The organism is Kitasatospora sp. NPDC088548 (genome assembly GCF_044753005.1).
Lineage (GTDB): Bacteria > Actinomycetota > Actinomycetes > Streptomycetales > Streptomycetaceae > Kitasatospora.
Genome location: NZ_JBIVMI010000042.1, coordinates 1 through 47,958 on the forward strand (window position 1 = coordinate 1; position 47,958 = coordinate 47,958).

Annotated in this window: 41 protein-coding genes and 5 pseudogenes; 25 read left to right on the forward strand and 21 right to left on the reverse strand. The window is 69.9% G+C overall.

The window, feature by feature from the left end:
* Nucleotides 1-155: 155 nt before the first annotated feature.
* Together ACIP82_RS35135 and ACIP82_RS35140 are read right to left on the reverse strand one after the other, a co-directional pair.
* Nucleotides 156-770: a TetR/AcrR family transcriptional regulator gene (locus ACIP82_RS35135; protein ID WP_400659417.1), complete on the reverse strand. Its 615-nt coding sequence runs from the start codon at nt 768-770 to the stop codon at nt 156-158.
* 153 nt (nt 771-923) lie between these two features.
* Nucleotides 924-1,285: pseudogene (locus ACIP82_RS35140) on the reverse strand (thiamine pyrophosphate-binding protein); the annotation flags it as partial.
* 388 nt (nt 1,286-1,673) lie between these two features.
* Here ACIP82_RS35140 and ACIP82_RS35145 point away from each other — a divergent pair.
* The 3 genes from ACIP82_RS35145 to ACIP82_RS35155 all read left to right on the forward strand — a co-directional run bounded on the left by ACIP82_RS35145 (nt 1,674) and on the right by ACIP82_RS35155 (nt 3,895).
* Nucleotides 1,674-2,045, forward strand: coding sequence for a hypothetical protein (locus ACIP82_RS35145; RefSeq protein WP_400659419.1), 372 nt, complete (start codon nt 1,674-1,676; stop codon nt 2,043-2,045).
* A 231-nt stretch (nt 2,046-2,276) separates the two neighbouring features.
* Nucleotides 2,277-3,188 carry a hypothetical protein gene (locus ACIP82_RS35150; protein WP_400659421.1) on the forward strand — a complete coding sequence of 304 codons (912 nt, stop codon included), beginning with the start codon at nt 2,277-2,279 and terminating at the stop codon, nt 3,186-3,188.
* Nucleotides 3,189-3,457: 269 nt separating this feature from the next.
* Nucleotides 3,458-3,895 carry an Imm1 family immunity protein gene (locus ACIP82_RS35155; protein ID WP_400659423.1) on the forward strand — a complete coding sequence of 146 codons (438 nt, stop codon included), beginning with the start codon at nt 3,458-3,460 and terminating at the stop codon, nt 3,893-3,895.
* 415 nt (nt 3,896-4,310) lie between these two features.
* Here the strand turns inward: ACIP82_RS35155 and ACIP82_RS35160 are convergent, their stop codons facing one another.
* Entirely contained in the window at nt 4,311-4,694 is a 384-nt protein-coding gene (locus tag ACIP82_RS35160) for a ribosomal protein L7/L12 (protein WP_400659425.1), read from the reverse strand.
* Between the two features lie 1,075 nt (nt 4,695-5,769).
* Here ACIP82_RS35160 and ACIP82_RS35165 point away from each other — a divergent pair.
* Nucleotides 5,770-7,206, forward strand: a complete 1,437-nt coding sequence (locus ACIP82_RS35165; RefSeq protein WP_400659427.1) for a HEAT repeat domain-containing protein — start codon at nt 5,770-5,772, stop codon at nt 7,204-7,206.
* A gap of 311 nt (nt 7,207-7,517) precedes the next feature.
* Nucleotides 7,518-8,154 (forward strand): annotated as a pseudogene (locus tag ACIP82_RS35170) (MFS transporter); the annotation flags it as partial.
* A 208-nt stretch (nt 8,155-8,362) separates the two neighbouring features.
* Here ACIP82_RS35170 and ACIP82_RS35175 read toward each other — a convergent pair.
* Together ACIP82_RS35175 and ACIP82_RS35180 are read right to left on the reverse strand one after the other, a co-directional pair.
* Nucleotides 8,363-9,889 (reverse strand): S8 family serine peptidase, encoded by a 1,527-nt coding sequence (locus ACIP82_RS35175; protein WP_400659429.1) that lies wholly within the window; start codon nt 9,887-9,889, stop codon nt 8,363-8,365.
* A 402-nt stretch (nt 9,890-10,291) separates the two neighbouring features.
* Complete coding sequence (locus ACIP82_RS35180; protein ID WP_400659431.1) at nt 10,292-10,840, reverse strand: hypothetical protein; 549 nt, start codon at nt 10,838-10,840, stop codon at nt 10,292-10,294.
* An 18-nt stretch (nt 10,841-10,858) separates the two neighbouring features.
* Here ACIP82_RS35180 and ACIP82_RS35185 point away from each other — a divergent pair, with 18 nt between their 5' ends.
* Nucleotides 10,859-11,257: a DUF2267 domain-containing protein gene (locus ACIP82_RS35185; RefSeq protein ID WP_400659433.1), complete on the forward strand. Its 399-nt coding sequence runs from the start codon at nt 10,859-10,861 to the stop codon at nt 11,255-11,257.
* A 156-nt stretch (nt 11,258-11,413) separates the two neighbouring features.
* Here ACIP82_RS35185 and ACIP82_RS35190 read toward each other — a convergent pair whose 3' ends face one another.
* A complete protein-coding gene (locus tag ACIP82_RS35190; RefSeq protein WP_400659435.1) occupies nt 11,414-11,608 on the reverse strand; it encodes a hypothetical protein in 195 nt (64 codons plus the stop codon).
* Nucleotides 11,609-12,326: 718 nt separating this feature from the next.
* On the opposite strand from ACIP82_RS35190, the gene ACIP82_RS35195 reads away from it, so the two are divergent.
* Nucleotides 12,327-12,608 carry a MerR family transcriptional regulator gene (locus ACIP82_RS35195; RefSeq protein ID WP_400659509.1) on the forward strand — a complete coding sequence of 94 codons (282 nt, stop codon included), beginning with the start codon at nt 12,327-12,329 and terminating at the stop codon, nt 12,606-12,608.
* Between the two features lie 317 nt (nt 12,609-12,925).
* Here the strand turns inward: ACIP82_RS35195 and ACIP82_RS35200 are convergent, their stop codons facing one another.
* On the reverse strand, nt 12,926-13,081 hold the full coding sequence (locus tag ACIP82_RS35200) for a hypothetical protein (protein ID WP_400659437.1): 156 nt from the start codon (nt 13,079-13,081) through the stop codon (nt 12,926-12,928).
* A gap of 478 nt (nt 13,082-13,559) precedes the next feature.
* Entirely contained in the window at nt 13,560-13,721 is a 162-nt protein-coding gene (locus ACIP82_RS35205) for a hypothetical protein (protein WP_400659439.1), read from the reverse strand.
* A 503-nt stretch (nt 13,722-14,224) separates the two neighbouring features.
* Between ACIP82_RS35205 and ACIP82_RS35210 the strand changes: the two genes are divergently transcribed.
* A protein-coding gene (locus ACIP82_RS35210; RefSeq protein WP_400659441.1) for an IS3 family transposase occupies nt 14,225-15,414 on the forward strand; the annotation gives its coding sequence in 2 pieces (ribosomal slippage) (nt 14,225-14,489 and nt 14,489-15,414; 1,191 coding nt in all).
* 36 nt (nt 15,415-15,450) lie between these two features.
* Here ACIP82_RS35210 and ACIP82_RS35215 read toward each other — a convergent pair.
* The 4 genes and pseudogenes from ACIP82_RS35215 to ACIP82_RS35230 form a co-directional block, all read right to left on the reverse strand.
* Nucleotides 15,451-15,864, reverse strand: a complete 414-nt coding sequence (locus ACIP82_RS35215) for a MerR family transcriptional regulator (protein WP_400659444.1) — start codon at nt 15,862-15,864, stop codon at nt 15,451-15,453.
* Nucleotides 15,865-15,890: 26 nt separating this feature from the next.
* Nucleotides 15,891-16,657 (reverse strand): annotated as a pseudogene (locus ACIP82_RS35220) (SDR family NAD(P)-dependent oxidoreductase).
* Between the two features lie 48 nt (nt 16,658-16,705).
* Nucleotides 16,706-17,134 carry a hypothetical protein gene (locus tag ACIP82_RS35225; protein ID WP_400659447.1) on the reverse strand — a complete coding sequence of 143 codons (429 nt, stop codon included), beginning with the start codon at nt 17,132-17,134 and terminating at the stop codon, nt 16,706-16,708.
* Complete coding sequence (locus ACIP82_RS35230) at nt 17,124-17,741, reverse strand: hypothetical protein (RefSeq protein WP_400659449.1); 618 nt, start codon at nt 17,739-17,741, stop codon at nt 17,124-17,126. Before ACIP82_RS35230 ends, ACIP82_RS35225 begins: the two co-directional genes overlap by 11 nt.
* 425 nt (nt 17,742-18,166) lie before the next feature.
* On the opposite strand from ACIP82_RS35230, the gene ACIP82_RS35235 reads away from it, so the two are divergent.
* On the forward strand, nt 18,167-18,901 hold the full coding sequence (locus tag ACIP82_RS35235; protein ID WP_400659451.1) for a dienelactone hydrolase family protein: 735 nt from the start codon (nt 18,167-18,169) through the stop codon (nt 18,899-18,901).
* Between the two features lie 849 nt (nt 18,902-19,750).
* Here the strand turns inward: ACIP82_RS35235 and ACIP82_RS35240 are convergent.
* A complete protein-coding gene (locus tag ACIP82_RS35240; protein WP_400659454.1) occupies nt 19,751-19,942 on the reverse strand; it encodes a hypothetical protein in 192 nt (63 codons plus the stop codon).
* Between the two features lie 321 nt (nt 19,943-20,263).
* Between ACIP82_RS35240 and ACIP82_RS35245 the strand changes: the two genes are divergently transcribed.
* The 8 genes and pseudogenes from ACIP82_RS35245 (at nt 20,264) to ACIP82_RS35280 (ending at nt 29,801) form a co-directional block, all read left to right on the forward strand.
* On the forward strand, nt 20,264-20,875 hold the full coding sequence (locus ACIP82_RS35245; RefSeq protein WP_400659457.1) for a hypothetical protein: 612 nt from the start codon (nt 20,264-20,266) through the stop codon (nt 20,873-20,875).
* Entirely contained in the window at nt 20,872-21,519 is a 648-nt protein-coding gene (locus ACIP82_RS35250; RefSeq protein WP_400659459.1) for a hypothetical protein, read from the forward strand. The genes ACIP82_RS35245 and ACIP82_RS35250 overlap by 4 nt, the downstream gene beginning before the upstream one ends.
* A gap of 23 nt (nt 21,520-21,542) precedes the next feature.
* A pseudogene (locus ACIP82_RS35255) lies at nt 21,543-22,262 on the forward strand (ATP-binding protein).
* Between the two features lie 5 nt (nt 22,263-22,267).
* A complete protein-coding gene (locus ACIP82_RS35260; RefSeq protein WP_400659461.1) occupies nt 22,268-23,530 on the forward strand; it encodes a tyrosine-type recombinase/integrase in 1,263 nt (420 codons plus the stop codon).
* Nucleotides 23,527-24,459, forward strand: a complete 933-nt coding sequence (locus ACIP82_RS35265) for a tyrosine-type recombinase/integrase (protein ID WP_400659464.1) — start codon at nt 23,527-23,529, stop codon at nt 24,457-24,459. The genes ACIP82_RS35260 and ACIP82_RS35265 overlap by 4 nt, the downstream gene beginning before the upstream one ends.
* Nucleotides 24,456-25,445 carry a tyrosine-type recombinase/integrase gene (locus ACIP82_RS35270; RefSeq protein ID WP_400659466.1) on the forward strand — a complete coding sequence of 330 codons (990 nt, stop codon included), beginning with the start codon at nt 24,456-24,458 and terminating at the stop codon, nt 25,443-25,445. Before ACIP82_RS35265 ends, ACIP82_RS35270 begins: the two co-directional genes overlap by 4 nt.
* Before the next feature lie 1,377 nt (nt 25,446-26,822).
* The gene (locus tag ACIP82_RS35275) at nt 26,823-28,205 is read left to right on the forward strand and encodes an SMI1/KNR4 family protein (protein WP_400659469.1); all 1,383 of its coding nucleotides are present in this window, start codon (nt 26,823-26,825) and stop codon (nt 28,203-28,205) included.
* A gap of 282 nt (nt 28,206-28,487) precedes the next feature.
* Nucleotides 28,488-29,801 (forward strand): HEAT repeat domain-containing protein, encoded by a 1,314-nt coding sequence (locus ACIP82_RS35280; RefSeq protein WP_400659471.1) that lies wholly within the window; start codon nt 28,488-28,490, stop codon nt 29,799-29,801.
* A gap of 28 nt (nt 29,802-29,829) precedes the next feature.
* On the opposite strand, the gene ACIP82_RS35285 is transcribed toward ACIP82_RS35280, so the two are convergent.
* The 6 genes from ACIP82_RS35285 to ACIP82_RS35310 all read right to left on the reverse strand — a co-directional run bounded on the left by ACIP82_RS35285 (nt 29,830) and on the right by ACIP82_RS35310 (nt 35,445).
* Complete coding sequence (locus ACIP82_RS35285) at nt 29,830-30,354, reverse strand: DUF6262 family protein (protein ID WP_400659474.1); 525 nt, start codon at nt 30,352-30,354, stop codon at nt 29,830-29,832.
* Nucleotides 30,351-30,860: a hypothetical protein gene (locus tag ACIP82_RS35290; protein ID WP_400659477.1), complete on the reverse strand. Its 510-nt coding sequence runs from the start codon at nt 30,858-30,860 to the stop codon at nt 30,351-30,353. Before ACIP82_RS35290 ends, ACIP82_RS35285 begins: the two co-directional genes overlap by 4 nt.
* A complete protein-coding gene (locus tag ACIP82_RS35295) occupies nt 30,857-31,441 on the reverse strand; it encodes a TnsA-like heteromeric transposase endonuclease subunit (RefSeq protein WP_400659479.1) in 585 nt (194 codons plus the stop codon). The genes ACIP82_RS35290 and ACIP82_RS35295 overlap by 4 nt, the downstream gene beginning before the upstream one ends.
* 548 nt (nt 31,442-31,989) lie before the next feature.
* Entirely contained in the window at nt 31,990-32,955 is a 966-nt protein-coding gene (locus ACIP82_RS35300; protein WP_400659482.1) for a hypothetical protein, read from the reverse strand.
* Entirely contained in the window at nt 32,931-34,559 is a 1,629-nt protein-coding gene (locus ACIP82_RS35305) for a UvrD-helicase domain-containing protein (protein WP_400659485.1), read from the reverse strand. Before ACIP82_RS35305 ends, ACIP82_RS35300 begins: the two co-directional genes overlap by 25 nt.
* Before the next feature lie 394 nt (nt 34,560-34,953).
* Nucleotides 34,954-35,445: a hypothetical protein gene (locus tag ACIP82_RS35310; protein WP_400659511.1), complete on the reverse strand. Its 492-nt coding sequence runs from the start codon at nt 35,443-35,445 to the stop codon at nt 34,954-34,956.
* Here ACIP82_RS35310 and ACIP82_RS35315 point away from each other — a divergent pair.
* The 7 genes from ACIP82_RS35315 (at nt 35,335) to ACIP82_RS35345 (ending at nt 46,667) form a co-directional block, all read left to right on the forward strand.
* Complete coding sequence (locus ACIP82_RS35315; RefSeq protein WP_400659488.1) at nt 35,335-36,699, forward strand: transposase; 1,365 nt, start codon at nt 35,335-35,337, stop codon at nt 36,697-36,699. The genes ACIP82_RS35310 and ACIP82_RS35315 overlap by 111 nt on opposite strands.
* A 1,197-nt stretch (nt 36,700-37,896) precedes the next feature.
* Nucleotides 37,897-43,053 (forward strand): DUF6531 domain-containing protein, encoded by a 5,157-nt coding sequence (locus ACIP82_RS35320; protein WP_400659490.1) that lies wholly within the window; start codon nt 37,897-37,899, stop codon nt 43,051-43,053.
* Nucleotides 43,032-43,379 (forward strand): hypothetical protein, encoded by a 348-nt coding sequence (locus ACIP82_RS35325; protein WP_400659493.1) that lies wholly within the window; start codon nt 43,032-43,034, stop codon nt 43,377-43,379. Before ACIP82_RS35320 ends, ACIP82_RS35325 begins: the two co-directional genes overlap by 22 nt.
* A gap of 735 nt (nt 43,380-44,114) precedes the next feature.
* A complete protein-coding gene (locus tag ACIP82_RS35330) occupies nt 44,115-44,753 on the forward strand; it encodes a hypothetical protein (protein ID WP_400659495.1) in 639 nt (212 codons plus the stop codon).
* Nucleotides 44,750-45,163, forward strand: coding sequence for a hypothetical protein (locus ACIP82_RS35335; RefSeq protein WP_400659498.1), 414 nt, complete (start codon nt 44,750-44,752; stop codon nt 45,161-45,163). The genes ACIP82_RS35330 and ACIP82_RS35335 overlap by 4 nt, the downstream gene beginning before the upstream one ends.
* Nucleotides 45,164-45,354: 191 nt before the next feature.
* Entirely contained in the window at nt 45,355-45,810 is a 456-nt protein-coding gene (locus ACIP82_RS35340; RefSeq protein ID WP_400659499.1) for a hypothetical protein, read from the forward strand.
* A gap of 134 nt (nt 45,811-45,944) precedes the next feature.
* Nucleotides 45,945-46,667, forward strand: coding sequence for a GNAT family N-acetyltransferase (locus ACIP82_RS35345; RefSeq protein WP_400659501.1), 723 nt, complete (start codon nt 45,945-45,947; stop codon nt 46,665-46,667).
* A 71-nt stretch (nt 46,668-46,738) separates the two neighbouring features.
* Here the strand turns inward: ACIP82_RS35345 and ACIP82_RS35350 are convergent, their stop codons facing one another.
* Together ACIP82_RS35350 and ACIP82_RS35355 are read right to left on the reverse strand one after the other, a co-directional pair.
* Nucleotides 46,739-47,209, reverse strand: a complete 471-nt coding sequence (locus tag ACIP82_RS35350; protein ID WP_400659504.1) for an NUDIX hydrolase — start codon at nt 47,207-47,209, stop codon at nt 46,739-46,741.
* Nucleotides 47,206-47,616: a hypothetical protein gene (locus ACIP82_RS35355; protein WP_400659507.1), complete on the reverse strand. Its 411-nt coding sequence runs from the start codon at nt 47,614-47,616 to the stop codon at nt 47,206-47,208. Before ACIP82_RS35355 ends, ACIP82_RS35350 begins: the two co-directional genes overlap by 4 nt.
* 90 nt (nt 47,617-47,706) lie before the next feature.
* Between ACIP82_RS35355 and ACIP82_RS35360 the strand changes: the two are divergent.
* A pseudogene (locus tag ACIP82_RS35360) lies at nt 47,707-47,898 on the forward strand (helix-turn-helix domain-containing protein); the annotation flags it as partial.
* Nucleotides 47,899-47,958 lie beyond the last annotated feature (60 nt).

The window sequence follows — 47,958 nt, forward strand, 5'->3', positions numbered from 1 at the left end:
GGAAAGCTACCTCGCCGGCCTTCACCTCCGCGGCGCAATGATCTGGATCAAGGACCTCACCCGAACCCATTGATCACGACCGAATACGCGGCCTAGCGGCTGGTGGTGCCGGTGGTGCCGGCGGCCCGGCGGGGCGGCCGGCACCCACCTCGGCGTCAGGGGGTGCGGGTGCGCAGCGCGGGGGCGGGACAGGGCAGCGGGCTGGCCCCGGCGGGGGTGAGGCCATCAAGGACCAGGGCCAGGTACCGGCGCCAGCCGTCCTCGCGGGGCTCCATCGTCCACAGCACCGAGACCAGCATGACGACGATGCGGTGCAGGTCGTCGGGTACCAGGTCGGCGCGGATCACGCCCGCGTGCTGACCGCGCGCCAGGAGAGCGTCGAGGGCGGCGAAGAACTCCTGTCCGGTCGCCGGGGTCAGGACGCCGGCGGCGCGGGCGGCGGCCAGCACGTTGTAGTCGCCGGCCACCGATTCCAGCGCCGCTTCCAGCACGCTGGCCAGTCCGGACGCGGGGTCGGGGGCGTGGGCGGCAGCCTGGATGACGGGACGGACGTGCCCGCCGAAGCGCTCGTCCAGTACGGCCCGCAGGAGCGCGGCCTTGTCGGGGAAGCGGCGAAAGAGCGTGGCGGCGCCGACGCCGGCCCGGCGTGCCACCTCGTCGAGGTGGGCGTCGGGGCCTTGTTCGGTGAAGACCTCCCGGGCAGCCCGGATGATCTTTTCCGCGTTGCGGGCGGCGTCGGCGCGCAGCAGCCGGGGGGAGTCGAGGGCCATCCGGGCAGCCTATCCAAGGGCCGGCGGAACGGCGCCGGACGGCCGGGGATACGGGCTTGCCCCCGGCGGCCTGGCCGCCGCACCCCCTCCGTGGCTCAGGCGTCCAGGTGGGTGGGCGCGAACATCCGCAGCACGGCGGGCAGGACAGCACGTTGGGGCCCGCAACAGCTCGGCCAGCCGGAGCAGTTCGCCGCTGGCTCCGGCGCGGACCATGCCGCCTCCGGCCAGGATCACCGGGCGCTCGGCCTCGGCCGGCAGCACCGCCGCCTCGGCGATCAGCTCCGGGCGGGGGCCGGCGGCCGGGGTTCGGCGCGCAGCCCGGTGACCGGCGGTACGGTCACCGGCGCGAGCCGGACGTCCTGCGGGATCTCCACCCACACCGGCCCGTACGGCGCGCTCAGTGCCGATTCCCAGGCGGCGGCCAGCGCGGAGGGGATCTGCGCGGGGGTGCGTGCGGTGTGTACGGACTTCGCCACGTCGCGGAAGCTGGCCTGCTGGTCGACGAGTTCGTGCAGTGTCGGCGGCGCCCGGGTGAGCGCCCGGGTGCCGGGGCCGGCCACCGTGCCGGCCCCGGCCGACCGTTGACGGAAGGCCAACTCGATGACCGCCACCGCGCTCGCCCAACCCGATCCCGACGACGGCGGCCAGGGCACCGGCCACGTTCCGGACCGGTCGGCGCAGGCCTCGCCCGGCCGGGACAATCAGCCCGCCACCATCCCCGCCGGCACCTCCGCCCCCACCTCCACGCCCCCAACCCCGCAGGGTCGCATTTCCGCTGGTCAGGTGCCCCGGACAAGGGTTTCGGGCCGTGGCGACAACCCTTCTGCCTCCTCCGCTGTCGAAGACAGCGGAGGAGGACGGTGGAAGCGGGGATCGACAGCACCGGTCCGGGGCGCCGTCCTCATGGCGCTCGCCCTGTTCCAGCGAGCCACCGCCCGCGAACTGTGGCCGCTGGTCCCGCCCCACCAGCGCAGCGACAAGTCCATCCGCGACGCCCCGGCCGACCTGAAGACGGTCGGCCGGGTCCGCGAGGAACTGCGCCTGTCCGACGGCCGCAAGCTCTGGTGCCTGACCACGGCCGGACGCCGCGAAGCCGCCACCCTCCTCCCGGCCGGTACCAAGCTCGCCGCGCTGCGCCCGGCGAAGGAGGGCCCGTCGACCGCGTACTCCGAGCACGCCCTGGACGTCGCGGCCGTCGCCGGCCTGCTCGCCAGGGCGGGCATCGGGCACCTGGCCGCGTTCACCGTCATGAAGGCGCACCTCGCGCAGGTGTGAGCCGCAGGGCGGCCGACATCGGTGGCCCCGAAGGCTTTTGCCGAGCGGCTTCACGCGACAGGAACTGTCCGGCGCCGCGTTGGCGCGCCGAGAGGGACCGCCGTCGGCTCACCGGACAAGGGGATGGCCCTGCCGGGGAACGTGGCACAACCCCGGCCCCGATACGCGGCCTGTCGCCCTCGAACGGAACCTGGAACGCTGTCGTGTACGGATCCCGGGGAGGGGGCGCACATGGCGGGTTGGTACCGACGCCGGGCGGAGTTGGCCCGAGTGGGCGGGGAGGTCAGGGCCCAGCTGTTGCTGTTCGATCTCGCCCGCGCGGCCCGGGCCGCCGGCCTGCCGGCCCGGGCCGCTGCGAACATACGGATCACCGCCCGGGTCATCGGCCGCACCAAAGCCTTCGAAGCCGTCGGCAGGGACCTCTACAACGCCCTGCTCGGCCTGTACTCCACGGCGGTCAGCGTCGTGACAATGAAAACCCGGCTCGTGGCGCCCCTTTGGCTCCAGGCGGTACTCTCCGGTCTCGCCGTGGCCGCCGTGCTCATGACAAAGGCCCGGTGGTCGGTCTTCGGTACCGGCCTGCGCCGGCTGGGCGGCACGTGGTCGGTTCCCGCACGTGCCGTCCTCGCCGCCGCCGCCCTCGGCCCCCGCGCAGCCAGCCCGAACCGCAGACGCCGCGCGGCGACCCGAAAGGTCAGCTCCCGCCTCCGCGACCTGGAACGAGCCCTCCTCGCCCGGGAAAGAGGCGTCGGCCGGCCGCGGCGCCACCAGATCCGTACCCACCGCCGACTCGTCGTCGCCGCCCTGCGCCAAGCCGAACTCCGCCTCGACACCCAGCACCGCAACGACCTGCTCGAAACACTGCTGACCATCAGCACCAACCACACCAGGGGCCACTACGCGGCCCTCCTGCCCGCCGAGCAGCTCGAAGGCCTGGAACCCGCCAAGGACCACACCCTGCTGTGGGCCTCGCTGCGCACCGGGGCCGGGGTGGCGGTCGTCACGGCCGCGGTCTGGGCGGGAGAGCGGTTCGGCCTGTCCAACCTGGTCCTGATGCTGGGCGCGCTCGCGGTGTTCAGCCTGGTGTTCCGCAGCCACGCCGAAAGGGTGCCCGACGCCGTCCTGACGAGGCTGTCCGGCTGAAAGGCCAAGCAAGGCCGGAACTCCGGGGGTGGCGCCTTTCTTCGGGCCGGCCGGGCCGACCGCCAGGAACTGCGCGGTGCAGTCTTCCGCGGGCAGGTCCGGGGGCCGCGAGGTCTTGGGGCTCGATGCGGAGAATCCCGTCGCCTCCCCTCCAGAGGCCGTAGCCGTGGTACGGGGGTGTCCTCCACCGCGGCCCCGACGGTCTTGCCGGTGGTGTCGCCGGGGCCGCAGATGCACGTCCGCTCGCCGGGCCACTGGCAGGGCTTGGGGTGGAAGGTCAGTGCCACGGTGCGCCCTTCCGTGGTCCTCGGCGGGGAGGGTTCTTCGTCCGCGGCTTCCCTGGCGGCGGTGGCGCGGCGCAGCACGTCGGGGCTCTCCGGGAGGCGGATCGGCCATTGGCCGCGCCAACGGGGTGGTGCGGCCTGGTCGGGCGGCTCGTTCCGGATCACGATTTCCAGGTCGGGGTGGACAAGGAGCTTCAGGTTGGGGTTCTGCTCTTCATCGACCGCAGCGGGAACTTCGTGACGGCGGGTCCGCTGGAGTCAAGGAATGCCCCCGAGTACTACCTTGCCGGACACTGGACCAAATTTCCCGACCAGACGGAGATTTCCATCGACCTCGCCCGGGCGGCAGTGAAGGAATTCCTGGCATCGGGAGGGCAGCGCCCGACCTGTGTTTCCTGGAAAAACCAGTATCCTGACGATTAGCCGGAAGCAGCCCAGCACCCGCCCCGCTGCCCCCGTTTCCGTCCGGGCGGCTTGCGGGGGGCGGTTTGGCCGTGGAACTTCTCCCGCCCGTCGGTCCAGCTCTGTGCCTGCCGCCCTCGGCCGGTGCCGCAGGCCCGGCCCGTGCACCTGCTACCGGTCGGGCCGTCAGGCCTCGGTCCCGGCCATCCACTGGTGCGGCCGCAGGCCGCCCGGTCCCTGACCCGCCACACCCTGTCTGCGTCCCACCCCGGGCCACCCTCGGCCGAGGCCGCGGGCCCGGCCCCGCATTTCACTGCGGGCCGGGCCGCCAGGTCCCCCATTTCCTCGCTACCCGCCGCTCCGCTGCGCTCGTTGGCCTGCCGTGGCTTGGTGCTCGAGGCGGCTGTCCCCCTGCGCCCGGGGTGGCGGTATGGGTTCAGGGGGTGGTGTGGCCCGGCAGGGGGCCGTAGGCGGTGCACCACTCGCAGTCGCAGGTGGTGAGGGAGTTGGCCTGGCAGTGGGCGGTGGGCCATGCCCGGGAGGTGCACGGGCCGGGGCCGACGGGGGTGCCGTCGTTGGGCAGGGTGCGCCGGCACCAGTCGCATCGGATGGCGGCCGGCACACCGGCCCGGCGCAGTCGTCCAGCCGCTTCGGCGGCGGTGGCGAAGGGGATGGCTTCCCGCGCGGTGACGGGTGCGCCGTTCAGGAGCTGTCTGCTGTGCCACAGGCTCAGACCCGTGACGGCGCGGACCGCCTTGAGGGCCGCAGGCCCGCCGGGCGAGGGGTCGGTCAGCAGGACTGTGAACTGCGGATCCTCCACAGGTCTCTCCTTCGGGTCGGTCGGTGTCGTGCCGCATGCCCAGTCAACAGTCGGCAGGGCAGTGGCTCCAAGGGGATATCGGGGCCTCCGTCCTGCCCCCGCCACCCGGGCCGGTGCCGCAGGCCCGCACCGCGCACCTGCCCGGCACCCCGGCCGCCCGCTGGGTGCGGCCACCGGGCCGGCACACCCACCCGCGGCCGCCAGGCCGCCCGCTTGAAGACCGGGTGGCGGTGCCTGCTGCGCCCCGACCCGGCCCCTGCCCCCTGCCCTTGGCCGGGTTGTGTCTGCTCCCCGCGCTGTGCCGTGGCCCGGGGGTGAAGTCCCTGACAGCTCTTGCATCTTCGTACGGCCGGACGCCCGGGTTCGCGACACCTCCCGCATCCCTGTACGGCCGGGCTGCTCGGGAGCCGCCGCTGCGCCCCGAGGAGGTGGTGCGAGGGTCGGTTCCGGAGTGCGGGTCCCGAGGGGTGGGATGTGGGGACGGTGGGGCTTGTGTACGGCCAGGGAGGGCCGGAGGGTGGCCGCACTGGGTTGTCCCGGAGTCCGTCGGTGGAGTGCCGGCGGGGCTGGGTGAGTTCCTCCGGGGCCGGGGCCCCGGAACGCCTCACCGGGCCGGTACTGCCCGGCAGCGGGGGTGCCGGTGGCGTCCGGGCGGGGTGGCCCGGTGAGCTCCTGGTGATGATTGGCGTGATGCTTTCAGTGGGTTCGGCGTTGCTGGTCACCCGGGGTCGGGTGGTGGTTCCTGCTGTTCAGGGACGTGTTGTGAGCGGGCAGTGGTGAAGGGCCGCGCTGATGTGGTGGTGAAGCACCACACCGAGGTGCGGTGAACCACGGACGCCGATCGTTATCGCGGCTGCCGGGGTCCGGCCGGCAGCGGTGAGGCCCGGGACAGGGATCTTGTGGGCGTCGTATACGGGAAGCGGCAGGTTGATCGGCTCCGGCAGGATGACGCGGTGAACTTCTTCTTCCGTCGTCAGCAGCCTGCCTCGCGGCCTTCCCGGGCGTGGATGTCCTGGAGCGTGTCCGGCTGGCGGTTGCCGGGGCGCGGTCTCGGGACGGAGATGCGTTCGAGGAGTTGATCGCCGCACTGCTGGCGGTCGGCTCGGCCGGGGATCTTGACGACTCGCTTGAGGCGCTGCGCGTGCTGACGGGACGTCCGGCGCTGCTGCTGCGCCTGGACGCCTTCATACGACGGGAGCCGTGGTACTCGACGCGCCCCGCTCCATCACTCACCGAGGCCGACCCGGTCGCCCTTGTCCTGGCGGCCTCGCACGCCGATGGCCGCATCCGTGAGCGCGTGGTGCGGCGGATGCTGCACCAGCCGCATCCCGAGATGATGCCGTTTCTCGTCCTGCGGACCAGCGACTGGGTCCGCCAGGTACGGGAGCCGGCGTGCGCGGCTCTGGCCGTGCTGCTCCACGAGAACCCCCTGCTGGCCACCCCGGCGACCGTGCGTACGGCCCTGCTGACCAACCGGCGCCAGCGCGGCGCCTTCGCCCACGGTCAACTACTCGTGCCGCTGCTGGCCGAGTCGGGCACGGCCCTGTCCGGAAGGCTTCTCACGGCCCCCGACCCGGTGGTGCGTCGCTTCGTCCTCGACACCACCGCGCACCGCCTCAGGTTTCGTGACCTCGTGGCCCTCGCCGAGAGCGACCCCGGCCGGCAGGTCAGGGCCCGGGCCGCCGAGGCCGCCGCCCGGCAGGCGGTGTGGACCGACCAGGTCGAGCCGCTGCGCCGCCTGGCCCGCAGCCGCCACGCCGAGGTACGGATCACCGCCCTCACAGGGCTGATGCGCACCGGATCCCCGCAGAACGTGGTGCCGTACCTCGACGACCCGTCCGCACTGATCCGGGCCCTGGCCCGGGAGGCGGCACGCCGCACCGGTACGGATCCACTGGTCCACTACCGCGCGGCGGTCCAGGCTGCCGAGCCGCGGGCCGGGGCGGTCGGAGGGCTCGCCGAGACCGGCAGTCGGGCCGACGGCCCACTGCTCACCGCCCTGCTGGACAACCCGGCTCCTCAGGTCCGCGTCCACGCGCTGCGCGCGCTGCGGAGCCTCGACGTGGTGCCCGTGCCCCGGGTCACGGTGCTGCTGCGGGACGGCTCCACCGCAGTGGTCAAGGAGGCCTCCGCCACGCTCGCCCCCAATGCCACCCAGCTGCCCGCGGACCTGCTGTGGGACATGCTCACGGACCCGCGGCGGCCGGCTGTCCGACGAGCCGGCTACCGGTTGCTGACCCGGCACGACCACCTCACCGCGCTGCGCGCCGCCCTCGTCGTGAGCGGCGACACCCACCCCCGACTCGCTGCCCGGGGCAAGACCGACGCCACCACCCAGATCCGCAACCTGGTCCCGCACCCCTGGCGTACCCGCCCGGTCCCGTCCCTCGGCGCCAGCCCCGCACAGGCCGCCGAACTGCTCGCTCTGGCGGAGCAGCGGTGTACCGAGCTCACCGAGGGCGTGATCCAACTGCTGCGTGACGCGCTTCGTCCGGTGTCCGGCAGCCGGTAGCCAAGTCACAGGCAGGCGCACCTCAGCCGCCCGGACCCTACGAAGTACCAGGGTCGGTGTGCGGCTCGCCCGTGTTCGGCGTGTGGCTTCACCGGGTTCGGCGCAGGCGTTCTGACTGTTGACCACGCCGTCCCCGATGCCGCGCAGCTCACGGTCCGCGTGGAGCGCTGGCAGAACGGGCACCGCACCGGGGTCGTTCACCAGCGGTGACACGACGGTCCCGCCGTTCGTTCGGGACAGAAGCCGTGGCGTTGGCCAGCCCGGCCGCGTCGGCTCACCCGGTCATCAGCATCCGCTCCATTATTGGGTGCGGGCTGAGCAGCCGGCCTCCTCGGGGCACGGGGAGGACGTCGGTCGCGCAAACCTGGCGCACCAACGTACGGCTGTGGTCCTCAGTGTCGCGCCGGTACGTCTACCTGGCGCTGTGGGTGCCGAACGGCCTGATCGTCGGGGTGGAGTCGCTCTACGTCCCCTACTCGCCCGGCGACGCGAGCCTGCTGTTCGCCTTCGGGGCGGCCGGAATGCTGGTCGGGGACGCCGTCGTGGGCCGCTTCCTGCCCACCCGGTGGCGCAACCGGTCGGCCGTCCCGCTGTGCGTCCTGCTCGCCGCACCGTACCCGCTCTTCGTGTTCGACCCGGGACTGCCCATCGCCTTGGTCCTGGGTCACGGCAGCCACCTTCGGGTACGGGGCGGGGCTGCTGCTGCAGGACCGGCTGATGGCGCTGACACCGAACGAGCTGAGCGGGCAGGCGCTGGGCCTGCACAGCTCCGGGATGCTCACCATGCAGGGTGTCGGCGCGGTGATGGCCGGCTCGGTGGCCGAGCTGACCTCGCCGGCCACAGACATGGTGGCGACCCTGCTGCTGGCGCCCGGGCTGCGCGGAGGTCCGGCGGCGGACGGGGCCGCGGCCGCGGAGGAGGAAGAGGCCCTCCCCACATCGAAGTAGGCCCCGTGGTGAAGCCCCACGGCAGGCCCGGGCCCGGTGGTGACCGGCGCCTGCTGTGCCCGGTGGACCGCTACCTGTACGCCCGTTGACCCAACGGGCCCGAAGAACGCGGACGCCCCCGGCCGGAACGGCCGGGGGCGTCCGCGTTCAGGCGCGGAACAGGGTAGTCGCGGGGACGACTACGGCAGCGGGACCTGTGCGGTGCCGACTACTTGACCGCGCGCAGCGCGTCGACGATGCCGAAGCCGTAGAAGCCGTTGATGCGCTTGCCGCCCGCACAGGCGGCGTCCACGATGCCGTCGCCGTTCCCGCCGTGCGGGTCGGCCGGGCACCCCGGGTTGTCCGCCTGGGCCTTGAGCAGTGCCTGCAACTGGGCCGGGGTCGCGTCCGGGTGGGCGGACTTCAGGAGCGCGGCCACACCGGAGGCGTGGGGAGTGGCCATGGACGTGCCCTGGAGGTAGCCGTACTGGTTGTTCGGCAGCGTCGACAGGATGCCGCCTTCCCCGGACGGTGTGTCCGAGGCCTGGTACTGGTCGCCGCCCGGCGCCGCGACGTCGATCACGCCGAGGCCGTAGCTGGAGTAGTACGACTTCGCGCTCCTGGCGCCGGTCGCGCTGACCGTGACGACGCCCGGCAGTTGTGCGGGCAGCTCCCAGCACCTGTGCGGGTCGACCGTCCGGTTCGCCGGGGTGGAGTCGTTGGGGCTGACACCGTCGGTGAAGGCCTTGGAAGCCAGGTCGTGGTCGGAGTTGCCGGCCCCGGCGACATTGAGGATGCCCTTGCGCTGCGCGTAGAGCTGGGCGCGGTTGACCGCCTCGACGATGGCCTCCTGGTCGGGGTCGTCCAGGCAGTTGTACTGCCACGGGTCCACGTAGTAGCTGTTGTTGGTGATCTGCACACCGTGGTCGGCGGCGAACACGAAGGCGCAGACGACGCTTTCGGCGTAGATCAGCTGGCGCGGGGTGGGCTGGGAGACCGTGATGCCGGAGACCCTCACACCGGGTGCCACGCCCGCGACGCCGATGCCGTTGCGGGCCGCGGCTATCGTGCCCGCCACGTGCGTGCCGTGGAAGTGGATCGCGTCCACCGGCCGCCAGGAGCCGTACGTGGTATCGGCCTTGCCGCTGACGCAGTTCGCGGACTGCGACGGGGAGAAGTTCGCAGCGAGGTCCGGGTGGGTGTCGTCGACGCCGGTGTCTATCACGGCGACCGTGACGTCCCTGCTGCCCGGGTTGATCCTCGCGGCCTTGTCCGCGCCGATCGCCCGCAGGTCCCACTGCTCGGCTTCGAGGGGTTCGGCGCCGTCGCCGGACGCTTTCCCGATCCTCGCGGCCTCGGCCTCGGAGAGGTACCGCACCGCACCCTCGTCGGTCGTCCCCGCCGCGCTGAGCGGCGCGGTCCGCGTGGTACCTGCCGACTCCACGCCGCGCACCGCGCGCAGCCGCCTGCCGAAGTCGGGGTTCGCCGAGTGGACGACGATGACGCCGATCCCGTCGTACGTGACGACGATGGTGCCGCCGGCGGCGGTGATGGCCCGCTGCACCTCTGCGATCGTGCGACGGTCGGTCTTGGTGTTGACGACGTACGCCAGGGTGTGCGCGTCCTCGGCCCGCGCGGCGGACGGTATTCGGGGCGTCGCCGAGGCCGACGCGGGGAGGAATCCGAGCGAGGCGGTCAGCGACAGCACGATCGGTACGACCAGGCCGAGCCGGAGTAAGGAACGTCGTCGAGCCATGTGGTCTCCACATCATCCGGGTGCAGGACCCGCCCGACAGCAGAGTGCCGGCCAGGCAGGTGCATGACGGGTGGTACAGGGGTGAAGCTATCCCGCCACCTCGTCAACCAGCAATGACTCGCAATGACTTGACCAGACCTGCGGCGAAGGTGAGGGTGGCACTGCGGCCGAAGCCTGGACCTGTCGGAGCAGTGCGGACCCTTTGCCGCTGAGGAACCGCCAGGCAAGGCTCGGCTGGTGACTGGGCCATGGTCAGGACCACGGGTCGTCGCAGTACGTGGACCGCACCCGCGCCGCGGCCCTCGCGCCGCGCGGCCCGCCAGGCCCGGCCCGCCAGGCCCGTGGTGCGTCGCGGCCGGTTGTGACCGGAGCCCCTGCCACCGGCCGGGCGGCCAGGTCTGTTCAGGGCTGTTGCCGGGTGAGGCGTTGTTCGATGGCGGTGTACCGGTTGTGCCGCTGGTTCGGGGGTGGGGGGCTGTGCCAGTCGATTTCGTACAGGACGTCGCCGGGGCGGCCGCCGCGCAGCGGCACGGTGGCGGCGATGCGCCCGTGGTGGGAGGGGAGGACCGCGTACTCGACCGCGGCTCCGACGGTCTTGCCGGTGGCGTCGCCGGGGGCACAGATGCACGTCCGCTCCCCGGGCGACCCGCAGCGCTCGGGGTGGCCGGTCAGTGCCGTGGTGCGTCCTTCCGTGGCGGGCGGCGGGGAGGGTTCTTCGGCTACGGCCTTTCTGGCGGCCGTGGTGCGGCGCAGTGCGTCGAGGTCCTCCGGGAGCGGGAGCGTCCATAGACCGTTCCAGCGGGGTACGGCCTGGTCGGGCGGCTCGACGACCTCACCGAGCGCGTCCTGCCCCAGCTGCCGCCCGGCTACGACCTGCTGTTCGGACGCCCGGCCACAGGCGAACGACCCTGACCACCCTCGCGCCGCCGCCAGCCCGCGGCCGGCCAGCACCCGGAAGGCTCCACGGTCATGACCCGGTACCGCCTCCTCCTCCAGCACGTCCGCACCCTCGGCCGCTACACGTCCGACGAGGAAGCCGAACGCGTCCTGTATGCCGTCCTGACAGCCCTCGGCAGCCAGCTCACGGGCGAGGAACGCTGCGACCTCGCCGCAACCCTGCCCGAGCGCGCCCGCGCCGCCTTCGCCAACCAGATCCCGCTGCCCCAGCCCGTTGCCGCCCCGGCCTTCGTCGAAGCCGGCGCCCGCGCCCTGAACACCAGCCTCACCGGCGCCCGCTGGGACGTCTCCTTCGTCCTGGCCGCCCTCGCCGGCCTGGCCGGCGACCACCTGACCGACCGGCTCCTCGCCGACCTGCCTCGCGGTTACGCGCTCCTGTTCGGCCGCGCCGACCTCGCCATCGCGGCTTGACCCGGGACCGGGTACGGGCCTTCAGCGGCACCGTGCGCGAGCTCACCCACCGGGCGGGCACCTGCTCCCCTCGCCCCGGCCGGACGGGGCGAGCGCGCATCCGCAGCGGTCACGACGTCCGGCGTGGGATCGACCTGCACGCCCGGTCGGCAAGGGTCAGTGCTGCCTGCGGTTGTCGGATGGGCGGGCGGTGTCGAGGGCGTCGCGCAGGGCGTACAGGTCGGCGATGGTGGCCACCTCGGCGAAGCGGGCCAGCAGCCGGCGGACGGTGCGGTCGTCACCGTCGTGCACGGCCTCGGTGATCGCCTCGATCAAGGCCGCCTGCCCGTCCCGGACCGTCTCCGGTGCCACGGGCGCCGGGTGTCCCACTGCCGCCTCCCTGCGCGGTGTCGCTCGCTGTTTCGGGGCGCGCGGCGGCGGCTCGGGGGGTTGCCGCCGCCGCGCAGCGGAAGACTACCTCCCTTCTCGCATCCGCAAAATCTGTGTGCGCCGGAGTAGACATTGATCGTGGGCTGGTCTAGCGTTTCTCTCGTAGACAGCAGTCGGCGATACCGGCCAGACACGAACTGGCCGGGGTTGTTGGACAGAGTTCGCGGTTCGGTCCAGCAGTGGAGTTCCGAAGCCAGGCAGGTGCAGGACGGCGACGGGACTGGCTGCCGGAACAGGTGGGCCACCACGGCCACCGACAGGAAGTCGCAGTTCAGCAGGTGCAGTACCAGCAGTACGAAAGTGACAGTGCAGTCCAGAGGATGAATGGAGGGCGCAAGCGCCATCAGGATCGCCCGGCCCGTGAACACTCGCCCGGGCGGACACCGCAGACCCCAACGCAAGGACGGTGGTTTCCGGTCACGCATACGCGATCCCCACACACCCCCTCCCCCGGGGCAGTGCGGAACCCAAGGACCGGCCCAGGCCGGTAGATGGTGTTGTTCCCCTTCGGGGCCCCGGAGCCGACACGGCGCCGGGGCCCCTCAACGCGTTCTCCCAGAACCAGAGAGGTGCAGTGACTACAACGACCAGCCCCGACACACCCGACAAACTCGACGACGACGACTACCCCGCCTACACCATGGGCCGTGCCGCCGAGATGACCGCCACCACCCCCGGCTTCCTACGAGCCCTCGGCGAACACCGCCTCATCACCCCACTGCGCTCCGACGGCGGCCACCGCCGCTACTCCCGCTACCAACTACGGATCGCGATGCGCGCCCGCGACCTCGTCGACCAGGGCACCCCCATCGAGGCCGCCTGCCGCATCGTCATCCTCGAAGACCAACTCGAAGAAGCCCTGCGCCTCAACGAGCAACTCCGCCGCTCCCAGCACGGCCAGGAACCCACCGCGGACACCTGACCGGACCGGCAACCTGGCCTACAGCCGCGGGCGGAGCCCATGGACAGATTCTGCAGGCTCCGTCGCGCGTCCGGTGCCGCGGCGACCGGCACACGCGTTTCCCCGTGAGTTCCTGCCGCTGCGCCGAGGCTTGAATGGCCTCTGATCGGCGCATCTCGTGAGTCCGGCGGGAATCGTCCGGTTCGTCCGCTGAGGCGTCGAGCCGGTGTTCCCGGTCGGGGCTTCGTCTATGAGGGAGGCCCGACCGGCGTTGACCTGCCGACTTCGTCGGTGTACGGGATTCGCGGGGGTGTCCCGGGAATCCCGTACACCGCCCGCTACGCCCACTCCACGCCGTGTTCGGCGAGCTGCGCGAGCTGTCCCGGGGACAGCTTCGCCCGCCTCGCCTTGGCGTTGTTCAAGAATGAACCCAGCGCCACCTGGTGCACCACGACCTCTTCCTCGCCGCCGGGGCTGGCCTCCACGGTCTCCAACGGCTAGAGGGGCCGCGCATGCCGTTCCCGCGCCACGAACTGGGCGAGCACCGCCAGGCACTGGGTGAACCGGTCTGTGCGGGAGACCTTCGGCTTTGCCTCGGCAGCCGCCTTCGCGGCCACCAGCTCGGGGTCCTCCTCGACCCTGATCGCCGCCAGCAGGTTTCGCTGATCGGCCTCCAGGCGGTTCGGCCGTGTGACCGTGCGGGAAGCCGGCTGCTGACCCGACCGCGGTGGTGGAGGTGTTGTCGGCGCGGTCGGCAGGGCGTCCCGTGCCCCGCCGGCCTTCAGGTCCTGTTCGGCCCCACCCCCGGTCGGCTTTCTCGGCCTCCGGGTTGAGGAGGCGGTTCAGGCCCACCGGCTGAGGCCCCGGCATTCGTCTGCGTGTGGCCGACCGGGCCGGTTCACCGAAGGCTTTTTTGCAGATTGCAGATGGGCCGTCACCGGTGCTGCGGTGACGGCCCATCGCGGGTGATGCTCATACGGTCGGGCCGACCAGACCTGTCAGGGCCCGGTGTGCGCGTCGGGTGGTGCGCTCGGCGCGGCTCTTGAGCCGGAGCGCGCGCGCGAGGCGGTGCTTCTCGGCCTCCCGCAGACGCTCGTCGATCGTCGCCCGCGCCACCTCGAGGTGGTAGGTCATGGTGCTCCCCCTGTCCGCGGGTGATCCGTCGGCATCACCGCGATGCCGACCCTTCGGACCACCCTCTGCGCTTCAGAGTCTACACCCAAATACGAGACAAGGCCTTGCATTTAACGTTCTGTTCAAGAAATTGCCTGCTTATCGAAGGCTTTGATGTCGATTGGCTCCCAGGTTCCGCGTGACGGCGATTCGGCGCCCGGATCCCTGCCCAGGCCGCCGCTCCGCTCGCCGGTCCTGGCGGTCCGGTGCCGCTCGGCGACCGTCGTCCTCCTGGCCGTCCCGGTCGGGCGGCCCGGGACGGATCGGGTCGGGGCTTCGTGGGGTGGTTGCCCCCGGGCAATGGTGTGGGGGCGGGCAGCCCGGTCAGCCTACGAGAGGCGCTTCGCCGGGTGCTTTCGTCACCGGCCGTTGGTGACGGAACCTCGCTTTGAGCTGCTCTGGCCTTCTTGGAGTCCCTGATGTCTGGGTTTGTTGCGATCCAGGCGTAAGGAGAACCACGAGCAGTGCCCGCACCACGCAAGTACCCCGATGAACTCCGCGAGCGCGCCGTGCGCGAGGTCCGCTCGACCGGCCGCCCCGTCGCCCATGTGGCCCGCGACCTCGGCATCCACCAGGAGGCCCTCAGGTCCTGGGTCTGTCAGGCCGAGGTCGACGCCGGAGAGCGGGACGACCGCCTCACCACCGTCGAGCGCGACGAGCTGAAGGAACTCCGCAGGGAAGTCGCCGAGTTGAGGCGGGCCAATGAGATCCTGAAGGCCGCCAGCGTGTTTTTTGCCCAGGAGATCGGCCGTCCCCGGACGAGGCCGAGCAGGTGATCGACCACCTGCGCGACGGCTTCGGGGTCGATCCCGTCTGCCGGGTGCTGGAGCTGTCGCCGTCGACGTACTTCGCGCGCAAGCAGCGACCGAAGTCGGCCCGCCGGCTCCGCGGCGAAGAACTGATTCCGCTGGTCACGGCGGTGTGGGAGGAATCCGGCCGTACCTACGGGGCCCGCCGGATCACCCGCGCCCCGTTCCGCGCCGGCCACCAGGTCGCGCGGTGCACCGTCGAGCGGCTGATGCGCGAGCTCGGTATCGAGGGCGTGATCCGCGGACAGCGCCGCCGCACCACCGTCCCGGAGCCGGCCGCGCCGCGTCCGCCGGACCTGGTCAACCGCCGGTTCACCGCCCAGCGCCCGAACCAGCTGTGGCTGGCCGACCTGACCTATGTGCGGACCTGGCAGGGCTGGGTCTACGTGGCGTTCGTCCTGGACGCGTACTCCCGCCGGATCGTGGGCTGGCAGGCCGCCACCCACATGCGGACCGACCTGCCGCTGAACGCACTGGAGATGGCGCTGTGGCGTCAGAAGATCAAGAAGGACGCCGACCTCATTCACCACAGCGACCGCGGGTCGCAATACGTATCCATTCGCTACACGGAGCGATTGGCCGAGGTCGGCGCCTCGGCGCCGGTCGGGTCCGTCGCGGACTCGTACGACAACGCGATGGCCGAGGCCCTGAACGGCACGTTCAAGGCCGAACTGATCGAGCATCAGGAGCCGTGGCGGGACTTCGACCAGGTCGAGCGGGCCGTCTTCCCGTGGGTCGCGTGGTACAACAGCGAGCGCCTCCACTCCGCCCTCGGCTACGTCCCGCCCGACGAGTACGAGCAGGCGTACTGGACGGGACTGGAGCAACATCCGCAAGTCGCTTGATCACACGATCGCGGACTCCACGAAACTCGGGGCAGCTCACCGGGGTGCTTCGGGGTGGTCCGGGCCGCCGGACGCGGTTCGGGCGGTCGGGAGAATTCGATCGCCGGTCTTCTCCCGGAGTGCTGCTTCCAGCCGGTCGCAGGCCTCGGTCTGGGCGGTAATCCGTTCGTTGAGGACCGCCAGCCGTTCCAGCGCGACCCGCAGGCCCTTGTCCGAGGGCGGTGCGGCAGCCACATCGCCGTCCAGGCATGGCAGGAACACGCGCACGTCGTCCAGGGTGAGCCCGGCGGCCAGCAGGTAGCGGATGTTACGAACCCGCACCACGGCCCGCTCGTCGTAGATGCGGTAGCCGTTGGGGGCCCGCTCCGAGGAGATCAGTCCGGCCTGCTCGTAGTGCCGCAGCGCACGGGCGGATGTCCCGGTCGCCTTGGCCAGTTCACCGATCCGCACCCATCCCACCTCCCGGGCCACTCCTATCACGCCACGACTGCCCCGCCGTCGACTGGGAGTACCACTCCGGTGACGAACGATGCGGCCGGTGCGGCAAGCTGGGTGACCGCCCAGGCCACCTCCTCGGGTCGGCCGATCCGGCCCAGTGGGGTGTGTGCCAGCTGCCACTCCCGCACTGCGACCATCCGCTCCGGCGTCAGGCCCTGGTGCTCACCGATGGGAGTGTCGATCGCGCCGGGGGCAACCGCCGCCACCCGGATCCCGCGGGGTGCCAACTCGACCGCCCAGCTGCGGGTCAGCAGCTCCAGGGCGGTCTTGGTCGCCGCGTAGACCGAGCTGCCGGGCCAGGCCCGCTGCCCCACCGACGTACTGACATTGACGATCACCCCGCTCGACGTCTCCAGGGGTGGCAGCGCGGCCTGGGTCAGCAGGATAGGGGCCACGAGGTTGGTGGCAAGCTGAACCGCGATCATCTCTGGCGTCAGCGTGCCGAGAGCGCCGCTGCGCACTATGCCGGCGTTGTTGACCAGCACGTCCAGCCGGCGTGTGTCTTGAGCACGGCCTGGATGATCCGGTCGGGCTCGCCCTCGGCGGTGATGTCGGCGGCCAGCGGCATGATCCGGTCGTGCCCAGCAGCGGTCTCCTTGAGCGGCTTGGCCCGCCGCCCGATCGCGACCACGTGGGCACCCTCGGAGGCGAAGGCACGGGCGGTGGCCCGGCCGATCCCTGTGCCTGCTCCGGTGACGGCGACGACCCTGCTGCTCTGCGATGCGGTGCTGTTCATGCCGGTCATCGTGCAACCCTGCCGCCAGCGGCAAGGTCAAGCAGCTGTGGTCAGCGTTTACCGGGGTGGGAGCGTCCGGACCTTGGCGTGTGAGGCGGACTCCAACTGCTGCCGAAGCATGGAGATCTCGTTGCGCTGGGCCGTGAGGCGGGACAGAGCCGTGGTCTGGAACTGCTTCAAGGCGTTGAGCTCGGCGTTCTTCCTGCTGAGGCGTTCGCGCAGTGTCGCGACCTCGGTATTGAGCCGTTCGATCTGGGCAAGCCGAGGGGCCGGTTGTCGCCCGGCCTGCTGGGCGGCGGTCCGCTGGCTGTCGAACTCGGCCTTCAGGTTCGGGTAGGTGCGGTAAAGCGTCGCCCGCGGCACTCTGGCGAGGGCGCACAGGCTCTTGACGTCGCACTTCAGGCCCTCAGGGACGGGCCCGACGAGGAGTTGCTGCATCGCCGCCCGGATCCGGTCCTCGGCTTCGGTCTGGTGTTCATGCGCCATGGACGGGCTCCCCGTCGGCGTGTCCGGCGCTGTCCATCTCGGCGACGACGCGGGTGGCGCGGTCGAACGCGGCCTGGGCTCGGGCCCGTTCGGGCTTGGAGAGTCTGGGGTTGCCGAGAAAGACGGCCTGGGTGTTGTCCGCGTGGTCGGCCCAGATCTGCCGGTGCTGGGGGTGATGGGTGGCCTGCGGGCAGCGGGCCGAGTCACACATCCCCATGAGGGGCTCGTCGGCGTCCGGGGTGCCGGCGAGTTTCAGGCACAATGCCTTGCCCGGATCGGAGAACCAGCAGTAGTTGCCGACACCGAGGTGCAGGGTCTTCGCCTTCGCTTTGAGGACATGCTCGACGCGCCGGTCGTCGATGACGGTGACCGGCCCGGCGTCGTGCCGCTTCAGGGCCTGGTCGACGTCCTTGAAGGCGTCGATGAGGTCGCGGGCGCCTTGGCCGCTGGGCAGGATGCCACGCTGGTAGTCCTCGTAGGCGGCGACGGTCAGCCGCAGGTGTTCGGCTTCTTCCTCGGCGGCGACTTCGGCGGCGAAGGTGGCCTGGTGTCCGCCGGGGCGGGCTAACGGTGGAGTCGGGTATTGGAACTGCTGGAATGCCTTCACGGTGGAAGCCTACGAACATGGCCAAACCGGACCGGAAGAGTGGCTCCGATTCGGCCGCGTCCGGAGCGTTCGGCAAGGGAGTGTCTCGAAGTACGGTGACGACCTGCAGCCGCAAGATGGCTATCCCTGTCACAGGCAGCGCGTCGACCGGGTTCAGGATCCCGAGGTGTTGACCGAGACCATTCTCGCGAACAGCACTGTGGCCTGGGGGGCTGGCATCGGCTTTGTCCGGTGGGCTACGTTGTGCAGCCATGACTACCGGGACGGCATTGCGCCACACACGGATTGGTGACCCGGTGCTCTTCTGAGCGCCGTACGGGCCGGTGCTGGCCCGCTGTTGGATCGAGGATCTTGCGCTGCTGCGCGGGCTCCGCCTCCGTCGTGTTGATCACAGGCTCGACACGTCAACCACGACAGGAGAATTCATGCCCACCAAGATGCTGCAGATTCCCACCGCGGATGGCCAGGCCGACGCGTTCGCCGCCTTCCCCGACGGAGGCGGGCGACACCCGGGGGTGCTGATGTACGCGGACGGCTTCGGCATCCGGCCTGTGCTGCGGGAGATGGCCCGCGAACTGGCCGGGCACGGGTACTACGTGCTCGTCCCCAACCTCTTCTACCGGCACGGCCCGGCACCGGTGATCGAACTTCCCGAGCACATCGGAGAAGAGGCCCGGCCCGCGATCTTCGCCCAGCTGATGCCCTTGATCGAGGCGCACACCCCCGAACGTGTCCTGAGCGACGCCGACGCCTACCTCAGGTTCCTCACCACCCAGCCCGAGGTCTGCGCCGGACCGGTCGCGGTAACCGGTTACTGCATAGGCGGCCTCCTAGCGATGCGCACCGCCGCGGCCCACCCCGGCCAAGTGGCCGCCGTCGCCGGATTCCACGGCCCCGTGGGCGCCGACGGGCCCGACCTCCTCTCCAAGCTCACCGCCCAGGTCCACCTCGGCCACGCCGAAACCGACATGACACCCGAGGCCCTCGGCGAGCTCAACCAGGCCCTGGATGCCTCAGGTGTCAGCTACACCTCCGAGATCTACCCCGGCACCATTCACGGCTTCACCATGTCCGACACTGATGCCTTCAACCCCGCCGCACTGCAGCGCCACTGGGACCGCCTGCTGCCCCTTCTCGGCCGCACCCTGACCAACGGCTGAGGCTCCGACCCGGAAATCAAGCCCGAAGTACACATCTCCGGAGGGGTCTGTACGGTCATCGGTCTCGCGGGGAACGGTAGAACCGGGAGGCGGTTCGTTCGTTCTCAAGCTCTGGACTTGCCCTGGCCGCTGCTCGTGCCCGGCCCGCTCGTCCTGCTGTCCCGGCCTGCGGGTCAGGGGCCGGGTTCTCTGCCGGGCCCGGGCCGGGGGGTTGCGTCATCGGCTGCTGGTGACGCAACCCTGCCCCGGCTGCCAGGGGCCCAGCCGGGCTGCCGCCGTGGGCGTTCCCGGGGGCGTCTGGGGGCGCTCTCGGGAGCGTTCCGGGGTGTGACCTCGTTCAGCGGTCGGAGTGGGAATCGGCGTGTTTTCGGGGTTTCCGGCCCCCGCACCCTGATTGGTCCAACCACTCACCAGCGGCTGACGGGCCGGGCCGGGGACGCTTCGGTGTTCCGGATCTGGTCACTGAGAGTGTTCGCGTCACTGTCGGCGGAAAATCGTCGGAGGGCCCCGGATATGGCTCCCGGCGGCCGGAGAGCCGTCCCGGGCCCCGACCGAATTGACGGGCCGTCGGAACGCCTTCCGGATCGCGCCGGAATTTCGCGACGGATTCGCCGGGAATAACCCATGGAAAGTGACGGTTCGGATGCGCGGAGAATGCCATCGCCACCGGCCGGGAGCGCCGCCGGCTTTGCCGGTGCGAGGGGCGGACGGGAGCCCGGGCCGCTCCCGTCCCGGACCCCTGCCGGTTCTGCTGCCCGCCGCTGCTCCTGCCTTGCTCTGGCCGCCGCCGTCGCTGCGGCCGTCCCGGCCCGCCGCCCCGCCCACTACCCTCGTGACTTGACGAGCGCACTACGAGTCGAGGGCGAGCGGGCAGTGGCGTACGGTGCCAGGGTTTCCGCCGTTCACGGTGCAGGCGTTCCTTCCTCCTCCGCCGTCGATGGTGCCCGCGTTGCCGACCGTCCGGGTAGTGCTGTTCCCGCTGCCGCGGGCGGCGGTGACGGTGTCGTCGCCCGGACCGCCGTTGAAGGTCCCGGCGGACACGTTCCCGGTACCCCCGGGGCCCTGGGGACCGTCTCCGGCGTCGCCGGTCCCGCCTGGTCCTCCGGGACCGCCGGTGATGCTCGTCTCAGCGCCGAGGGCGCTCTGTGTGGAGAGGCGGCCGGAGTTGCCCGGCCCGCCCCGGCCGCCAGGCCCGCCGGGTCGTGAACATCCCAACTCTCTGGGATGGAAATGTCATTCGTGCGCGAGGAAGAATCCTGCGACGAGCCAGGCACGCACAGTCATGGGCCTGGCCGTCGGACCATCAGGAGGATCCCTGTGGAAGCTGTCCCGCGGCGTCACCTTCGTCGGAGTCTGGGCGTATTGGCCACCCTGACCGTCACGCTCGCCGGGCTCAGCGGCTTCGCCGCGGGTGCGGCACACGCCGACCCACTGCCCCGGCCGCCGTCCGACACCTGCAACCCGAACCTGGAGACGATCTGGCAGGACGTCGCCACCGCCCGGGTCACCCCCACGATCACGCACTGGACCGGCATCTCCATCGCGCCCGGCACCACCGGCAGTTCCACGGAGACGCTCTCCGAGGTCGACAGCGTCAGCACCACCTACAACACCTCGGTGGAGATCACCGCGCAGGCGAGCGTCCTGTTCGCCAAGGTCTCGGCCAAGGTCGGTTTTTCGGTGCAGAAGACCAAGGCCAGCACCAGCAGTTGGTCGCGGACGGTCACCATGAACTTCAACCGCCCCGGTGAATACGGGCTGTTCAAGGGCACCCACAAGGTCGAGGGCGAGTTCGTCCGCTACCAGTGCGCCCGGACCGGCGCGAACACCGGTGTCTGGGTGAACACCATGACCGGTGGCACGGGGGCCTACGTGACGTTCGACGTCGAGATCCAGGGCACCATCGCCTGCGACAGCCCCGTCGTCCCCGGCAGCGTCCAGGAGCTGGCCCGGCGCGGGCTGACGTGCGCGTGAGTGCGGCCGGCCGCCCCACCCGCGTCCTCGCCGCACTGGTGCTCGCCTTCGCCGGCGTTCCGTTGCTGTTCGCCGCCCCGCAGGCCTCGGCGGCCAGTTCCCTGCCGGGCCCGTACGGCACGGTGTGCGACCCGACCCCGGTCCGGTTCCAGAGCCCCTACACCGACTGGGGCAAGCCAGCGGACCCCCGGGGCAGCTTCCCGCGGCCCATAAGGAACTACGGTCCGACCTATCTCTCCACCCACCCCTATAAGACCTTCGACCCGGACCGGCCGTTCCGTCGATACCAGGCCGAACTGCTGACCGACGACTGGGGAGGACGCACCTACTGGAACATCTGCCGGGGTGAGGGGCCGTCCGTCTACCTCACCACCTGGCCCGACTCCGAGTGCCTGACCGTCTCCGATCCGGTGAGGTACCCCAACCTGGACGTCACCGTCAACGGGTGTGTCGAGAACCAGAGTCAGGGACTCAAGTTCCGTATCCACACCAACGACGCGGGCTGGTCGGTGATTCAGGACGAGCGCTGGGGCTACTACCTGGACGCCGTTCGGACCACCTACCAGGACAAGGTCTACGGGACAGTGTGGATCTACACCCTCAAGCTGTCCGCCGACAACGCCCTGGCGGTCCGGATCGTCTGAGCCGCCCTGCGGGCGGCCCGGGCGTGCCGGACGGCCAGGGCGAGTTGCTCGCCGTCCAGCGCCTCCAGCCCGGCGGTAGCCAGTTCCGGGTTGATGCCCTCCAGCAGCTCCCTGGCCTCCTCGCGCAGCTGCGGGGCCTGCCCGCACAGCGCGGCGCCGGCCCCGCGGCGACGATCGACGCGGCCTGCCGAAGCCTGGGCCTGTCCACGATCCGCACCCGCTGGGAGGAGTTCGCGGCCCAGTCCCTGCGCGAACAGACGTCCTACGCGGACTTCCTGGCCGAACTGCTGGAGAGCGAGTGCGAGGACCGCGACGAACGGCGCAAGCAGCGCCGGGTCAAGGAAGCCGGCTTCCCGCGCAACAAGCGCATCGAGGACTTCGACTTCGCGAAGAACACGAACGTCCCGCAGGAAGTCATCAACACGCTCGCCCAGCCCGGCTGGGTCCAGGCCGGGAACCCGCTCTGCCTGATCGGCGACTCCGGCACGGGCAAGTCCCACCTGCTGATCGGTTTGGGCACCGCGATCGCCTAGGCCGGTGGCCGCGTCCGCTACACCACCGCCGCGAACCTGGTGAACGAGCTCGCCGAGGCCGCCAGCGACAAGCAGCTCGGCCGAACCATCAAGAAATACTGGCGAGTTGACCTGCTCTGTCTGGACCTATGCCGAGACCGCGACAATGCCGAAGCTGTGTGCGCTGTTCCGCTCTTTCGTGGGGTTTCTACTGTTCATGGCTCTGCATAGTTTCCGTGCCGGGCAGCCTCGTGAGCGAGGGGGCAGGGTGCTCCCGCGAGGGGGCGGCGATGCCGTTCGGGAGTACGCGTCGGAAGGCGGGTGTCCTGACCGCGCAGGTCGAGGGCTACCAGGCTTGGCTGGCGGAGCGCGGGTACACGACCTTGACCGCCAGGAACATGCTCAAGGATCTGGGGCAGGTCGGTCTGTGGCTTTCGGGGCAGGGCCTCGATGTTGCCGATCTGGACGAGGGGCGACTGAACCAGCACCTTGCCGACCTGCGGAAGTCGGGTCGTCGCCGGGTGGCCGGGCCGCGCGGCATGGTCCCGATGCTGACGTTCCTGCGTGAGGCCGGGGTGGTGCCCGCGCCACAGGTGCCACCGTCGCCGGCGGAGGTTCTGCTGGAGCGCTACCGGTGCTGGATGGAAACCGAGCGTGGCCTGTCGGCGTCGACGATGCTGCGCTACGGGAACACTGCCCGGCGCTTCCTGGCCGAACAGGCGGTGACCGACGGCCAGTTCACGCCGGACAGCCTGACCGGGGCGGACCTGAACGCGTTCCTGCTGCGGGAGTGCGCCAGGGTCTCGGCGGGCTCGGCGAAGGGACGGGTGGCCGAACTGCGCTCGCTGATGCGGTTCCTTCACCTGCAAGGCGTCACCCCGATGAAGCTCGGCGGCGCGGTGCCTCCAGTGGGCGGCTGGCGCTTCGCCTCCGTGCCACCGACAATGGCAGCCGGCGACGTTCAGCGACTGCTGGACCATACTCCCCGCCAAGGGACGGTCGGCCTCCGCGACTACGCGATCCTGATGCTGGTGGCCAGGCTCGGACTGCGCTCGATCGAGGTGGCCCGGCTGCTGCTGGACGACATCGACTGGCGCTGCGGCGAGATCGTCGTCCGCGGCAAGGGACGCCGTGAGGACCGGCTCCCGCTCCCGGCCGACGTCGGCGAGGCCCTGGTCGCATACTTGACCGGCCCAGGACCTCGCCTGGATGCCCGCCATGTCTTCCTGACCTGCAAGGCTCCGCACGGTCCGATCCGGGCGGACCTGGTGGGCGACGTCGTGGAACGAGCGTGCCGGCGGGCCGGCACTCTCAAGGTCGGGCCGCACCGACTGCGTCATGCCCTGGCCGCCGACATGCTCCGCCACGGCGCCGGGCTCACGGCGATCGGACAGGTGCTCCGGCATCAGGACCTGGCCACGACCGCGCTCTACGCGAAGGTCGACTTCATCGCACTACGCGCGGTCGCACAGCCCTGGCCCGGGACGGAGGCGGCATGACCGATCTTCGCCAAGCGGTCGACGACTACCTGCGGCTTCGCCGTTCGCTGGGGCACCAGATGGCCGAAGCGGCCTATCTGCTGCCGGACTTCGTGAGTTTCATGGACGACCGCGGCGAACAGACCGTGACCGTCGCCGCCGCGCTGGACTGGATGCGGACCCGCGAGCCCGAGGTGATCACGACGGTCAGCCCTCGACGGATTACCACCGTCCGCGGGTTCGCCCGCTACCTGAGCGGGATTGACCCGGCGACCGAGGTGCCGCCACTGGGACTGGTGTCCTACAACCGGCGCCGGGGGCAGATCTTCCTCTACTCCGACGCCGACATCGCAGCGATCATGACGGCGGCCAAAGAGACGATCCCGCAGCCACTGCGGGCGGCCACCTATCACACGCTGATCGGGCTGCTGGCCGCGTCCGGCCTGCGCATTGGCGAGGCAATCAAGCTGGACCGCAACGACATCGACTGGACCGAGGGTGTGCTGCACATCCGCGAGTCCAAGTTCGGCAAGTCCAGACTGGTCCCGCTGCAGGACAGCACCACGGACGCACTGCGCGAGTACGACAGGCTGCGCGAAGACCTGATGCCCAGGGTCAAGGACCCCGCGTTCTTCATCTCCCTCACCGCGAAGCGGCTGATCTACGCCTGCGTGCATCCGGTGTTCCGGGACCTGGTCGACACCGCCGGCGTCGGCCTCGACGCCCCGCACAGACCTCGGCTGCACGAGCTGCGACACACCTTCGCCGTTCGAACTCTCCTGCACTGGTATCGCACCGAGAGCAATATCCAGGCGAAGATCCCGTCACTGTCGACCTATCTGGGACACCGCGAACCAGCCTGCACCTACTGGTACCTGTCGGCCGCCCCGGAACTGCTCGCCCTGGCCGCCGCCCGCCGCGACGGAGTCCGGAAGGCGGCCCGCCCATGACCCTGATCGCACCCACCTTGCAGGCATTCTTCACCGAACGCCTCGCCCGCCAGCGCCAGGCCAGCCCCCGCACCATCGCCGCCTACCGCGACGCGCTCCGCCTCCTGATCGGCTTCGTCCGCCAGCGGACCGGGACCGCTCCAGCGAAGTTGGACTGGAACGACCTGAACGCGGACGTGATCTCCGCGTTCCTCAACCATCTGGAGGACGAGCGCGGCAACAGTACCCGAACCCGCAACGTCCGCCTGACCGCGATCCGCTCCCTGTTCTCCTACGCCGCCCTGCAGCATCCCGAACACGCCCTGCTCATCCAGCGGGTCCTGGACATCCCACCGAAGCGGTTCGACAAGAGGACCGTCACGTTCCTGACCGCCAGCGAGGTCGACGCGCTGCTGGCGGCACCGGATCCGAAACGGTGGGAAGGACGACGGGACAAGGCCATGCTGGCCCTGGCCGTCCAGACCGGCCTGCGCGTCTCCGAACTCACCAGCCTGAACTGCGACGACATCACCCTGGGCGAGGGCGCCGCCGTCCGCTGCGAGGGCAAGGGACGCAAACAACGCACGGTTCCCCTCGACCGTCCCGTCCAGAATCTGCTGGGTGCCTGGCTGAACGAGCGCGCCGGACGCCGCAGCGACCCCCTGTTCTGCACCCGCGCCGGACGGCGCCTCAGCCGCGACGCCGTCGCCCAACGCCTGAGCATCCACACCAAGACCGCGGCACGAGCCTGCCCGTCCCTGCTGGACAAGAGCATCCACCCGCACGTCCTGCGGCACAGTTGCGCAATGTCGCTGCTGCAGGCCGGCGTCGACACCACGGTCATCGCGCTCTGGCTCGGCCACGCCGGCGTTCGCTCCACTGACGCCTACGTCCACGCCGACATGACCATCAAGGAACAGGCGCTGGCCCTCACCGCACCGGTCACCGCCCGGCCGGGCCGCTACCGGCCCACCGACAAGGTCCTCGCGTTCCTCGACCGCCTGTGACACCGATCAGCTGCACCCCAGGATGAAAGCCCGACGCCCGCTGTCAGTCCTCCCACGGCCACCGGCTGAAGTGCCACCATCGACCGCGCGGTGAAACGGTGTGTCTCAAGGCCGGATGATCGAGAATTCTGCTGTCCAAACGTCCGACGATACGGGCGAGCTCGCGCGCGGACTTCGAAGGCAAGGCATGCATGACGATCCCCCTCTCTGTCAGCCTTGGGTGAGACATCCCGCTTTGTCGGATTGGCCAGGTCGCGCCAACCCGTCTAGACAACATGATCCCCGTCGCGCCTGACCGTCATGTGCAGGGCACCACAGCACTCCTCCACGCCGCACCCGGACCAAGCGAGACGAACCTCATGGGGCGTCGCCGTGGCATGCAACGGCCCGTCCGGGCCCAACAGATACCGGGGGCCTACTCCCAGGTTCCGGGAGCCTCCCACGCCACCGGGGACTACCTCGGCCAGAAGATCCCTGCCATTGACGATCGGGAGGACCTCCGCGCCGCCCTCGTCGGGCGGTGGGCACACGATGTTCAGACTGAGAAGGGCCGGTCTCATGGTCATCGGCCAATGATTGCGGAGCCGGTTCGCAACTGTCATGTGAATTCGCGTGGCCTCCGCTCCGGACGTCATGTGGATCAATGCTCATGCGCGCAGTGTGCTGCTGATCAGTGACAAGCAGGGAACCCGAGGACTACTGCCTGAGTGGCGGACAACGGACAGAGCTGGTGGACCTACATAAGTTCACCGCCCGTCCGAGGTGTTGGCTCCCGGAGATCGCCGACTGGGTCACCTTTCTCTGGGCCAGGCGCGTGTTGTGTGGTGAGCAAAGGGACGTCGATGCAGCTCAGCAGCAGGAGTGACGATGCTAGTGCGTGCAACAGGTGTTGCGTCATCACCCGCCGGAGTGAGCCATGCGTGAGCCTGGGCCTGTCCTGTGGTTCTCGGCGGCGGTGAACGCGACGGTGGCCCTCGATCGCATGAAGGCCTGTCTCTGCCCATAGTCGCCGCAGCGGAACATCTATGGCCGTTTTCGTACCCAGGAACAGTCTGTGAATGGCTGGTGGCGGGGCCAGCACGGCGTACTCATCCAAGTCAGCACACGATGTCAGGTGTCGCTGCCAGAATCCGCGCCGGCCGACGACCGTTGCCGGACCCGTTCAACCGCCAGGGCAGCAGCGGCCGGTGACAGGAGGCAGCGGTGCAATCCGGGCGCGGCGAGGGCGGGCCACCGCCCGCGGTAGGGACGGCGGCCGAACCGGCAGGATGCGGCTGTCTGGGGCGCCTCTGTCCCGTGCTCGCCTGTCGGTGGGGTTGTCGCAGGTGGCGGGCATAATCGCCGACATTGCGATCACCGCACCAATCGGAGGCCTACTTGTCCTCGCTGTACGACTTCGAGACCTGGGAGCCGCTGCTGCGGCTCCTGCGGACCGCGCACGCGCAGGCGCTTGCCGTGCCGGGCGGCCAGGTGTCGGGAAACATCGGCCGCGGCTCGTACAGCGTGCCCGTGAAGTGGCGGTACCCGCCGCCCGGTCGGGCCATGCTGCTGTCGGACAACCAAGAGGAGCACGACGCGATCGAACGGGTGCGGGACACGCTCGCCGGGGCCGGAGTGACCGACATCGCCTTCACCGTGGAGATCCCTCCGAACGGAGCGGCGGTTCTCCGGCTGTTCGATCGCAGTCCGGCAGTCGATCCCGGCATAGGCAGCAGTGTGGGCGCGCTGACCCTGGTCGAGGGCGCCGTCCCCGAGCCGTGGCGCCGCCTGCCCGAGCCCGCAGCCGGGGCCCGGCCGGCCCCGTCCGTGGACGCGGCACTGCTGGAACGGACACTCCGCGAGCGGATACCCGACGCGATCGGCGCCACCGAGGAGGAGATCGCCGCCGCCGAGGAGAGGCTTGGCCTTTCGCTTCCCGAGGAGGTCAAGGCGCTCTACCGGGTGACGCGCGCACGGTGGGAGGACTGGCAGGACGACTATGAGGCAGGGGAGCGTGTCCTGGGTGCGGTCGGCTTCGAGCTGTGCTCTCTGGAAGGCCTCGCCGTCGCCGACCTGTCCTATCGTTCGTACTTCCGCTGGGAGCATGCGGCAACGGGGGCCGTCCTCACGGGACCCGACGACGCCGTACAGGACCTGGTCGGCTCTCCAGGGTGGATCGTTCTCGGCGGCACCGGCGGAGGGGACATGGTCGCCGTCGACCTGACGCCTGGCCCCCGCGGCCACCTCGGCCAGGTGATCGTGCTCGACCACGAGCAGAGCATCGGCGCGTCGCTGTGGGCCGAATCGCTCACCGACCTGGTCCTCGGCCCAGAACGGAACTGGTACACCGGACACCGGTGGGACAAGCGGCCGGTCACTGCCATTGTCCACGACCAGAGCATCGGGAGCATCGAGGCCGCCGCCCATCCCGCGCTGGAAGTCCTGAGAATCGGGGCGTGGAGTGGCGCACCCCTGAGCCTCGCCCCCGTCGTTCGGCTGCCCCGCCTGCGCACGCTCTGCGCCTACCCCGGCACGCTTGCCGACCCGCTGGAGATCGCCGCGCTGACCGGACTGGAGTTCCTCGAACTCGCGCCCGGGGATTGGCGAGTCCTGCTCGACGCCGGGGCAGTCCCACGCAGCCTTTCGGCTGCCTCCATCCAGACGTTCGGGAGAGAGGACCCGCGGCCCATTGTGGCCCTGGCCGACGAGATCCTCGCCCTTTGGGACCGTCCTCTGATCACAGAGACCGTTGTCAACGGTGACCTCGGCCCCTCGTCATAGCCCCACCTGACCAGCGAAACGCCATTGGCCCCTCACGGTCGTGTGAGGGACCGATGGCATTCCTGCGCAGCAAACAGCCGGTCAGTTGGCTGGCCGCATTGGGTCGGTTGACCACGTGCTACGAGGGGCTGATGTCGGGCGACCGTGCCAGGCTCTTTCCCCTGTCGTCGGCACCCACGCGACCAAGGCGATAGCGAAGCGCATGCAAACCCAGCAGCAACCTGTGGCGCCGGTCATTCGGTACACGGCCAGGTTGTCCATGCCGCCCGTTAGCGTTTGCCCATGACCATCCACCAGCTCGTTCTGCACCTCGCAGCTCCTGACGAGGCTGACCGGCATGCCGCCGAAGACGCTCTGGCCTTGCTCGGCCCGGCAGCCTTGACAGCCCTGATGGAGCACCTCGGCGACGCTGCTTCACCGGTGAGCGAGGCCGCTCTGCTGAGTGTCCTTCGCCGTACAGGCCTTTCGGCGTTTCAGCCGGTGCTGGACGTTCTGCGGAGCGTGGCTCCGGGGCAGGCGTACTGGCGGGCGCTTCGGGTGTTCACCGGCCTCGGGGCAGTGGCACTGGACGGCTACACAGGCGCGTTGACGCATGAGGACCCGGTAGTGCGTCGCGCGGCGGTCATGGCCATCAGCAAGTGCGGGGACGACGGAGTGCTGCTTGCGGAGCGTGTGGTGCCGTTGCTGGGTGACCCGGACGCGGAGGTACGGCGGACGGCCGTGCGGTCGTTCTCGTCGTGGGGTGCGGTTGTGGTGCCGCTGCTTCAGGCCGTGCGTCGCGGTGGCCCCGGCGGCGCGCGTGCGGGCGCTCTGGAGGCCCTGACGGAGATCGGCGGTGAGGCGGTGATGAGTGCTCGCGACATGGCGGCGTTGGAGAGGCTGGTGCGGATCAAGCTGCCCGACGACGTGCCTACATCCATAGTTTGCTGCTTCCTTTCGTGGATCGCGGTGAGTACGGGTGACCAGTGCGGGGTGATGGAGTTGCTCGGTCTGTCGGCGCCGCGTCCGGTGCCGTTCGCCGCCGGTGTGTACGCCGCCGACTGCGACAGTCATGCCGGCCTGGATGAGAACCCGCTCGATCAGTACCGCCGCGTGTTCGTCACGCCTGAGCTCGCGGGTTGGACTCTGGTGGTCGGCTCGTGGTGCGACCCGAGCTCCGCCGAGCGCGAGGCCGAGGTCCTGGAGGCGTGTGCACGCCTGAGTGCCCGGTACGGGCGAGCCCAGGCCTACTGGCACAGCGACCATCACGACGGATCGGCGGTTCTGGTTGCCGAGCAGGGCACGATCGTGCGGCGCTTCGCCTACATACCCGGCGAGGACATGCAGCACTTGGAACTGGGGGCGCCACTTGCCTACGAGCAACAGCGGCGAACCGCTCTAGGTCTACCAGTACTGGCAGGAGGCCATGTGGACACCGAGGAGGAAGACGACGAATGGACTTGGGAACTACTCGACCTGGCGCCCGGCCTTGCCGGTGAACTGAGTCTGGACCCCCGGTCGGTCGATGCGGACACACCAGTTCGGGGCACCGGCGTACTCGCTCTTACTGAGTACGGCCGCAGCCTGAGCGCTCCGGGCGGGGCGCTCAGGCTGTGAGCGGAAGGCCAGTCGGACTGTGCGGTCTCTACTGCCTCGCGGGCTCTTGGCCGGGTCCACTGCGCTCCTGAACGGCCCGAGCTGCGTCCAGATCGGCCCCAGCCTCCTCCAGAGCGGCGGTGAGCTGGATGTTCTCCTGCTCCAGCCTGGTGATCCGGCGCTGGAGTTCGTCGATGTCGGCGGGAACGCCCAGACCGGAGTTTTTCCAGGCCTGCTCGCCCAAGGCCTGCGAGAGCCGTTTCTCCAACTGCTGGACGCGCGTGGTCAGGCGGGTGTTGCAGGCCTGGGCGTTGGCGAGGTCGGCCTGAAGAGATGCGCGGCTGACCAGCGAGCCGACCGGGTCTTGGCCTGCGGGCTGGAGTTCTGCGGCGTGGACCAGGGCGAGCAGGTCGCGGTGTCGGTATAGGAAGGTACGGTCCACGCCAGCCTGCCGGGCGACGCCGGAGACGCTGATCGGGGTGCCGTTCTTCGAGGCGTTCGTGATCGCATCGGCAACGCGCTGGCGACGGCGGTCGGTGCCGGCCTGGCGCCCGTCGTGCATGGCGGGGATCATCCGGTCCTCCAGGGGCGGACGTCGGGTAGTGGTTGTCGAACCTTGGGCAGGCCGAGCATGACGGTGCGCCCGCGGCGGACCACGGTGACCGCGTCCTCGATCTGCGCGCGGTCCTCGGGAGTGAGGTCGTCCAGGTCGGCTTTGACCCGGGTGATCAGGCGCCGGACCCTGCGGATCTCCTCTTCGGACGGCATGGCTTCCGAGCGGGCCCAGTCGTCGGCCTCGAACGCGGACATCAGCCGCTCGCGGCTGCGGAGCAGGTCGGCGAGGTAGCGTTCCAGGTCAGGCAGGTAGGAGATGTCGGTGCGGAAGTGGTCGCAGCCCACGCAGCGGAACCGCAGCGGGCAGGCGTGACCGCCGGCCGCCACGTTGGAGGGCTCCAGGCATACGCCGTAGGCGGTGGCGACCTCTCCGATCGCCCGGCGCGGCGCGCACCGCACCTGCGGCCGCGCCCGCGGCAGCACCATGTCCGCCCGCATGCCCTGCACCGCCGCGTCGTCCGTCACTGCACCTCCACCACCACGGGCACCTGCACCGCGTCCGGCCCTCCCGCGCCCAGCGGTCCCACCACCGTTCCCGCTTCCATCGGCGCGCCCCAGTCCATGCCCAGCCGGCGGTGCCACAGCATGTGGTACAGCCTCGGCAGCGCCAACTGCCGCGTCACCCCGCACTCCTGGACACCTTCCATCAGCGGCCGGGGCTGCGCGAACGCCTCCGCCAGAGCAGCCTCCACCTTTCGGTCCCCGTACCGCGGATGCCGCCTGCGCGAGACCCACCGCAGATTCGCCAGCGCCGCCCCCGACGGCAGACTCGGCGCTGCCAACTGCCACCCCGCCGCCGCGCACGCCTCCCGCAGCACCTCCAACTGCCGCTCGAACCGCTCACCGGGCCCGCTCTGCGGAGGACACATCACCACCAGCGTCTCCCCGCCCGTGGTCCGCACGAAGAAGTCCGGCACCAACCGCTGCTCCCGGCCACGCTCCCGCCACACCAACTGCGCCGACCAAGCACCGAAGTCGACCACACCCGGATGGAAGTCCAGCACCATCGCCGTCGACAGCCGGTCCAGCGACCCGGCACCCCACATGCCGCCCGCTCGTCACCGACCACCACCACGTCGCGATGCTGCGCTGCGCCGGATGACGCGAGGGCCGCCACACCTCACCGCGCTCCGTCAACGGCGCCCCCGCCACCTGCTTCACGGGCAGCGTCCGCCGCACCCCGTTCGCGTCCAGGTGGAGGACTCCCAACTGCCATGCCATGAAAGCTTCCTGAGACATCACTGGTGTCATTGGGCCCGCGCGCGGAAGCGAGCCGGAAAACCTGATAGCACATCGGCGGATCTTCGTGCCGCGGCCGCCACGGGCGTTGGCCGTTTTCAAGACAACCCGCTCTCACCGGCCCCGGAGCAGCGGGCTGCCTGCCGTTGATGCATCGTCAGATAGTAGATCCGGCCGACGGGTTCACCGTGCCGGATCGGTCGCACCGCAGCAGCCCGTTGGGCAGGGCGATGCAAGGGCCCAGGGCGCCTGTGGCCCGGGCGCGTGCGACGGCGGCCTCGAACGCCAGAGGGTGCAGGCCGACGGTGCGTGCGGCGGCGTCGGGTTCGACGAAGAAACCCGCGCTCCTCCCACGTCATCTCTCGCTGCTTCCAACACCGCACCGGCTCCCGGGGAAACGCCCGCGCCCCCGTCCCGAGCAGCCCATGCCTGGCCGAAGAGACGTGCCTTCCCCCGGGGGTGAGCCCGGCCCCGGGGCTGGCTCGGCGGCGAGGAACTGCCGGGGCGTTTCAAGGCAGGCAGGTGCCGCCGGGGCCGCCGCGGCCGCCTCGGCTTTTAGGAAGTCGCGTAGTTTGTGGCGAAGGGCGGGCAGGGGGGTGGTGGCGCCGAGGCGGCGCAGGAAGTCGGGGACGGTCCAGGTGATGAGGTGGCCTTGGCGGGAGAGGTACAGCCCGACCTGGTTGATGCCGAACTCGTCGTCGTAGTCCAGGAGCAGGTAGCCGGCGAGCTGGTAGATCTCGGCGGTGCCGAGCTGGCGGGGGCGGGTGGTGGCTTTGCAGTCGATGAGGAGTCCGCCGAGGATGAAGTCGGCGTCCGCGCCGCCGATGTCGGCGCTGCCGGCAAAGACGGGCCCGCACACCCGCTGCGCCTCGGGCAGGGCCCGCAGCGGGGCGAACGGCTCGTGGGCCGGGTGCATCTGCACGGCGAGGTCGTCGGGTACGTAGCCGTCGACTGCGTCGGCGAGGCGGCGCAGGGTGATGTGCTCGTCGGCTCGGGTGAGGAAGTTGAAGCGGTGCACGCGGCCGATGCGGAAGATGTCCTCGTAGTAGGCGGCGACGAAGCACAGCCGTGAGAGCGTGCCCTCGTCCAGGTAGGTGCCGCCGCTGTCGAGGTGGCGCCGGATGAGGTCAAGGAGTTCGAGGCCAGCGGTGTGCAGGGCGGTGCGGACCTTCGGGGCGGGCGATCCGGGCAGCTGCCAGCGCGGGTGCAGGGCGTCGACGCCGGCCGTCACGGCGCCTCCCATGTCCCGGCCCAGGGACAGCCGCAGCCGGTAGTCGACTGCGTGTCCGAGGGCGTCTAACTTCGGGTGGGCGACGTCCATGGGCTGGACGGGGCGGGGAGTTGGGGCAGCCGCTTCAGGTAGTCGCCGGCGACGTGGCGGGCGTCGGGCAGGTGCTGTTCCATGAACCGGGACATGGGGGAGGCGAGGTGCTTGAGCTGCCCGGTGAGGCTGAGGTCGAGCGGAGGCCGTCCGCCCGCGCCGGGCCCGAAGCTGAGGGTCTTCTCGTAGGTATCGAGCCAGGCCATGGATTCCATGTCCAGGTGCCGGCAGGCGCGGGTGACGGCGACATAGGCCAGCCGTGCCTCGGGCAGGGACAGCGGCAGCTGCTGTCCGTCCTCGTCGACGGGCGGTGCCTCGAATCCGCCGGCGATCCGCACGGTGTCCCACTCGAGGCCCTTGGCCTTGTGTGCGGTCGACACCGTCACCTTCGCCTGTTCCTCGGGGGTGAGACTCTGGGCGGCGGCGAGGATTGCCTCGGGGCCGTGCGTGTCGACGAGTTGGACGATCGCCTTGAGGTCGGAGCCGGCGCTGTCCTGCTCGACGTACTCCTGCGCCTCGCCCCAGGAGGAGAACAGGAACAGCTCCGGGTGACTGGTGCGCTTGTCGGCCTTGAGCTCCAGCGCGGCCTGCGCGATCCGCTCCATCGCCGCGCCGCCGTCGGCGAGCGCGACCGGTACGCCGTCGTCGAGGAAGCCGATCACCTCCCGCAGGGCGTCGGCGTTGGTGCGGCACAGCACCGCGTCGGCTCCCACTACGGGGCCGATCCTTGACGCGGGCCCGCAGCCGGCCAGGCGCATCGGGGACTCGGCGTGACCGAGCCACCGGTTCGCCACGGCCGCGATCCCGGGACCGAAGCGGAACGACTGTGTGAGCTCCAGGTGTTCGGCGGGGAACGCGGTCATCACGTCCTTCGCCGCCCGCCAGGCGTAGATCTGCTGTGCGGGATCACCCACGCACACCCGCTGCGCCTTCTGATTGAGGAAGACCTCCTCCAGCACCAGGTTGGTGTCCTGAGCCTCGTCGAGCAGCACGAAGTCCGCGCCCAGCACGGGTGAGGTCAGAGCCCACATCTTCATGTAGTGGTCGTGCTCGAACCGCAGTTCCCCTCCCGGGTCCTGGAGGTCCTCCCAAGCCCGCGCGGCGTACGGTAGGAGCTCGCGGGCGACGAAGTCCTGCCCGCCGGTGTCCAGGCCGTTGACCCATTCCAGGTGACGGGCCATCAGCTGGCGGTCGGTGGTGTAGCAGAACCGGCGCACCATCCCCATCACCAGGCGGGCCTGGTGCTTGACGGTGATTCTGGTGGAGTTCACCGGCAGGTCCCGGCCGATTCCGAGCCGGCGCGCGGTCTGCCAGGCCGGTACGCGCGCTGAACGGCTGATCCGTTCACGGTAGTTGCGCCCCACGCTCTGAAACGCCAGCGAGTGCGCCGTGCGGCACTCGACGTTCGCTCCGAAGCGGTTCTTCGCGTCGTCGGCGATCGACTTGTTGAACGCCACGTACAGGCCCCGCCGCGGCGTCGACTGTCCCATCAGGACCAGGGTGGACGTCTTTCCCGTCCCGGCGCCGGCCACCAGGGCCAGATCGCCTCCGGAGGCGAACACCTCGCGGGCCGCCTGCTGCTCAGCGGTGGGCTTCAAAGCCATGTGTCCTCATCGTTGGAAGACACGTTGCCAGCTCAAAGGCAGCGCAGGTCTCGTAGCGGATCAGAGCGGTGTCAGCTCCCGGGCAGGCAGCACCTGATGCCCCTGGCCTCGCCAGTGGCATCAGCTCTGTCGCGCGGCGCCGGACACCGGGTGTATTCGCACGGTCCGCAGGATCGGGCCAGGCCGGAGCACGATGGCATCCTTCGTGTACGTGGGCACGACGGTACGGCACGCCACTGACAACCGGCCTTGGAGTTCGCATGAGGTCAGCGAGCATGGGGTGGAGCTGCTCCAGTGAGGGGAGCGCCCGCTGTGCCGGCCCCGATGGCCAAGGAGCCGGAGGTCGTGGTGAGGCTTCTGCCTGCCGCCCCTCGGCTGCGGTCCAGGAAGGGCGTTACAGCACGAGCGGGTTCTCCCGGCTGAGTTCGATGACGTGCAGGCGGTCCCGGAACCCGGCGGGCAGGTCGTTGTCGACGATGATGACCTGGGAGGGTCGCACCACGGTGGCGCCCTGGCGCACGGCGGTGATGTGTTCGAGGAAGTGGGCGTAGAAGCGGCTGATGAGCTGCTGGTCGTCGGTGCCGTAGCCGACGTTCTTGCGAGGAGAGTCGATGACGAGCAGGGTCGGCAGGTCTGTGGCGCCGGTGACTAGTAGTGCTTTGTTATGTGCCTTGCAAGGTACTGGAGTTGGTAGTTCTCTGTTGGCATGAGGGCTGGGGAGCTTGCGTTGTGGCGGGGTCGGTTGGAGGAGTTCGCGGCCGAGGTGTTCGCGCCCTTGGCCCGGTGTGGTCAGCGGGTCAAGGGCGGACTGTATCTGCGGGGGCTGCTGCTGGAGGGCCGGCGCAAGTCGATGCAGCTGATGGCCGAACGCCTGGGGATCGACCATCAGCGGTTGCAGCAGTTCATGACGTCCTCGACCTGGCCGGTCGAGGACGTGCGGGCCCGGCTGGCGCGGCGGGCCGTACGGGCGGTGGGGCCCGAGGTGTGGGCCGTGGACGACACCGGCTTCCCCAAGGACGGCAAGGCCTCGCCCGGGGTCGCCCGACAGTACTCGGGCACCCTGGGCAAGGTCGGCAACTGCCAGATCGGCGTCAGCGTCCACGCGCTCTCCGACACCGCCTCCTGCCCGCTGTCGTGGCGCCTGTTCCTGCCCGAATCCTGGGACGGACCCCAGGCGGCCGCACGCAGGGCGGCCTGCCGGATCCCCGAGGACGCCTACCGCGAACGCACCGACACCGCCCTCGGCATCTCCTCGGGCGGCTACATGCCGGCCCTGCGCGAAGCCGAGCGTGCCGGAGCCACCGCAATCTGGGTTCACACCCACCCCGCGCCCGGCTCGGCCCCGCTTCCGAGTCGCCGTGACGCCGTCGTCGACGCGCAGCTCGCCGCCACCTTCCGCACCCGCAGCGGCAGTGGGCTCTACGGAAGCCTGATCGTCGCCCCGCACGAAGGCGGCATGACCTTCACCGGCCACATCGAGGGCGAGCACCAGGCGGCCATCGACCGGATCTTCATCGCTGGGCAGACCTTCCGCCTCCTGCGATCCTTCGACTCCGGTACCCCGGACCTTCCCGGTCTCCACGACTGCCAGATCCGTGCCTTCGGCACCGAGATCCAGCGCGTCCTGGGAGAACTCCATGTCGCCGTCGTCGGCGCGGGAGGAACCGGTTCGGCCGTCGCCGAACAACTCGTCCGCCTCGGAATCCGCCGACTCACGCTGATCGACCCCGACACCCTCTCGGTCAGCAACCTCACCCGCGTCTACGGCTCGACCCCAGCCGATGTCGGCCGCCCCAAGGTCCACGTCCTGGCCGACCACCTCACCCGCATCGCCGACGGCGTCACGGTCGAAGCGGTGGTCGGAAGCGTGAGTCGGCGCAAGATCGCCCAGCACGTCGTCGGCGCGGACGTCGTCTTCGGATGCACCGACGACGAAGCCGGCCGCATGCGGCTCTCCCGCTTCTCCCACGCCTACCTCACCCCACTTATCGACTGCGGTGTCAAGATCACCGCAACCCCCCCAGGGCCAGATCCGGGACATCATCGGCCGCATCACCGTCCTCCACCCCGGCGCCGCCTGCCTGCTGTGTCGTGGGCGGGTCATTCCCGCGCTGGCAGCCGCCCAGGAACGCCCGGCTGATCATGCAGGCCGTCGGCAACTTCGTCGTCTCCGACACCGCAACAAGGCGCCGCGGGCCCAGAGCCTCACCACCTTCACCGCCCTCGTTGTTAAGGACACTGGGCCGCACTCCGAGCGGGACTGGTTCGCAGGATCGAGCCGACACCATCACCCGAGCCAGCCGGTGAGTCAACCGGCGTGCCTGACCCGGGCGGCCTATGTCTGACTGCTGCGCGCCGCCCCCGGCCGTATGGACGATCGCCTCCATCCATCTGATCCGGCCGAACTGGCGCCCCGTGGCACAGCGCACCAGTCCGAACTTCCCGGCGATTCTCGCGGGGGCGCCCCAATTCGGTCAAATCCCCGAAGCAGCTATTAAATGCGCATACGCTCATGCACCGAAACGGCTGATTCAGGATGGCAGCTATATCGGATCTGCCCGCATACATGCCCATCCCCAAGTCATTCATCCACTAAATCCGGCCGAAGATCGCCCGTTGCTCCTCGCCCTGAGCTGCGCACCAGCACAATCATCCCGGCGCTGGTTTGTAGCGCCACAATCTGCGTGCGGAAAGGGTCGTGTTGAGGATGAGGCAAAATCTCCGCAGGTCAGTACTGGGGTTTCTGTTATTGGCCTTGGTATCCCTGGCTTTAACGCCGCCGGCATGGGCTGAGCCGGGAAAGAACCCGGCCAGCGGCGCGGTAGCCCGTGGCGGTGCTGCCCCCAAGGCTGCTGCTCCGCCGGTCCCGTGGTCGATCGACCAGAAGCAGCGGCAAGCACGGGAGCTGAAAGCCGACGCGGTGACCGGGCCGTCTCCGAAACCGGTGGCGCAGCGGATCGCCGGTCCCGGCACGGCTGGCTTCATGAGCCTGACGGTCGAGGAGTTGCGGACGCTGTCGGCGGGCAAGGCTCAGGCGGCGCCTGCGAGGAGTGCGCGTGACTCGCAGGACGTTGCGGCGGGCTGGCCTGCCGGTCATCCGTACATCGCCAATGTCCGGACATTCGTTGACAATATCCAGAGCGGGAACACCGGACTCTCCTGGTGCGCGACTTGGGAATTCAACCCGGATACCCCGGCTGCACTGCGGGCGAACAGCCGCGGGAATGTCCTGGTCTCGTTCTATCGGGCGTCCGACAGCGCCCTGTTGGACGCCAATCAGTGGATGGTGTACGAGTCCACTGGCTGGTGCTCTTTCCAGGCTCAGATCCAGCGTGGTGTGAACTACTACGTGACGGTCCGGTACGGGTATGCGGACGGGAGCTCGGACGAGCTGACGTCGATCGCGGCCCCGCCCGTGCCGATCGTCGGTGTGCCGGACAACGTGTCTCTGGCGTGCCCGAATTCGCCGTCCAGCACGGGGATCGTGCTGAGTCTGGTGAAGTACTGCGGTGACCCGGTCAACACCTCGACGGGCGCCTTCGGCGAAGCGGTCACGGACGCCGAACTTCCCGGGCCCGGGCACCCGTTCCAGCTGACCCGGAGCTACTCCTCCTCGTCGGCGGCCTCGGGAGTGCTCGGCAAGGGCTGGGTGTTCCCGTACTCGGCCTCGCTGAACGTGGGCCAGGCTGTGGTCACCTTCCGGGCCGAGGACGGCTCGCAGGTCGACTACGCGGTCCAGAGTGATGGCTCGCTCAAGGCCACCCGCCCCTATGTCCACTCCACCCTGCAGAACCTCGGCTTCGGCTATCTGCTGACCACACCGGACCAGCATCAACTGATGTTCGACGCGGGAGGTCGGCTGACCGCGACGCTTGATGCTGCCGGCGTCGGCCTCACGATGTCGTACACGGGCAGCCAGCTCACCGGCATCACCGACGCAGCCGGGCGCTCCGCAAGCCTCGGTTACACCGGGGCTCTGCTGACCACGGTGACCCTGCCCGGCCAGCGAACGGTCACCTACCAGTACACGGGCAACCTGCTCACCGGTGTCCGTGACCTGCGTGGCAAGACCACCGCCTACGGCTACGACGCGAACGGGCGGCTCAGCACCGTTACCGATCCGCTCGGCCATGTCGTGACCGCCAACACCTATGACGGATCCGGACGGGTGGCGAGCCAGATCGACGCGCTCGGCGGGAAGACCACGTTCGGCTACGACACCGCCAGCTCCACGACGTACGTGACCCACCCGGACGGCGGGATCTGGACCCACGTCTACTCCGGGGGTGTCATCAGCTGGCAGTCCGACCCCTACGGCAAGACCACCCGCTACACCTACGACAGTTCGTTCAACCGCACCGCGGTCACCGATCCGAACGGCAGTACCTCCACGTTCACGTTCGACGCCAACGGCAACATGCTGACCAGCACGGCCCCGACACCGGTGTCCGCCACCCAGACCTGGACCTACGACCGCAACAACAACGTCACCTCGCTCAAGGACGCCCTCGGCCGCACCACCAAATACGTCTACAACCCGCTGAACCAGCTGGCCAACACCACGGATCCGGCCGGCGGAAAGACCAGCTACACCTACACCCCGCTCGGAGCCCTGGCCACCGTCACCACGCCACGCGGGGCCACCACCGCCTACGGGTACGACAGCACGGGAAACCGCACCTCGGCCACCACCCCGATCGGCGAGAAGACAACGTTCACCTACGACGCGGCCGCCCGCGTCACCAGCAAGACCGACCCCCGTGGAAACGCGGCAGGCGCCAACGCCGCCGCCTACACCACGACGTACACCTACGACGCGGGCAACCTGCTGACCTCGGCCACCGACCCGCTGGGCGGGGTCACCGTCTACGGCTACGACAACGCCGGCAACCTCACCACAGCCAAGGACCCGCTGGGCAACAGCACCGCATACGGCTACGACACCGCAGGCCACCGCACCACGGTCAAGGACCCCGCAGGCAACACCACCACCGGTGTCTACGACCCGGCCGGGAACCTGACCGCCGCCACCGACGCGGCCGGGAACAAGACCACCTACGGCTACGACAAGAACAACCGGCTCGCCAGTACGGTCAGCCCGCGCGGAAACGCCCCCGGCGCCACCGCCTCCACCTACACGTGGACGTACGGCTACGACGCCAACGGCAACCGGACCACCGTCACCGACCCGACCGGGGCCACCACCGCAACCGCCTACGACGCCGTGAACCGGCCCGTCACAGTCACGGACCCGCTCGGCAACAGCACCTCGGCCGCCTACGACGGGGCCAGCCAGATCACGGCCACTACTGACCCCACAGGCGCGAAGACCACCTTCGGTTACGACCCGAACGGTCGGCCGACGAGCCTGACCAACGCGCTGGGCAAGACCACCAGCCACGGCTACGACGCCGACGGGAACCGGACCAGCCTCACGACGCCCGAGGGCAACAGGACCACCTGGAGCTACGACCTCGACCGGCGGCTGACCGCCACCGTCGACCCCCGCGGCAACGCCACCGGCGCCACCGCAGCCGCCTACACCACGAGCTACACCTACGACCAGGCCGGGAACCTGCTGACGGTCAAGGATCCGCTCGGCAGTGCCACCAACACAATCTACGACCCGCTCAACCGCCCGGTCCTGGTCATTGACCCGCTCCAACGCCGGACCGCGACCGGCTACGACGCCGCCGGGCGGGTGACCACCGTCACCGACCCGACCGGCGCGACAACCACCAACACCTGGAACACAGTCGGCGAGCGGACCAAGCGGACCGACGCCAACGGTCACATCACCGCCTACACCTACGACCGGCTCCACCGGCTCACCACCGTCACGGACCCCCTCGGCCGCACGTCCAGCGCCGGGTACGACGCGGAGGGCCACCGCACGACGGCCACCAACGCCCGTGGTGTCACCAGCGAAACCAGGTACGACCCGCGGGGACTGCCCACCAGCACCACCTACTCCGACGGCACCCCGGCGGTCTTCCGGGACTACAACCCGGCCGGCCAGCCGTACTCCGTCTCCGACGCCACAGGAACCCGCGCCCTCGGCCACGACCCCGCCGGACGCCTCACCTGGGTGTCCAAGCCCAACGAGAACACCGGATTCGCCTACGGCTACGACCAGGCCGGCAACCTCACCAGCCGCCAGTACCCCGACGGCCGCAAAACCACCTACACCTACAACGGCGACAACCGCAGGACCCAGCAGACGACCGACGGCGCCACCACGGCCTACACCTACGACCCCATAGGACACCTGACCGCCACCGCGCTACCCGGCACCAACGGCTACACCGAAGCCCGGACCTACGATGCCGCCGGCCGCCTCAGCACCATCGCCAGCGCCAAAGGCGCCGGCACACTCGCCTCCTGGCAGCTCACCCGTGACGCCGCAGGACAGCCCACCGCCCTCAACACCACACGGGCCGGCCTTGGCAGCGGCACCCAGACCTACACCTACGACCAGGCCGGCAGGCTCCTCTCCGGCTGCCCCCTGTCCACCACCACGATCGGCTGCACCGGCGGCGCGCTGACCTACACCTACGACCCGGTCGGCAACCGCCTCACCCAGACCGACCCCTCCGGTACCACCACCTACACCTACGACGCCGCCGACCAGCTCACCCGTACCACCGCCCCCACAGCCACCACGACCTACGACTACGACGCGGACGGCAACAACACCAGCGTCAGCACCACCGCCAACAACCAGCTCCTCGCCCCCGGCACCGTCATCAACTCCGGTGCCAGCGTCGCCTCCAACACGGTACGCCTGGTCATGCAGGGCGACGGCAACCTCGTCCTCTACTCCACCGTCACCAGCCAGCCCCTGTGGTCCTCCGGCACCGCAGGCAACCCCGGCGCCTCGGCCACCATGCAGACCGACGGCAACCTCACCGTCCACGACACCGACCACAAGACCCTCTGGGCCACCAACACCCCGGCCAACACCGGGGCCTACGCCAGGATCCAGGACGACGGCAACTTCGTCGTCTACAACAGCGCGGCCAAGCCGCTCTGGAGCTCCAACACCTCCAACGCCACCTACGACGTCGGCAACGTCACCTACACCTACGACGCGGTCGGCCACCTCACCACCGCCGTCGCCGACAACATCACCGACGGAGCCGGCCGCCTCACCAGGGCCACCGTCAAGGACAGCCTCACCTTCACCTACGACGCCGACGGCAACCGCGTCTCGACCAAGGCCGGCAACACCCCCACCCGCACCATCACCTGGGACATCAACAACCCCCTGCCACAGATCGCCACCCAGACCGACGGCACCGGCACACTGATCGGCGACTACACCTACGACCCCCTCGGCCTGCCCCAGAGCCAGCACACCAACGCCGGAACCTTCTACAACCACCACGACTGGCTCGGCTCCATCACCGACCTCACCAACACCAACGGCACACCACAGAGCCGCACCACCTACGACCCCTACGGACGCGCCGCCACCACCACCCTCGCCACCGGAGCACCCACAACCCCGTTCGGCTTCACCGGCCAGTACAACGAACCCGGTCTCCCCGGCAAGCAATACCTGCGCGCCCGCGAATACGACCCCACCCTCGGACGCTTCACCGCCCGCGACCCCCTCTCCACCCCCGCAGCCTCGCCCTACGCTTCGTCCTACGCGTACGCCGCCGGCGCACCCACCATCTACACCGACCCCACCGGCCTGTCCCCCCAGGACGACAACCCCGACGACGTAACCCTCGGAAACGTCGGCAGCTGGCTCGCTCAAGGCGCGAAAGCACCCTTCGAGTTCGTCGGCGACATCTTCAACGCCGTCACCGGCCGCAACGGCGGCGCCGGCGCCTTCGTCGACAAGTACTTCCCCGTCCGCCCCGCCTACGCGATGTACGTCGCCGCAGCCAAACTCCGCGAATTCGGCTGCAACAACGTCGCCGATCTCGTGGAAAAGAACGCCGACGAACTCGCCCAACAAGTCGCCGTCGCAGGCCTGGGAGTTATCAACTCCTGGGCCGCCAGGAACCGGCTTTTCGCCCCGCGCGCCACTGCGCACGCAATGGACTGGCACATCACCCCGACCACCAATGGTGGGAGCTGGGATCCCGCGGTGTCGCCCTACCTGTACCGTGGCATCAGCTACGCGGACGAGCTCTCCCCGCCCAACTGGCTGAGGGCTTACCAGGACGCCCTCCAGGGCCGCGCCGTACCGAACGGGAAGAACATGGATGTACAGCGCCACGTTGGCGGCAACACCGGCGATAGCGGATACACCTCCTGGACAACCGATCTCACCGATGTCGCACTCGACTACAGCAGGGAGGGCAATGGCCCGGGGGTCGTCCTGAGGATCCCCAACGCCAACGGACCCGACTACTACCGTGTCCCTGACGTTGTCTACGTCGAGGACTATGCGACTGAAATGGAAGTCACCATCGGCGGCGCGGTGACCGGCGCCGAGATCAGCGTGAACGGAGGACCATGGACCCGGATCAACCCCTGAGGCTCATCCGTACCGCGATCACCGACGGCGTCTGTCCTGAAGCGGTCGAGGCCCTGCTGGAAGGCAATACCACCGTGGAAAGCTCAGCCGTGAGCAGCGAGTCCCTGCGCCGCACCTATGCTCGGCGGCTTCTCCGGAGTCCCGCCGGGGCGAGGCACCTTGCCGCGACTCGCGCTCTTGTCGACTTCCTTTCCTCCGTCGACGCCCCGGAGCTCTCTATGATGACGGTGGATGCCGGAGAGCGCGGATACGAGATGTTTCTGGCCGACGCGGAGGAAACCCGCATCCAGTTCTGGATGAGCATGTTCAGCAGGCCTGCAACGTAGAAGTCCAGGCTGCTTCCTTTCCCCAGTCGCCGGCCAACAGGGCGGCCCGCCGATTCCTTCGGCGGGCCGCCCTCCTCAGTCGATCACGCCTCCACGCGTGCCAGGGGCATGGAAGCCCGACCCGCATTTCGGCCGCGAACATGTCATAGGCCGCGCACAGCGCGCCTGCCGTGGCTGCCGCGCCGCTGCGCCGAATGGCTTCGGTCGCAGCCTGGCACATGGCACCGGCCGCCGCCGGGCACGAGGCCGGGATGATGCACTCGCCGCGGCCGCCGGCTGCTCCCGAACGGCCAGAGGCCTGGGAGCAGTCGTGGGTGGTGGCCTCTGTGAGCGGGCAGGACATCCCGGGCACCGCTCCACATGTGACGGAAGCCTGCCGGACGCCCCCGGTCCGGTGCTCCGGGGAGGACCAGTTGCCCGCCGGTTCGACAAGCAGGGCTTGGAGCGCTTTCGCCTATCGGCGCCACCGGCCTGGGACCCGCAGTCTTGTGTGCGCTCCTGCGCGGATCTGCTTGCCGGGGCTGCCCCGGCAGCGGCGGTCCTGGCCTTGTTGCCATTTCAGGAACGGTGCGTCGGCACACTGCCGTGTCAGCGCCGGAACCCCCGTTCCGAATCGCGCACGGGGTGTTCAGGAACGGCTGGAACCGTGCCTCGCGGCGGAGATCTCCCACGCCCAGGTGCTGGTTCACGTCGCCAACGGGGTCTTCGATGCCGTCGAAGCGGGCGTGGAAGAGCATGAGGACGTCATGGTCCTGGAGAACACGTCCGAGCACATGTCCCAGTCGTAGTCGTCGCGGTGCGCGGGCAACCGGCCGTGCGCGCTGCCCCCCTCCTCGATGTCGTCCAGGCAGGGGGTTCCGCGACGAGGTCGAGTCCGAGGAGGCGATCGCCCGCGGCGAGAAGCTCGGCGACCTGATCACCAGTGACGAGTTCCACCGCCTCACCGGACCTGCCGCGGCCGAAGCGGAGCGTCGCCTCGCCGAGTTCGAGCGGCACGTCCAGTTCCAGGGCAAGGTGGTCAACGACCCCAAACGGCTCCGCCGCCACATGACCCGGCACGACCCCCACATCTACCCGGGCCAGTACGTCACCTGCGTCCACAATCCCCACCGGGCCCTGTGCCGCCGGGACGACGGTGGGGACGGTCCCTCGCTTACGGATTGCCAGCCCCTGCGCTGCCGCAACGTCGCCCTGTCCATCGAGAACATCGCCCACCTGCGAGCGGCCCTGAAGGCGCACGACGAGGAGCTCGCCCTAACGGACCGGCTGGCACCGTTCGTCTGGCACCGGCTCCAAGCCCGCCGACAGGAGCTCGCCGACTTCCTCACCGAAACCGTCGACACTGACCCGAACACGGTGACGGAGAACCCGTGAGCCCTCACTTGCCCACCGACGCGCAGGTCCGTACCGCTATGGACACCGAACTCGCCGAGAGCAAGGCCGCCGGCCGCCGTGCCACCGTCACCAACGTCGAGAAGCGCCTCGGCGTCACCCACGCGACCTTCTACCGCAACTACCCCGACCTGATCGCCTGGTTCAAGACCCAGCTCGCCGACCGGCACAGCTCGGCCACGGCCCCGAAGAACAGCGCCCGGGCCGACGACGAGACCGCCCGCCTCCGTCGAGAGAACAGCGACCTGCGCAAACTGGTCCGCATCTACGCCGAGGCGATCCGTCAGCTGACCGTCGACAAAGCCGCCCTGGAGGACGAACTGCAAGCGCTGAGCGGGGTGACCAGCCTCACCGAACGCCGCCTCCACAACGCCGACAGCGGACAGAGCTGAAGGAGCCGCGCGACCGCGAAGTAGCTACCTGGTGTTCCGGCCTGGTGCGTTCCTTGGCCCGGGCGGTGCGGACCCGTCACCAATCCTGGGAGGAAGCGTCTCCAGGAATCCCTGGAGCCGTTCCGAAATCCGATGGACTCTCTGCCATGAGCGATGCACAATCCCGGGGAATCGCAGCGGGGGGAGCTTGTTTGGACGTGTTCGTGTGCGCCGGGTGCTGCACTGAGCTGACGGCACCGGTGTCCCGGGTCGCGCTCCCCGTCCACACCCACTACGGGGCCTGGGAAAAGCTTCATCCTCCGCTGATGGAGCCGTCGACGTACGCAGTCGAACCACGGCCCACCGGACCGCCCTGGCGGTTGTGGGAGGAAGTCGGAGAGGAAGCCGCCGCCCGGCAGGGCGTGTACGCGCCGGTGTACTCCGTCTCCTTCGGCGCGCGGGACAAGATCGTCATCGCGCCCGGTGACTCCCGGTCGATGACCCTGATCCTGGAGAAGTGTGAGGGCTACTGCCAGGGCGTGGATGGCCGGGCCGGGCCCAATCTTGATGAGGATTCGCGAAAATCCCCAGGCCCGCTCACACTCCCCAGATCGTTGTCTCTTGAACGATGTGAGGAGAGGTGGGGATCGAAGATCGTCTGCGAGTGATCGGGTGACGCTCTCCGCTGTGGCATTCGTTGCGGGTGGGCGCCGTTGTTTGTGGTGATTCGAGGCCTTCGGTGGTGATCTCAGCGGTTTAATTCCAGGGGTCTTCCGGGTGCTCGGGCTGGCAGGATCGGGTCATGTCGATAGATCCCTTGCTGGTCAGGGCCCGCGGGCTGTGGGAGGACCTGGCGTCGGTGCCGGTGTCGTTCTCTCTGGTTGGCGGTGTGAGCGTGGTCGTTTCGCCGGCGTCGGGGCTGTGCCCGCCGGGTTGGGTCGGCCTGGTGGTGCTGGGAGGTTCGGCGATCGTGACCGCGCCCAGCGAAGATGCGGCCGTGACGGTGCGCGACGCGTTGGCGAACCTGCCGGTGGGGGCTGTCGCCGGTGCCGATTCGGTCCGCGGGGTGCTGCCGGTGGCCCGGGTGCTCGGCCCGGCGGCGTTGGCCTATGTGTCCGAGGATGGTTTCCGGCCGGTGCCGACGGGTGTGCCGACGGTGGAACAGCTGTCGGGTGAGCATGTGGATCTGCGGGGCTTGGAGCAGGTGTCGGGTGATCAGGATGCCGGTGAGGCCGGTCTGTGGGAGATCACCTCGCCCGCGTTCGTGGTCCGTGAGGGCGGCCAGGTGGTCGCCGCCGCCGGATACCGGGTCTGGCCCAGTCGGACTGCTCATGTCAGCGTGCTGACCGCGCCTGAGTGGCGGGGGCGGGGCCTGGCCCGCGCGACAGGCTCTGCCGCGGTGACACACGCGCTCGCGGCCGGGTTGCTGCCGCAGTGGCGGGCTCGGGTGCCGGAGTCTCGGCGGGTCGCGCTCGCGCTGGGGTTCCGAGAGCTGGGCGCCCAGCTCAGCATCGAGCTCGGGTAGTTGTGGGACTGGAATTGCTCGCAGACAGCCCGCCGACCGAAGGTCGGCGGGCTGTGATGGTTGACGGTGGGTCAGGCCACGTTGTCCGCGTAGTAGGTGCGGAGGAGGTGGTCGACGTTGTTCACGGTGGTGGAGATGCTGAGGTTGTCGATCCAGCGGTGTCCGACGTGGGCGGTGTGGCAGATGCTGTCGGGGTTGGTGCAGGTGACGGCGAAGACGAAGATCCGGGTGTCCCGGTCGGCGTCGCGGTGGTCGCGGTGGTCGTTGTGGCCGAGGTAGCGGGGCGGGACGGCCGCCGCATCGAGCCCGAAGTGTTCGAGCAGGACGCGTTCCAGGCCGGTCAGGAGGGTCTCGCCGGCGCGGACGCGTCCGGTGGGCAGTTCCCAGCCGCAGGGGGTGTCGAAGTCGGGTGCGGCGGTCTCGACCAGCAGGAACCGCCCGTCGTGCTCGATGAGCGCGGCGGCGGCCAGGTCGCTGATGCCCTCGGCGTGGGTGCGGGCAACCATGTCGTCCAGGCGGTGGTCGATGAGAGGCCAGGTCACGGAACCCTCCGCAGCGGAGGAAGGTCGGGGACACGGTTGTGGATGCTCGGCCGGGCGGCCTCCGGGGTCGCCAGCAGGGCGACGATGGTGATCGGCTGATCGCAGTGTGGGCAGTTGCGGGTCGCGGCGGGCTCCAACGGGTCACGGCTCTGGGCCTGTTGACGCGGCGCGGGCCGCGGCGGGGTCGCGGGCGAGAGCTCGGCCCGAGTGGGGAGTTCGGGTCGTGAGGGGGTGGTCGTCTCACCGAGGCGAAGTGCCCGTTCCTGGTTGCGGTTCAGCTCTCGTCGCAGTTCGGCGTCCTTGCGGTAGTGGGGCGAGCAGTAGACCTGGCGGTGGCTGGGGTGACAGGTGAAGTTGTCGGTGCATTGCGGGCAGGTGTCGGCGTACGCGTGGATGTGCTCAGCCACGTACGAGTGAACGTGCCCAGTTCCTGAGGCGTTGAGGGCCGGTGCTTGGCACTCTGCTGCTGTCCGGTTCGTGGACGGAGGGCAGCTGAAGTGGTCTTGGATCCGCATCGTTGGCTGGAACTTCGGCGCTTCCGTGGGCTGCATGAGTCCGGCGTGATGAGTCTGTCGGAGATCGCGAAGGAGACCGGGCTCAACCGCCGTACGGTCCGCAAGTACCTGGCTGCACAGGCTCCAATCGCGCCGCCCTTGACATACAGCAGATGTCGATCGCCGACGGGCCGGGGGTGATGTCCGGAGCCGGACATCACCCCCGGCCGCTGCGGGGTTGGCCGCTCAGCCGGT

Coding starts and splice junctions, on each gene's coding strand:
- ACIP82_RS35135 (WP_400659417.1), bottom strand. CDS start 770: ATGGCCCTCGACTCCCCCCGGCTGCTGCGCGCCGACGCCGCCCGCAAC.
- ACIP82_RS35145 (WP_400659419.1), top strand. CDS start 1,674: ATGGCGCTCGCCCTGTTCCAGCGAGCCACCGCCCGCGAACTGTGGCCG.
- ACIP82_RS35150 (WP_400659421.1), top strand. CDS start 2,277: ATGGCGGGTTGGTACCGACGCCGGGCGGAGTTGGCCCGAGTGGGCGGG.
- ACIP82_RS35175 (WP_400659429.1), bottom strand. CDS start 9,889: ATGGCTCGACGACGTTCCTTACTCCGGCTCGGCCTGGTCGTACCGATC.
- ACIP82_RS35185 (WP_400659433.1), top strand. CDS start 10,859: ATGACCCGGTACCGCCTCCTCCTCCAGCACGTCCGCACCCTCGGCCGC.
- ACIP82_RS35195 (WP_400659509.1), top strand. CDS start 12,327: ATGGGCCGTGCCGCCGAGATGACCGCCACCACCCCCGGCTTCCTACGA.
- ACIP82_RS35205 (WP_400659439.1), bottom strand. CDS start 13,721: ATGACCTACCACCTCGAGGTGGCGCGGGCGACGATCGACGAGCGTCTG.
- ACIP82_RS35225 (WP_400659447.1), bottom strand. CDS start 17,134: ATGGCGCATGAACACCAGACCGAAGCCGAGGACCGGATCCGGGCGGCG.
- ACIP82_RS35235 (WP_400659451.1), top strand. CDS start 18,167: ATGCCCACCAAGATGCTGCAGATTCCCACCGCGGATGGCCAGGCCGAC.
- ACIP82_RS35265 (WP_400659464.1), top strand. CDS start 23,527: ATGACCGATCTTCGCCAAGCGGTCGACGACTACCTGCGGCTTCGCCGT.
- ACIP82_RS35270 (WP_400659466.1), top strand. CDS start 24,456: ATGACCCTGATCGCACCCACCTTGCAGGCATTCTTCACCGAACGCCTC.
- ACIP82_RS35280 (WP_400659471.1), top strand. CDS start 28,488: ATGACCATCCACCAGCTCGTTCTGCACCTCGCAGCTCCTGACGAGGCT.
- ACIP82_RS35285 (WP_400659474.1), bottom strand. CDS start 30,354: ATGATCCCCGCCATGCACGACGGGCGCCAGGCCGGCACCGACCGCCGT.
- ACIP82_RS35295 (WP_400659479.1), bottom strand. CDS start 31,441: ATGTGGGGTGCCGGGTCGCTGGACCGGCTGTCGACGGCGATGGTGCTG.
- ACIP82_RS35300 (WP_400659482.1), bottom strand. CDS start 32,955: ATGGACGTCGCCCACCCGAAGTTAGACGCCCTCGGACACGCAGTCGAC.
- ACIP82_RS35305 (WP_400659485.1), bottom strand. CDS start 34,559: ATGGCTTTGAAGCCCACCGCTGAGCAGCAGGCGGCCCGCGAGGTGTTC.
- ACIP82_RS35310 (WP_400659511.1), bottom strand. CDS start 35,445: ATGGTCGATCCCCAGGCGTTCGGCCATCAGCTGCATCGACTTGCGCCG.
- ACIP82_RS35325 (WP_400659493.1), top strand. CDS start 43,032: ATGGACCCGGATCAACCCCTGAGGCTCATCCGTACCGCGATCACCGAC.
- ACIP82_RS35330 (WP_400659495.1), top strand. CDS start 44,115: ATGAGGACGTCATGGTCCTGGAGAACACGTCCGAGCACATGTCCCAGT.
- ACIP82_RS35345 (WP_400659501.1), top strand. CDS start 45,945: ATGTCGATAGATCCCTTGCTGGTCAGGGCCCGCGGGCTGTGGGAGGAC.